Source organism: Symmachiella dynata (genome assembly GCF_007747995.1).
Taxonomy (GTDB): Bacteria; Planctomycetota; Planctomycetia; order Planctomycetales; family Planctomycetaceae; genus Symmachiella; species Symmachiella dynata.
On the sequence record NZ_CP036276.1, the window covers coordinates 5,138,865 to 5,196,535 of the forward strand.

Annotated in this window: 38 protein-coding genes (2 of these 38 cut by a window edge); 20 read left to right on the top strand and 18 right to left on the bottom strand. The window is 55.4% G+C overall.

The genetic code is table 11. The features are described from left to right. From Mal52_RS19510 to Mal52_RS19535, 6 genes are all read left to right on the top strand, one after another. A protein-coding gene (locus tag Mal52_RS19510; RefSeq protein ID WP_145378146.1) for a glycoside hydrolase family protein crosses the window boundary here: on the top strand, positions 1 to 1,240 show its 3' portion. The gene continues 551 nt to the left of window position 1, outside the view; the window shows 1,240 of its 1,791 coding nt (coding positions 552–1,791); its start codon lies beyond the left edge, outside the window; its stop codon occupies positions 1,238 to 1,240. A 122-nt stretch (positions 1,241 to 1,362) separates the two neighbouring features. Then, the gene (locus tag Mal52_RS19515; protein WP_145378148.1) at positions 1,363 to 2,070 is read left to right on the top strand and encodes a winged helix-turn-helix domain-containing protein; all 708 of its coding nucleotides are present in this window, start codon (positions 1,363 to 1,365) and stop codon (positions 2,068 to 2,070) included. After that, positions 2,067 to 3,359: an ATP-binding protein gene (locus Mal52_RS19520; protein ID WP_145378150.1), complete on the top strand. Its 1,293-nt coding sequence runs from the start codon at positions 2,067 to 2,069 to the stop codon at positions 3,357 to 3,359. The genes Mal52_RS19515 and Mal52_RS19520 overlap by 4 nt, the downstream gene beginning before the upstream one ends. A 365-nt stretch (positions 3,360 to 3,724) precedes the next feature. Beyond that, positions 3,725 to 5,827 (top strand): redoxin domain-containing protein, encoded by a 2,103-nt coding sequence (locus tag Mal52_RS19525; RefSeq protein ID WP_145378152.1) that lies wholly within the window; start codon positions 3,725 to 3,727, stop codon positions 5,825 to 5,827. A 300-nt stretch (positions 5,828 to 6,127) separates the two neighbouring features. Next, on the top strand, positions 6,128 to 7,906 hold the full coding sequence (locus Mal52_RS19530) for a PhoPQ-activated pathogenicity-related family protein (RefSeq protein WP_145378154.1): 1,779 nt from the start codon (positions 6,128 to 6,130) through the stop codon (positions 7,904 to 7,906). Between the two features lie 213 nt (positions 7,907 to 8,119). Next, positions 8,120 to 9,559 (top strand): hypothetical protein, encoded by a 1,440-nt coding sequence (locus Mal52_RS19535; protein ID WP_145378156.1) that lies wholly within the window; start codon positions 8,120 to 8,122, stop codon positions 9,557 to 9,559. Between the two features lie 55 nt (positions 9,560 to 9,614). Here Mal52_RS19535 and pheT read toward each other — a convergent pair whose 3' ends face one another. Next, on the bottom strand, positions 9,615 to 11,636 hold the full coding sequence (pheT, locus tag Mal52_RS19540) for a phenylalanine--tRNA ligase subunit beta (RefSeq protein ID WP_145378158.1): 2,022 nt from the start codon (positions 11,634 to 11,636) through the stop codon (positions 9,615 to 9,617). 1,085 nt (positions 11,637 to 12,721) lie between these two features. On the opposite strand from pheT, the gene Mal52_RS19545 reads away from it, so the two are divergent. After that, positions 12,722 to 15,175, top strand: a complete 2,454-nt coding sequence (locus Mal52_RS19545) for a c-type cytochrome domain-containing protein (RefSeq protein WP_145378160.1) — start codon at positions 12,722 to 12,724, stop codon at positions 15,173 to 15,175. A gap of 369 nt (positions 15,176 to 15,544) precedes the next feature. On the opposite strand, the gene Mal52_RS19550 is transcribed toward Mal52_RS19545, so the two are convergent. The 3 genes from Mal52_RS19550 to Mal52_RS19560 form a co-directional block, all read right to left on the bottom strand. Next, positions 15,545 to 16,351 carry a tetratricopeptide repeat protein gene (locus tag Mal52_RS19550; protein WP_145378161.1) on the bottom strand — a complete coding sequence of 269 codons (807 nt, stop codon included), beginning with the start codon at positions 16,349 to 16,351 and terminating at the stop codon, positions 15,545 to 15,547. Positions 16,352 to 16,371: 20 nt separating this feature from the next. Further along, on the bottom strand, positions 16,372 to 17,283 hold the full coding sequence (locus Mal52_RS19555) for an acetamidase/formamidase family protein (RefSeq protein WP_145378163.1): 912 nt from the start codon (positions 17,281 to 17,283) through the stop codon (positions 16,372 to 16,374). Positions 17,284 to 17,474: 191 nt separating this feature from the next. Next, a complete protein-coding gene (locus Mal52_RS19560; RefSeq protein ID WP_145378165.1) occupies positions 17,475 to 18,485 on the bottom strand; it encodes a peptidyl-alpha-hydroxyglycine alpha-amidating lyase family protein in 1,011 nt (336 codons plus the stop codon). A 323-nt stretch (positions 18,486 to 18,808) separates the two neighbouring features. On the opposite strand from Mal52_RS19560, the gene Mal52_RS19565 reads away from it, so the two are divergent. Continuing rightward, positions 18,809 to 19,582, top strand: a complete 774-nt coding sequence (locus tag Mal52_RS19565) for a glucose 1-dehydrogenase (RefSeq protein ID WP_145378168.1) — start codon at positions 18,809 to 18,811, stop codon at positions 19,580 to 19,582. A 39-nt stretch (positions 19,583 to 19,621) separates the two neighbouring features. Next, positions 19,622 to 20,266 (top strand): Fic/DOC family protein, encoded by a 645-nt coding sequence (locus Mal52_RS19570; protein ID WP_145378170.1) that lies wholly within the window; start codon positions 19,622 to 19,624, stop codon positions 20,264 to 20,266. A gap of 371 nt (positions 20,267 to 20,637) precedes the next feature. Here Mal52_RS19570 and Mal52_RS19575 read toward each other — a convergent pair whose 3' ends face one another. Both Mal52_RS19575 and Mal52_RS19580 read right to left on the bottom strand, forming a co-directional pair. Continuing rightward, positions 20,638 to 20,934: a hypothetical protein gene (locus tag Mal52_RS19575; protein WP_145378171.1), complete on the bottom strand. Its 297-nt coding sequence runs from the start codon at positions 20,932 to 20,934 to the stop codon at positions 20,638 to 20,640. 62 nt (positions 20,935 to 20,996) lie between these two features. Beyond that, positions 20,997 to 21,440, bottom strand: coding sequence for a nucleoside deaminase (locus tag Mal52_RS19580; RefSeq protein WP_145378174.1), 444 nt, complete (start codon positions 21,438 to 21,440; stop codon positions 20,997 to 20,999). Between the two features lie 228 nt (positions 21,441 to 21,668). Here Mal52_RS19580 and Mal52_RS19585 point away from each other — a divergent pair, with 228 nt between their 5' ends. After that, positions 21,669 to 23,294 (top strand): DUF1254 domain-containing protein, encoded by a 1,626-nt coding sequence (locus Mal52_RS19585; protein WP_197534338.1) that lies wholly within the window; start codon positions 21,669 to 21,671, stop codon positions 23,292 to 23,294. Between the two features lie 65 nt (positions 23,295 to 23,359). Here the strand turns inward: Mal52_RS19585 and Mal52_RS19590 are convergent, their stop codons facing one another. Together Mal52_RS19590 and Mal52_RS19595 are read right to left on the bottom strand one after the other, a co-directional pair. Next, positions 23,360 to 23,833 carry a GNAT family N-acetyltransferase gene (locus Mal52_RS19590; protein ID WP_145378175.1) on the bottom strand — a complete coding sequence of 158 codons (474 nt, stop codon included), beginning with the start codon at positions 23,831 to 23,833 and terminating at the stop codon, positions 23,360 to 23,362. 57 nt (positions 23,834 to 23,890) lie between these two features. Continuing rightward, positions 23,891 to 24,823 carry an alpha/beta hydrolase gene (locus tag Mal52_RS19595; RefSeq protein ID WP_145378177.1) on the bottom strand — a complete coding sequence of 311 codons (933 nt, stop codon included), beginning with the start codon at positions 24,821 to 24,823 and terminating at the stop codon, positions 23,891 to 23,893. 189 nt (positions 24,824 to 25,012) lie between these two features. On the opposite strand from Mal52_RS19595, the gene Mal52_RS19600 reads away from it, so the two are divergent. Next, positions 25,013 to 26,317 (top strand): outer membrane protein assembly factor BamB family protein, encoded by a 1,305-nt coding sequence (locus Mal52_RS19600; protein ID WP_145378179.1) that lies wholly within the window; start codon positions 25,013 to 25,015, stop codon positions 26,315 to 26,317. 16 nt (positions 26,318 to 26,333) lie between these two features. Here Mal52_RS19600 and Mal52_RS19605 read toward each other — a convergent pair whose 3' ends face one another. The 3 genes from Mal52_RS19605 to Mal52_RS19615 form a co-directional block, all read right to left on the bottom strand. After that, a complete protein-coding gene (locus tag Mal52_RS19605; RefSeq protein ID WP_145378181.1) occupies positions 26,334 to 27,455 on the bottom strand; it encodes a tetratricopeptide repeat protein in 1,122 nt (373 codons plus the stop codon). Positions 27,456 to 27,678: 223 nt separating this feature from the next. Continuing rightward, a complete protein-coding gene (locus Mal52_RS19610) occupies positions 27,679 to 28,674 on the bottom strand; it encodes a tetratricopeptide repeat protein (protein ID WP_145378183.1) in 996 nt (331 codons plus the stop codon). Positions 28,675 to 29,090: 416 nt separating this feature from the next. Then, positions 29,091 to 30,920, bottom strand: coding sequence for a DUF8034 domain-containing protein (locus Mal52_RS19615; protein ID WP_197534340.1), 1,830 nt, complete (start codon positions 30,918 to 30,920; stop codon positions 29,091 to 29,093). A 670-nt stretch (positions 30,921 to 31,590) separates the two neighbouring features. On the opposite strand from Mal52_RS19615, the gene Mal52_RS19620 reads away from it, so the two are divergent. Continuing rightward, a complete protein-coding gene (locus tag Mal52_RS19620) occupies positions 31,591 to 32,547 on the top strand; it encodes an amidohydrolase family protein (RefSeq protein ID WP_197534341.1) in 957 nt (318 codons plus the stop codon). Between the two features lie 288 nt (positions 32,548 to 32,835). Here Mal52_RS19620 and Mal52_RS19625 read toward each other — a convergent pair whose 3' ends face one another. From Mal52_RS19625 to Mal52_RS19640, 4 genes are all read right to left on the bottom strand, one after another. Beyond that, positions 32,836 to 34,116, bottom strand: a complete 1,281-nt coding sequence (locus Mal52_RS19625) for an IS4 family transposase (RefSeq protein ID WP_145378187.1) — start codon at positions 34,114 to 34,116, stop codon at positions 32,836 to 32,838. Positions 34,117 to 34,230: 114 nt separating this feature from the next. Further along, on the bottom strand, positions 34,231 to 35,493 hold the full coding sequence (locus Mal52_RS19630; RefSeq protein ID WP_145378189.1) for a thioredoxin family protein: 1,263 nt from the start codon (positions 35,491 to 35,493) through the stop codon (positions 34,231 to 34,233). A 154-nt stretch (positions 35,494 to 35,647) separates the two neighbouring features. Next, a complete protein-coding gene (locus tag Mal52_RS19635; protein WP_145378191.1) occupies positions 35,648 to 38,476 on the bottom strand; it encodes an FG-GAP repeat domain-containing protein in 2,829 nt (942 codons plus the stop codon). 48 nt (positions 38,477 to 38,524) lie between these two features. Continuing rightward, positions 38,525 to 40,600 (bottom strand): FHA domain-containing protein, encoded by a 2,076-nt coding sequence (locus Mal52_RS19640; RefSeq protein ID WP_145378194.1) that lies wholly within the window; start codon positions 40,598 to 40,600, stop codon positions 38,525 to 38,527. A 469-nt stretch (positions 40,601 to 41,069) separates the two neighbouring features. On the opposite strand from Mal52_RS19640, the gene Mal52_RS19645 reads away from it, so the two are divergent. Together Mal52_RS19645 and Mal52_RS19650 are read left to right on the top strand one after the other, a co-directional pair. Next, complete coding sequence (locus Mal52_RS19645; RefSeq protein WP_145378196.1) at positions 41,070 to 42,872, top strand: hypothetical protein; 1,803 nt, start codon at positions 41,070 to 41,072, stop codon at positions 42,870 to 42,872. A gap of 299 nt (positions 42,873 to 43,171) precedes the next feature. Beyond that, positions 43,172 to 44,584 (top strand): DUF1598 domain-containing protein, encoded by a 1,413-nt coding sequence (locus tag Mal52_RS19650; protein WP_145378198.1) that lies wholly within the window; start codon positions 43,172 to 43,174, stop codon positions 44,582 to 44,584. A 110-nt stretch (positions 44,585 to 44,694) separates the two neighbouring features. Here Mal52_RS19650 and Mal52_RS19655 read toward each other — a convergent pair whose 3' ends face one another. Then, a complete protein-coding gene (locus tag Mal52_RS19655; protein ID WP_145378200.1) occupies positions 44,695 to 44,928 on the bottom strand; it encodes a BON domain-containing protein in 234 nt (77 codons plus the stop codon). A 673-nt stretch (positions 44,929 to 45,601) separates the two neighbouring features. On the opposite strand from Mal52_RS19655, the gene Mal52_RS19660 reads away from it, so the two are divergent. The 6 genes from Mal52_RS19660 (at position 45,602) to Mal52_RS19685 (ending at position 55,057) form a co-directional block, all read left to right on the top strand. Continuing rightward, positions 45,602 to 46,408 carry a hypothetical protein gene (locus Mal52_RS19660; protein WP_145378202.1) on the top strand — a complete coding sequence of 269 codons (807 nt, stop codon included), beginning with the start codon at positions 45,602 to 45,604 and terminating at the stop codon, positions 46,406 to 46,408. 72 nt (positions 46,409 to 46,480) lie between these two features. Next, a complete protein-coding gene (locus Mal52_RS19665; protein WP_145378204.1) occupies positions 46,481 to 47,113 on the top strand; it encodes a hypothetical protein in 633 nt (210 codons plus the stop codon). 441 nt (positions 47,114 to 47,554) lie between these two features. Beyond that, a complete protein-coding gene (locus Mal52_RS19670) occupies positions 47,555 to 48,049 on the top strand; it encodes an FHA domain-containing protein (RefSeq protein ID WP_145378206.1) in 495 nt (164 codons plus the stop codon). Positions 48,050 to 48,322: 273 nt separating this feature from the next. Then, positions 48,323 to 49,438 (top strand): ribosome small subunit-dependent GTPase A, encoded by a 1,116-nt coding sequence (rsgA, locus tag Mal52_RS19675; RefSeq protein WP_145378208.1) that lies wholly within the window; start codon positions 48,323 to 48,325, stop codon positions 49,436 to 49,438. A 256-nt stretch (positions 49,439 to 49,694) separates the two neighbouring features. After that, a complete protein-coding gene (locus Mal52_RS19680; RefSeq protein ID WP_145378210.1) occupies positions 49,695 to 53,447 on the top strand; it encodes a HEAT repeat domain-containing protein in 3,753 nt (1,250 codons plus the stop codon). A gap of 155 nt (positions 53,448 to 53,602) precedes the next feature. Continuing rightward, positions 53,603 to 55,057 carry a neutral/alkaline non-lysosomal ceramidase N-terminal domain-containing protein gene (locus tag Mal52_RS19685; RefSeq protein WP_145378212.1) on the top strand — a complete coding sequence of 485 codons (1,455 nt, stop codon included), beginning with the start codon at positions 53,603 to 53,605 and terminating at the stop codon, positions 55,055 to 55,057. Between the two features lie 57 nt (positions 55,058 to 55,114). On the opposite strand, the gene Mal52_RS19690 is transcribed toward Mal52_RS19685, so the two are convergent. Then, on the bottom strand, positions 55,115 to 55,888 hold the full coding sequence (locus Mal52_RS19690; protein WP_145378215.1) for an SDR family NAD(P)-dependent oxidoreductase: 774 nt from the start codon (positions 55,886 to 55,888) through the stop codon (positions 55,115 to 55,117). Between the two features lie 245 nt (positions 55,889 to 56,133). Then, a protein-coding gene (locus Mal52_RS19695; protein ID WP_145378216.1) for a transglutaminase family protein crosses the window boundary here: on the bottom strand, positions 56,134 to 57,671 show its 3' portion. The gene runs 730 nt beyond the window's last position; only the last 1,538 of its 2,268 coding nucleotides appear in the window; the start codon falls outside the window, past its right edge; it ends in the stop codon at positions 56,134 to 56,136.

Genomic DNA, 57,671 nt, shown 5'->3' on the forward strand with positions numbered 1-57,671 from the left:
GAAATCGCGGCGGCAGGATGAGTCGCGAAAGAATCTGGTGGCCACGTTCGATGGTTCGTCCATTTTTCATTTCAGCGATGTTTCGACAACCGAACATCTGTTGGAATGGGTAGAAAAGCTGCGTGATTCTGACACCAAGAAAGTCCTGTGGGCCGTGACGTACGGTGATCGTACCGGCTTTCCCACGAAGAATCCCGATCTGACCTATCTCGGAAATGACGACCTGTTCTTAACGTCGCCATTGACGTTTGGGAACAACTATCAACGCGGCCAACGGCAGATGCAACAGTTCTTTAAGCAGTGCGCAGCGGAGGGAATCGTACCGCAACAGCGATTGGCCGAGCACGCGCACAAGCTGGGGATGAAATTCGACCTGATGTATCGGATCGGAATTTTGGGCGGGATTGGGATGATGGAAGCCCATAAAAATAACTTCGTCCAAAAGCATCCGGAAGTGCGTCAAGTCACGCGCGATGGACGGCCACTTCAAAAAGCCAGCCTCGCCTTTCCGCAGGTCCAACAATTGATCCTGGACCAGATTGACGAGAGCTGCCGGTTGATTGATGCGGATGGCATCAATCTGTGCTTTGTCCGCGGGCCGCACTTTCTGTTGTGGGAGCAACCGGTGCGTGCAGCCTTTGAAAAGAAGTACGGTGTCTCCTCCCAAGACGTTGCTGAGGATGATCCGCGCATGGATGTGGTGCGTGCGGAAATCATGACGAACTTCCTCAAACGAGTCCGCGCCAAATTGGACGAGGTGGGCAAGTCGCAAGGCAAAGACCTGACGTTGTCGGTCTGGGTCTGGCCGCACGATCAGGGCGTCTGGCTGGGGGGGCGTCCGTTGGATGAAGGATTGGATGTGGCAGAGTGGATCAAATTGGACTTGTTGGATAGCGTCATCTGCCAAGAAGGCGTTGATGAAACCTATATTCAACTGGGCCAGCAACACGGGTGCGAGTTTGTGTTGTTCACCGGTTACCGTGGTGACAAGGCGATGTCGCCGACATCGTTAGTCGATGCGTACCAAAAAGGGGCGACAACTTTTGCGTGTTGGGATATCGATGCCTACCAAAATGGTCCGGAAACATGGCAATGGCTGCAGCGAACCGGGGACCGCGCCGCCTTACAAAAGTTGAAGGATCAACCAGAATTGCTGAAGCGCCCGCGTTTTCCACTGATAGAGGTCAACGGCAACCGTGTCGATGCGGGGTTGGCCGATGCGGTCTACTCGGGAGGATAGGTGAGCGTACCAGTATCGAAAACGATTCAGGCATCATGAGCGACGAGCCAAGACATGAAAATTGTGGGTTATTTGATTTTGGTACTGGGCATCCGGGGCGGCGGTGTTGTATTTTCTAAGTCATGAACGCAAACAACGCTCCTCAAATCCTGCTCGTTGAAGATGATGCCGCCTTGGCGGAGATCGTTGCCGATTTTCTCGTCTCCCACGGTTTCGAGGTCACGACCGAAGCGCGGGGCGACACGGCGGTTGGACGCATCATTAATGAGCTTCCCGCTGCGGTGATTCTAGATGTCAATCTACCCGGCCTGGATGGTTTTTCGGTCTGCCGGGAAGTGCGGTCCGCTTATCCGGGGCCAATTATGATTCTCACCGCTCGTGGCAGCGAGATCGACGAGGTGATTGGGCTCGAAGTCGGCGCTGACGACTACATGGCCAAACCGGTTCGTCCCCGGGCATTGTTGGCGAGGCTGCAATCGTTGTTGCGCCGCGGCGTTGGGAGCATCGTCGGGGATGCACCCCCGCATAAAATTCAATTGGGACAGTTGATCGTCGACGAGGCCAACCGCGCCGTTCAGATCGAGGGAACCGCTCTGGACCTGACGACCGCGGAATTCGATCTGTTGTTACTGCTTGCCAAAAATGCCGGCAAGGTCCTCAGCCGTAACGACATCTACGAGCAGATTCACGGGGTCAAATTCGATGGCGTCGATCGTTCGATTGATCTGCGGATTTCACGGCTGCGTAAAAAACTGGGGGACGATCCGACGAATCCTGAACGAATCAAATCGGTACGAGGAGTCGGCTATATTCTGCCGCTAAATCAATGACTCGATTATTTATCCGGTTTTACCTGGGCGTGCTCTTCATCTTGATTACGGCCTGGTTCGTGCAATTGACCGTCGTGCGTCAGCGGTCCGATGAACGTAACGAGGGTGTGGTCGAACGCGCGCTGGGCGGCGGACTGCGGATGGTCCGTGAACAGCTCGATCAAACGCCGCCGGGTGAAATGGATGCTGCGTTGCAGGCGATTGGCCAGGAATTTGCCTACCCGGTGCAAACTCTCGACATCGATTCCGGCGCGTTCTCGAATGACGAACGCGCACGGTTACAACAATTTGATGAAATCGTGTTTTACTCACACAACGGCGCCAATGTCGCCACTCCCCTTTCCAATAAGCAGCAGATTGTCTCGTTAGGACCGCTGCCCAGTTTCGTTGGCCCCAGCCAAACGGACGTCATCGTGGGACTGGGAGTCATCCTTTCTTTGGCCGCGTTGGCGATCGCCGTGCTCTTGCGGCCGGTCGCGCGCCAGTTGCGTGAAGTCGAACGAACGGCGACCGCCATTGCCGAAGGCAACCTATCGGCTCGGATTGATCCGCAACGCGTTCCCAAAGGCAAGCATCTCGCCCACGCCTTTAACTCGATGGCCGATCGCATGGAAGCGTTGCTCAGAACGCAACGGGAACTCCTACAAGCCGTTTCCCACGAATTCCGCACGCCCTTGGCGCGGATTCGCTTTGCCATCGACCTGATTGGCACCGCCAAGACCGACGAGGAACGGCGACTGCGACTGGAGACCGTTGATGCGGCCACGGAAGAGTTGGATCAACTGGTCGAGGAACTATTGAGTTATGTCCGGATGGAAACGACGGAATCTCCGCTGGAACTGCAATCGAACACATTATCCGAAGCCGTGGAGACGTTGATGGAACGACAAGCCACGCTGTTTCCCGGGATCGAATTCGATGTCGACCAGCTGAAACAAAACAACATCGTCGTCCGGGCGGACGCGAGCGGATTACAACGGGTGCTCGGCAATTTGGTCGACAACGCCTGCCGTTTTGCGAAACATCGGGTCCGCATCCGAGCCACGCGTGAGGAAGGAGGTATCGCCATCGACATCGAGGATGATGGCGACGGAATCCCCGAAGCGGATCGGCCGCGAGTCTTGCAGCCGTTCGTCCGTTTGGACAAACAGAATGACCCCGGCGACCATCGGGGCGTGGGTCTGGGACTCGCGCTGGTCAATCGTATCGTCACCAGTCATGACGGCGAAATTCAGATCGACACAAGCGACCTCGGCGGCTGTCGCATCCGCACGACATGGCCCGATTGATCTCCCTGTGTGGAGGTGACCTGTGCCTCGACAATTGAAGGATCGGGGGTGCCACTGGCTGGACAGACCGCCATGGTATTGGCAATCACCTTCAATTCACGTGCGGCTCGGCGAGGTTCGGATACATTTCGATACATTGTCGATACAAAAACGCCACTGACAGGCTGGGAGATCTCCTCTACATTACGGTAGAACGAGACGCAAGTCCCGCCTGCCGACTGGACTTCGGTAGGCGGGAGTCTTTCTAGCGTTTCCTTCTTCAAGTCGTTTCAAAACCCTCTGACGCGTCACTCGAACATTGATCTGCAAGTTTGAGAACAAGCGCAACCGGGTTTTGAAAACTGGTTTTAAGCTGAGGAGCCGAAATGGGAAAAGTGATTTCTAAGCGTTTATTGTTGTGCCTCGTCGTAGTCACGATCAGCGTGCCCGCATTAGGGGCCGAATCAGCCCCTGCAAAATCGGTCGAGGATTTCAAACTTCGCAGCCATCTGGGCCGTGAATGGTCGCTCAGTGACTTTGCTGACAAAAAAGTGGTCGTCATCACGTTTCTAGGAACCGAATGCCCTCTCGCGAAATTGTATGGGCCGCGACTGACCGAACTGCAGCAGCAATTCGCCGATCAAAGCGTCGCCTTTATCGGCATCAACTCCAATACACAGGACAGCAACACCGAGTTAAGCAACTACGCCGAGCGGTATAAAATCCGCTTTCCGTTGTTGAAGGACGTCGGCAATCACGTCGCCGATGCGATGCAAGCGGAGCGAACGCCGGAGGTGTTTGTGCTCGACGAGGATCGCAAAGTCCGCTATCACGGCCGCATCGACAATCAATATGGCGTAGGCGTATCGCGCGACACCGTCCAGCGACACCATGTGGCGGTCGCTGTCGAAGAATTGCTGGCCGGCAAACCGGTCTCATTGCCAAAAACGAAACCGGTCGGCTGTTATATCGGTCGGGTCAAAAAATCCAAACCGACCGGAGATGTCACCTACTCGAACCACATCGCCGCCATCTTCAACAAGCGGTGCGTGGAATGCCATCGTGACGGTGAAATTGCTCCGTTCCCATTGACCAGCTACGACGACGTTATCGGCTGGGAAGAGACCATTGTTGAGGTCATCGAGGACCAGCGCATGCCGCCGTGGTTCGCGAATCCTGCTCACGGCGAATTTCGTAACGATGCCCGTTTGAGCGAAGAGGAAAAGTCGCTGATCTACGAATGGGTCAAAAACGGTATGCCCGAAGGGGATCCTGCTGAGTTGCCTGCTCCGCCAAAATTCACCGAAGGCTGGCGAATTCCAAAGCCGGATCAAGTGTTTCACATGCGTGAAGAACCGTTCACCGTGCCGGCGCAAGGCGTTGTGGATTATCAATACTTCGTGGTGGAAACCGGTTGGGATGAGGATAAATACATCTACGCCGCCGAAGCCCGCCCCGACAACACTTCGGTTGTCCATCATATCCTGGTCTATATCATCCCGCCCGGTGAACGCGAGCAAACTGATGCGCGCGACGTGCTTGTGGGTTATGCCCCAGGTAGCACACCGGTGCAATTACGAGACGGTATCGCCCTGAAAGTCCCGGCCGGCAGTCGACTGCTGTTCCAAATGCACTACACCCCCAACGGTTATGAACAACACGACCGCAGCTACGCGGGAGTCTGTTTCATCGACAAAAAAGACGTGACAAAATTGCGGAAAGGGCGACTGGCAATCAATACCAGATTTCGAATCCCCCCCAATACGGACAATCACTCCGTGACGGCAGAGTATGAATTCCATCGCGACGAATCGCTGCTAGCCATGACGCCGCACATGCACCTGCGCGGCAAGGCGTTTCGCTATGAAGCGATCTATCCTGATGGCAAAAAAGAAGTGCTGCTCGATGTCCCCAAGTATGATTTCAATTGGCAACTCAAATACATCCTCGACAAACCGAAACGTATCCCCAAGGGAACCACGATTCACTGCACGGCCTTGTTCGATAATTCCAAAAATAATCCCGCCAATCCCGACCCCGATAAAAAGGTCCGCTGGGGAGATCAAAGCTGGGAAGAAATGATGATCGGTTTCTTCGATACCATCCCCATCGAAGAAAACAACCAGCCGAAGCTGAGCAAAAACGTCGAGATTGACCCTACGGGCGAATGGAGTTGGGAACGTCGTGCGGGGTTGAAGATGGTCGAAGAGTCGTTATCACTCAAACTCGAAGGCGAGAAACTTTCGGGCGTACTGAATACGCAGAACGGGCCGATTGAGATTGAAGACGCGGTCGTCGATGGCCGCCGCATCACTTTCCAAGTCAAACCGGCACAATTTCGCGGCGCGATTCTGGCATTCGATGCGCAAATCGACACGGCTGAAATCAAAGGCCAAGCGACGTTCACGATCGAGAAAGTTGGCAAATCACAGTCATTTCCCTGGGTGGCGCGCCGCTCGGAGACTACAGAAAAAAAAGCCAACAAATAACACGCACTGATGCGTAGTTCCAGGAACAGATTGTTCCACAGGCAATCAAGCGACTCGTGTCGAGAAGCTTCAGAAGCAAAGAAACTATTGCGCACGCTAGTTTCTCCCTGCTTCTGAAGCGACTCTCCGCGAGTTCTTTGCTTCCCACGGCTGGCCAATTCAAAATACGAACATTCCCTATGAAGTTTCGCAGCATCAGCATTTGATTTTCATCCGGCGCCGTTTATCCTTAAAAGAGACAACGTCCACACTTTCCAGGGTATTCTCCTACAACACTCGAGACACTTTTCGAAAGACAGCATGCACATCACACCAGAAGAGCAACCGCTCGCTCCGCAGCCGGGTTTTGCCCATCGGGGAAAATTCACGACATCATTCTCAAGCGCGCTCCAACGACTGCGACAACCGTTTGCCTTGTCTGGCATTTTGGCCTGCACGTTGCTGCTTGTGAGTAGCAGCATCGGTCTTGCCGCTGAGCCACTGCCCGCGCGCACCGCATTGGACGATTACGTTGAAAAGCCCGATGACAGTTTCAGTTGGAAAGTCGTCGAACATGACAAGACCAAAGGCATGCAGACCTTTGTGCTCGACATGGTCTCACAAAACTGGCGAACAAAAGCCGATGTCGATCGTACCGAATGGCAACATTGGGTCACGGTCGCCGTACCGGATGAAATCAAATCCAACGTCGGCTTCATGTGGATCGGCGGCGGACGCAATGGCGGGGATCCTCCCAAAGGGCCTTCGGAGCGCGTCATCCAAATCGCCAAGGCAACACAAACCGTCGTCGCCGAAGTACATATGATCCCCAACCAGACTCTCGTCTTTCACAAAGATGGCAAACGCCGCGTTGAAGACGACCTGATCGCCTACACTTGGGTGAAATTCCTGGAAACCGGCGATGCCACTTGGCCAGCCCGCAATCCGATGGTCAAGAGCGTTGTCCGTGCGATGGATGCCGTCACCGAACTACTGGCTTCCGACGAAGGGGGCAAGCGGAAGGTCGATGAATACTTCGTTGCCGGCGGCTCCAAGCGAGGCTGGACAACTTGGTTGGTGGGAGCGGTCGACAAACGTGTCGTCGGTATCGCCCCGATCGTGATCGACATTTTGAATCTCGAAAAGTCGATGAACCACCACTTTTCTTGCTACGGTTTCTTTTCACCGTCGGTCGGTGATTATGTCGCGCACAAACTGATGCGGATGGGTGATCACCCCCGCATTGCCGCCCTGCACGGGTTGGTCGACCCTTACAGTTACCGTCATCGTTTGACGATGCCCAAATACGTCATCAACGGAGCAGGAGACCAATACTTTCCTCCCGACTTGTCACGATATTACTTCGATGACCTGATCGGCGAGAAGTACCTACGGTACGTTCCCAACACGGACCATTCCCTGCGAGGCACTGATGCTGTTGAAAGTTTGATTGCCTTCTATTTGACCGTTTTGGCCAAAGAGGAGGGGCCGAAGTTTTCCTGGAAGCAGACTGCTGAAAACACGATCGAAATCAAAACCGTCGACAAACCAGAAAAAGTCCTCCTCTGGCAAGCGACCAACCCCAAAGGCCGTGACTTCCGCATCGAGAGTGTGGGACCGATTTACACCAGCACCGAACTCAAAGACCAGGGAGACGGAGTCTACGTCGCCCACGTGGAGACTCCCAAGGAAGGCTGGACGGCGTTCTTTGCCGAGTTGACCTACGACGTCGGCATGCCCGTACCACTGAAAGTCACCACGAACGTCGGCATCACGCCCGATACATTCCCATTCGCCGACAAAGATCAGACGTTGCCGACATCGCTGACGCTGAAATTCATCGCTCCCAATCAGCAAGCGATCGACACGATCAAAAAAGCAATGAGCTCCCCACAGATGAAAGCGGTCGGCGACGATCCGCGATTGAAGGTCGATGAAAAAACCGACAAAGGACTTGTCGTTACCTTCAATTGGGTTCCCAAGGGAGAATGGGACGACGGAGCTCGGTCCATCGCCGATTACCTGAAAAACCTCGGCTGCGACGACTTCCAATACCAACTCGAATCCGGCCGGCCGTTTGGCGATAAAAAGTCTGAGTAATAAACTGTATAGCCAAATGACACGGGCCCCCAAATTCCGGTTTGGGGGCCTTTTTTCATGGTATATGTAAGATCGCCCTCAAGACGCAGATACTCCTGGCAACTGAATGCTTGATTCCGCCACCGGTTTAACTCGGAATTTGTTGAATCGTGCGTATTTCTTTCATAGGATAAGACAAATCGGGCCCCATCCTGGCGCTAAGGATACTCCCATATGGCTAGTGAACAGAACCCACAATTCCAGACGCTTCGCCTTTGGTATTTCGGAGTCGTGGTTGTTTTGATAATTGCGGTACTTATCGTGGCACCGTGGGCAGCGGGTGTTCCACCTAGCGGCTACATTGCCGAAGCAGATTTACCTGATGGATCCATCCTCTCGCTACGTGCGGTGACTTACGGCAAGCACCATGAATTGCCCTTGGAGAGTTTGGATAATTCGCTGTTGCCTTCATTCGGATTTAGAAAAACGCCCGATTCCTTACAGCGCGAGACCGGCGCGAATTCGATTGTTTTGTGGTTTTCTCGACGGAACCGAGAAACGGGAGAAGCGATGGGGTTTGACTGGTGGCAACGCTGCTCAGCAGTGGATGTGAATGGATGGGTCGTCAAGGACTTCGTTCCCCACCAGGAATTCTTTTCAGATAGATTCTGGGATGGTTCAAACTCAGGCGGCCAATGGGGAGGGGACCGTCCGCTCCAAAGCATTTCAACTGGCGAATATGATATTGTCGTTGCGAGCAGCATGTTGCCAAGTTTTCGCACAGCTGGGACGTCATTCACGCTACAAGTCCACAATACAACGGGAAAAGTTGTTGCGGAGTTTGAAGTTCCATCCCCGGGAGTGGCGAAGAACTCCACTTGGGTTCCGAAAGCATTGCCTATCACGAAATCGACAGGCGATCTTTCAGTGTCACTCAAGGATTTGAAATTGGAACTTCCACATCAGCCGAAGGGATACGCACTGAATGCGTTTGCCGATGTTAGCATGCCGAGCGATGACCGATCTGCTCAATGGCGTTTAGAAAATGTGCACCTGGAAGATGAGTTGGGAAACGTCAGCGACGTCTATGACTGTATCCTGTCACCATTGGAGCCCGCGTGGAAAGTGGTCGCACGATTGGCTCGCAGGGAAGACGCGCCGCCACTGCCGATTGAAACTTGGAATGCTGGCTCAATCCCCCTCCCAGCGGACGGTAAGGTGAAATCGCTACATTTATCTGGTTCCGTAGGTGGCGCTAGCATTGGCGTCGAATCGATCGGCGGCGCCGGCCAAGTGACCTATAAGGAACTGGGCGCCAATCTTGGTCGGCAAAGGCATTTTCACGATTCAGGAGTTTGGGTCAACGAGAAAAATGTTAGAATTGAAGTGGAGTTAGCTACTGATGGCAATCAACACCTGCGAACAATCAAATCTGATATACCCCATCTGGTGCTGAAACTGCCCCTACTCACACGGCTTCAGGAATTGCGAATTCTGGGTCTCGACAACTTGAATCAACAAATTCCGGGGAAAGTTACCGAGGAGGAAGGTAAGACGTACTGGTTTTTCGAACCCTCACCGGGATCTACGTCGATTGACGTGAAATTCATTATAACGAACAAACGCGAAGTCGAATTTATCGTCGCGCCGCCTGCAATCGCAAAGCCAAACTAGCGAATACGCTCGGCGATAATATCTCGAAGCGGCTTCTGGGCTGGCGACTATTCGCTTAGCCGCGCAGTTCCGCTCCCAATTGCTCCCGGCAAGCGGCGATGACTGCTTGTTGCGAGGCATCGACTTCTTCGGCGGTCAGCGTGCGGTCTGCTGCGCGGTAGCGGGCTGTGAGCAGGTAGCTCTTTTTCCCGGTCGGGATTTGCTTGCCGCGAAACTGGCTGTCGAATCGCAAATCTTCCAACAGCGGGCCGGCGGCCGCTTTGACGGTTTGTGCGACCTGCTGCCAGGTCGTCGCATCGTCGAGAATGAAATTCAAGTCTCGGTCGCTGGATGGATATTGCGGCGTGGGGACGAATTGCGGGGTGAGGTCCGCTGTGCGGTCCAACATACCGAAATCCAACTCCGCCACCGTCACATCGTCGCGCAGATTCAACTTGTCTTTAATATCAGCGGCGATTTCTCCCAGCCAACCCCACAACTGGCCGTTGAGCAAGACCTCACAGCCCCGCCCCGCAGCGAAACTTGGGAGCTCGCACGGACGAACTTCGACCAGCGATTGGTGATTCACCGCCTTGGCCAACAATTCGACGATCCCCTTCACATCGAAAAAGGAATCGCCGCTGACGAGTGACAGTCGTGTCGGCTCCCCACTTCGATCACCCGGAGATGCGGCGAGATAGACGTTGGAGATTTCATACAACCGTGCATTGAACGTGCCCCGTTTTTCATTTTCGCGGCGCGATTGCAGCAAACTGGGAATCAGACTTTGTCGCAAGATGTTTTCCCGTTTGCGCGACGAATGTTCCACGCGCAGCGGTTCGCCTTCCCCAGTCGGACGGAACAGCGCGAGTAAATCGTCGTCGACGAAAGTCATCGTGATCGACTCGAAATAACCGTTGCCGTTGAGCGCGTTGTGCACGCGGTCGGCGACATGGTCGAAGACCCGCTTGCTGCTGGCGGTCAGCGGCACGAGCACGTCTTCGGGAATCTGTTCATATCCATAAATGCGGGCAACCTCTTCAATTAGGTCGATTTCCCGTGTCAAATCACGCCGCCAGGAAGGCGGAACGAATCGACAAGAGGCGGCGCTCGCTTCGCCCTGCAGTTCCAATCCCAGGTCGGTGAGAATGCGGACGACCTCGTTTGGTTCGACGTCGATTCCCAGGATTCGCGAAATTTGCGAAAAACGCAATTCGACCGGGTCGCTGTTCGGCGTCCGCCCCGCACCGGTAACCACGGCTCCTTCCAGCAGTTCCCCACCGGCCAGTTCCAAAATCAATTCCGCACAGCGACGACTCGCCCAGTCCATGCCGTGAGGATCGACGCCGCGTTCGAAACGATACGACGAGTCGCTATGCAGATTCAGCACGCGGGCAGTATTGCGAATCGACAGCGGGCGAAAATCGGCGACCTCGATGAGTACATTGGTCGTTGCAGCGCTGATCTCGGTTTCCAGTCCGCCCATCACGCCGGCAATCGCCACCGGTCGGTCGGCGTCGGCGATGATGCACATCTCCGGCTGCAGTTCATAATCGCGTTGATCGATCGCCGTCAGTTTTTCCCCCGGCTGCGCGCGGCGAACGACAATCCGGCCTTCGTGTAGCTTATCCATGTCGAATGTGTGCAGCGGTTGTCCGCACTCCATCAACACGTAGTTCGATATGTCAACAATGTTGTTGATCGGACGAATACCGAGTGTCTCCAACCGGCTCTTCAGCCAATCCGGACTCTCCGCCACTTTCACGCCCCGCACGACGCGGGCGATATATTGCGGGCACAGGTCGTCACATTCGATCTCAACTGACGTCGCTTCGGCCGTTTTGGCCGCCGATTCACTCGGCTGGGCGTCGGGAATTGTGATTGGTTTGTCGTACAGCGCCGCAATTTCGCGAGCCACACCGAGATGCCCCAGACAATCGGGGCGATTGCTGGTGACTTCCAGGTCGATCCCCAAATCCTCGGGAAACGCCTCGGTCCCTTCGAGGTTCAAACCGGAAAGGGTCAACTTGTCGGTCAAATCATCGGCCGACATCTCGAGGGGGACGTATTCTTTTAACCAATTCCAACTGACGATCATAATGAGGCTTGAGGCTTGAGGCTTGAGGGGACAGGCTTGAGGGTTGGCCAATTTAAGTGGAGACGTACGTCGACAACGTACACGAATGAGCTACTTTATCGGGTCATCGGCCGCTGAACAATGGACTCGATTCAAGTCGTGTTGAGTAGGCTGGCTACGAATTTGGCCCCTGCGACTCTCTGAAATCGTCCTCAGCCATCCTACGATCAGTATCAAACCGAAGAATATCAATTGATCCCAGATCCTGTACAACTCTTGAAGATTTGACGAAAGTGTGTTAAGAGTCGGGATTCCATTGTTTTTCGATAGAACACAACAGAAGCTGGCGGAGGAGCGATTCGCGAATGGGTACGAAGAAGACAGGCAAAGGTCGGCGGAAAATCGGGCGAAAAAAACGGCGTATGCGCAGCAAGATCCGTCACCGTAAAGGCTAATTCCGGCGGTACTTTGTTCTTTTGTGGGCAGAACCTGTCGGCGCCGCACCGGTGGCCCCGGCTCCTCGCTTTTTGACCTGCCGCGCAGCCTCCAACACGCTTGCATCGTTTGGAGGCTGCTGCACCGGTCCTTTGAGACCTGCGGGTCAGACAATCAGCATGTCGTGCGAAGATTCTTCGCGCCGACAAGGGGAACGTACGCCCCGAGGAGCACCCTTCAGCGTGTGCATGCGGCGGTGCATTGCCGTTGACGCGACAACCGGTCACCCGTTTGCATCGCTGATTTTCAACAAATCCCACGCCCTGCCCCCCTGGGTGCCTCCCGCATCGGTTCGTCCGGCATGCAATGGATTTTCTCTAGAATCCAGGCAGCACGGCCGATCTCAGGCTGGAATCCGGTTGGTTTGATCTGGTAAACTGGAGAACGTGCCGATGACAATCGGCTTTCGCTAAGATCTGCCGCCTATGGCTGTTGTGACGAGCGAAACACTCCGTCGCTGGGCAACTCAGCGGCATCGATCACACCAGATTTTTCCATCCATACCTAGCAATCTTCGCCCGCAGAATCGTTTGATTCGACACAATCACCGAATGCGGCTGGAGATTATTGCCAGTATTTGCGGATGACATTCAATTGGGGAGCGTCAAGCCATGCTGTGGACACCTAAGCCAGTTCAGTTGTCCGTTGTGATTGCCGGAGTTGTCTGCATCGCCCTTGCAGGTCCGCTCTCCGCCGCAGAACCAACCGCGCGCGAAAAGGCCGCGACTCTCAAGCAGCAAGCGGATGCCGCCGCCGCCAAGGTCACTGCCGCCAAGAAAGCTGCTAGCAAAATCGCATCGCAGGAAAAGACGTTGGCCAAGGCTGCGGACGCTGCACGCGACGCCGCCTCGAAGGCTGCCGAAGCTGCTAAAAAAGCAGCCGACGCACTGATCACCGCGCAAGAAGCCTTAAAGAATGCACAGGCCGGAACAGTCGCCGCCCAAAAAGCCGCAAAGACGAAAAACCAGGAAGTGCAAACCGAACTGGCCAAACTTCAGCCACTGATCGATCAGGAAATCGTTGTCGAATTAACCGCCGTGGCCGCCGAAGCAGAAACGCGTCGCGCCGCAGCGGAAAAGGTCTTCCAAGCCTCCAACGAAAAACTAAAGGCTCTGCAAACCGCCTTGCAAGCCGCAAAGACAGTTGAGCGGAAAGCCAAGGCGGATCTTGCAGCCGCTGAAAAAGACTTGCCGACCAAAACCGAGGCTGCCAAGAAAGCCACCGAGGCCAAAACCGCTGCCGATGCCGCTGCCAAGGCAGCCGCCGACGCACTCAAAGTCGCCACTGATGCCAAAGCCGCCGCCGAGAAAGCCGCTCAAATGACCGCCGCAACGGCCAAGGCCACCGCCGGGACAGCGGCCAGCGCCGCCGCCGCAGCAGCAACGGCTCCTGAAAACAAAGAATTGGCTGAACTCAAAACGCTCACAGAAAAAGTCGCCGCCAGCACCGCCGCCGCTGCCAAAGCGGATGCCGAAAAAATCACCGCCGCGACCGCTGCCCTCGCAGCAGCCGAAAAGAAAAATAAGGACGCTCAAACCGCTGCCGCAGCAGCAACAAAAGCCGCCACCGACGCCACGGCTGCCGTAACCGCCGTAACGGCCCAGATTGAGACACTCAAAACTACGGTCGCCAAAGCCGCTGAATCAGTCAAGAAAGCGGATGCGGACGCTCAACCGGTCAGAGACGAAACGGCCAAATTGCAGTTGGCGCTCAACACGATCACAACCGAACACGTCAACAAGCTACAAGCCTCGCAACGGGCAATGGTCAAGACCGACCAGTTTGTGATGTTCTCGGAACAAGTCGCTCCCATCTTCGCCAAACGCTGCCTCGCCTGCCACAACGCGCGGACGGCCAAAGGTCGTTACAACATGGAATCGTTCGCCGGCATCATCAAAGGAGGAGAACAGGGAGATACGGTGCTTCCCCACGATGGCGAAAACTCCAACCTGTTCTTGCTGATCGAAGATGGTTCGATGCCCGAAGACAGCGACCCGCTGACTGATGAAGAAATCGCCATCGTCAAAAAATGGATCGACCTGGGCGCCGTGATCGATGCGGGCGTCAGCCCGGACGCTTCGCTGGCAACGATTATTCCCAAATTGCCACAACCCGCATCCCCCGAATCGTATCGCGTGCCGATGCCGATTACGGCCCTGCGTTACAGCCCCGATGGAAAGACATTGGCCAGCGCCGGATATCATGAGGTGCTGCTATTCAATGCCGCCGACGGCAAACGGACAGCCCGCATCGGCAATCTGGCCGAACGCGTTTACGGAATCGACTTTGCCCCCGATGGAAAAACAATTGCCGTCGCTGCCGGCACACCCGCGCAGATGGGTGAAGTCAAATTGTTTGATGTCGCCACCGGAAAACTGCTACGCGATTTCGTCACATCGCAAGATTCTATCTACACCGTAAAACTCAGCCCCGACGGAACGCGTCTGGCCGTGGGTGGTGCCGACCGGGCGATTCGTGTCTTCGAAGTCGCCACTGGAAAACAACAGTTGATCATCGAGGACCATGCCGACTGGGTGATGGACCTCGCCTGGTCGCCTGACGGTGCTAAACTCGCCTCCGCCAGCCGGGACAAAACCTCCAAAGTCTTCGATGCCGTTAAAGGAGACTCACTCGTCACCTTCTCGTCCCACGGAGAACCAGTCTTCGGCGTCGCTTTCAGCGGCGACAACAAGCAAGTTATCACCGCCGGCCGCGACAAAAAAATCCGTATCTGGAACCCCGAAAACGCCAAACAAATTCGAGAGATCGCTGGCTTCAGCAACGAGATCAATGAAATCGTCGTCACACCCGAAGGGAAAATCTTCAGCTGCGGCGCCGACAAACTAGGGCACGAGCATACCCTAGCCGACGGCAAGGCCGTTCACGAATTCAAAGGCCATAATGATTGGGTCTACACAATCACCTACCACCCCGGCACCAAGCGAGTCGCCACCGGGAGCTACGACGGTGAAATCCGCGTTTGGAACGCCGAAGACGGCAAGAGCTTACTGAATTTCATCGCCGCCCCCGGCTACAAACCGCCCTCAGCCACCGCCGCAAAATAATCATCACCACCGACAACGTAGGGTGCGTCGCGACGCACCTTGCGATGTAGGACGAGAGATGAGCCTCTTCAAAAAACCTCGCGCAAAGACGCAGAGCCGCAAAGAAGACTAAGGGGACCGCTGAGAACCGGTGTTCCTAAAAAACAGTAACGACACAGATTCCATTGGAACCGCGCGCGACCAATCAACAGACCACGTCACCTTCCCTCCGCAGTATAACTCTTTGCGCCTTCGCGTCTCTGCGCGAGACCTTTCGATGCAAGACGAATGATTGCCCTAGGCTCTACCAGCCCCACAAACGTTCGCAAGCCGCGTGCAACCTCTCCGTTTGGATCGTGCCGGTCACTCACAACGCGACAACACACCACATCAGTCTTTCGCTTTTGCATCTGATGTGGCCGCCTTGTCGAGTTCCAATAAACGCAACCGCGCGCAGTGCCACATATACGCCGGTCCGCCGCCCGCTTTGAGCGGCCAAGTCTGTTCGGTGGCAGCCAGAAACGATTGGCGGGCTTGCTGGGGATTCTTCTCCGCTTCAGCGAATAGTCCGATATACAAATGCGCATAAAACAACCGCTGCTCGCGAGTTGCCTGCGGGAGTTTCTTCTGTTTGATTTCCGCCTCAATACGTTTCAACAGTTCGTCAGCCGTCAGTTTGCCTTCGAACATACGGTACACATCCGGCAGCGGCGGGCGATCGTCTTTTTTGTAACGAATCATCTTTTTGCGGGCAGCAGCGACTCCATCAGCCTGTGCTTGTGCGAGGAAAATCCAGATGCCGTTTTCGCGATCCTGATCGTCATAGGCATGATACAGCCCCAACTGCTTGGCCGTCTTGGCATATTGCCCGGCGTAATAATACGCCAGCCCCAGCCGCCAATGTTGCACGGCGATTTCCGGATCAAGCTCGACCATCTTCTCATAGTCAGTGACCGCTTTGTCATATTGCCCGGTAAAGAAATATGCATCGCCCCGCCGACTATAGGCGCGATCGTTCGCTGGATCCGCTTCAATCGCAGCCGTCTGCTTTTCGATCGCCTCTTTGTAAGTTTTCTCAACCTTTTTGGTTTGGCGTTGATACAACGGGCGGACATCCGGTTTATCATCCGCGACAAGCGGCCGCGCTAGTAACAGACAAACCGCACTGACCATAAGCAACAGAACCCGACACAACATACGTTCACTCCAATGATGGACTACGGAATCTGCCGCAGCAGTTCCTTGTTAACTTTGCAAATCATAGTGTATTGCGGATCGAACACATTGCCGACCTCGTAACGCACCCCTTGCGTGAGCAGTAAATTGGCGGACAGCGCATCGAGGCCATAGTCCTGTTGCAGCCAACGCAGCACCTCTGTTGTCGCGTGCTGTAGCGCCTGATCGAGCGGACGGGCGTTGCCGCAGGTGAAGATCCACTCCTCATTTTCGCCGCGTGGCCAACCGATGCTTTTTCCCTTGATCACCGTCAGCGTGAACCGCACGTCCATCGAGATTTCGACACCCGCGCCGCAGATTTCGCCATCCCCCTGCACCGCATGCCCGTCGCCGATGAAAAAACAGCCGCCCGGTTGGAACACCGGAAAATCAACCGTTGTGCCGGCTATGAAGCCACGATAGTCCATGTTGCCCCCATGCTCAGCCGAGCCTGCGCAATCCAGAAACTGCCCGTTCTTGGGAGCGACTCCGAAACACCCCGGCATCGGCGCTAACGGCAAAACAAATTCGCCCAGTTTCGATTCCGGACGCACCAACGTCGCCGTTCCCGCTTCAACATCCACATCCCATTCGACCAACACGGGCGGCGGCAATTCCGGCACGTAATCAGGATCGACCACATTTGCCGCCAGGCTCGATTGGCAAAACCCATACCTGCGATTCGGCCGCAGCTCATCCAACGTCACCCGCAACGTATCCCCCGGCTCTGCCCCCTCGACATAAAACGGACCCGTCTGCGGATTGCCTCGCGGCGAGACGGAAACCCGCCGGTGATCAAACCCACGCGCATCGATCGTCGTCGTCGAAACCGAATCCCCACTTTGCACCGTGAGCACCGCGTCATGCGGCCCCATCGTCGTGTGGTAGTGCGTCGGTCGAAACGTATGGTGCATAGATCCTCCCCAACTTCTACTGGTCTACCGGTCTACTGGTTCCCAAACTCTGTTTGGGAACCTTGATTCTCGAAGCTCCGTTTCGAGTCCCTAATTATTTCTTGCGCCGACAAATTCTAATTCGTCTAGCGAAGCAGAGCTTCGCGAAATGGCGTTCCCAAGCAGAGCTTGGGAACGAGTGAGAATCCGTGTCAATCCGTGGCTAAAACCTTCGTAAACTTTCGCAACGAGGGACAGTCCGCCCCGACCATGCCGCGTTGTATTCCCGCGGAATCGGTCACCTCGCCGAGGTAAATGTCGTTGTGGGAATCGACCCATATATCGTGGGGAGCGATGAAGTCGCTCGGCTGATACGGATCCTTTCCGCCGCCCCAGCGGGCCAGCAGATTGCCGTCGTTGTCGAAGATGCTCAACCGTCCCCCCGTCTCATCAGGACGCGGGTCGGGTGTCCCCGCATGATATCCAACCTCCGCTACATAGGCGCGATCGTCCGCATCAAAAAAGATTTGGCAGGGGCGGGCGATTTCCCTCCACTCGTCCAGATATTCCCCCTCGGGCGAAAAAATCTGCAACCGACTGTTTTCACGGTCCGCTACAAATACACGTCCGCGACTGTCGATCGCGATCCCGTGCGGCAGGTTGAACTGCCCCGGTCCGGTCCCCGGCTCGCCCCAGGAGAGGAGCAATTCTCCCTCTGCCGAAAACTTGTGCACCCGCGCATTGCCGTAACCATCCGTCACAAACATCTCGCCCGACGGCGCAAGGGTCAGGTTCGTCGGTTGATTAAACGGCGGCCCGCCCCGTTGGATCGTGCGGTAATCGCGATTCACGACCCCGGTCTCACTAGCCTGTCCACTAGTACCGAGCGTCCGCAACAATTTGCCATCGGACGTGTAATGGCCAATGGTGTGATCCAAATCGTCGGTCAAATACAACGTGTCGTCCGGGGCGATCCAAATTCCGTGCGGACGGACGAATTGCTCTTCGCCCCAAGCATCGATGAAGTTGCCCTCGCGATCAAAGATCAACACCGGATGCGGACCGCGATCAAACACGAAGACCCGGTCCCGCGAATCGACCGCTACGCCGACCGCTTCGGTCAACGTCCACCCCGCGGGCATCTGATGCCAAGTCGCACAGGCCTGGTAAACAAAATCCCCACTGCCGACAATCTCGGTCACAGGTGCGTGGTCGCTCGACATGCATCGTTCTCCCCGATTAAAAAAACACCGACACGCTCCCTTCTACCCAGGCACAACGGCAACGTCAATCATTCCCCACCCGCAGACTTTCACGAACCCAATTTCATGCTACGCTAAACCGTTTAAGCTGTGGCGAGGTCTCCTATTTATGTTGTGGCAAGGTCTCCCGACCTTGCCACGGGCCCGACCGCAGGTCTCCCCGGTTCTACGGGAGACCTACGGTCACGCAAGTGCGGGGTCGAGAGACCCGCGCACAACATGGGGGCGGGTCTCCCGCGCACAACAATCACAACAAACACAATTCACCAAGCGAGATAACTAACATGCGTTTAGAAAACAAAGTCGCCCTGATTACTGGCGGCGGTAGTGGTATTGGACGTGAAACCTCGACGCTTTTCGCGGCCGAAGGCGCCAAGGTCGTCGTCGTCGATGTCAACGATGACGGCGGTCAGGAAACCGTCGCGACGATTCAATCGGCCGGCGGCGAGGCGGTCTATGTGCATGCCGATATTTCTCAGGCGGCCGATTGCGAGAACATGGTCCGCACGGCTGAGGATTCCTTCGGCGGCCTACACGTGATGTTTAACAACGCCGGCATCATGCATGGCGACGATGGCGATGCGGAGCAGACGTCGGAGAAGATCTGGGAATTGACGATGGCTATCAATCTCAAGGGGGTCTTCCTGGGCTGCAAATACGGCATCCCGGCGATTCGTAAATCGGGCGGCGGGTCGATCATCAACACCGCCTCGTTCGTCGCCTTAATGGGCGCCGCCACGCCGCAATTGGCCTACACAGCCAGCAAGGGAGGCGTGCTCGCCATGTCCCGCGAATTGGCAGTCATCCACGCCCGCGAAAACATCCGCGTCAACGCCCTCTGCCCCGGCCCACTGAAAACCGAACTGCTGATGAGCTTTCTCGACACCGAAGAGAAAAAACAGCGCCGCCTAGTCCACATTCCCATGGGCCGTTTTGGTTTGGCAGCAGAGATGGCCAAAGCGGCGCTCTTTTTAGCATCGGACGATTCGTCGTACATGACGGGGGCGGAGTTCACGGTCGACGGCGGGATCACGGCGGCGTATGTGACACCGGAGTGAGGGGTAGGTGATTGAAAAAGCATTTCTAAGGTAAAAGTCATGCCGGGAAAACGAGATGACAAATACGATGTCTCCGGGAACATCGAAGCCCAATACGTAGACGATGCGCAGACTGTGCTCGTCAATAAACTTGACCTCGTCGACCTAGAAAGCATTTACACTGCCGAAGAAGAGGGTTTAGCAAACACATATGAACTGTTACTGTCCGAAGTACGGACGGACACAAAAATGTCATGTGAAATTTTGAAATACATCCATGAATGTATTTTTGGGCGTCTTTATGAGTGGGCGGGCCGGTGGCGAACGGTACAGATCAGCAAGCCAGGCGCTATCTGGCCAGCTGCCCAGTACCTCGATCAATCGATGGCGGATTTCGAGCGAGGTGTCTTGTCAATCTATCCCGCGGAAAGCCTGGAAGGTGACGATAATTTCTGCGAAGCGCTGGGCATAATCCAAGGAGAGTTTCTTGCAATCCACCCGTTCCGCGAAGGGAATGCCCGCACCATCAAGCTAATGACAGACTTGATTTCCGTGCAATCCGGTCGCCCACTGCTGGTCTACGATGCGACAGACAAAGGCATCAAGGGTTACATCACCGCTGCCAAGGCTGCGCTTCAGAAAGCTAACTATCGACCTATGATTGAGGTAATTCGCCGCGCGCTGTCTGCGGCTCGGCAGGAGTGATCGCCGCCAGTTGCCTAAGCAACCGGACTCGCAACTCTTCCGAGAAGGGGGGCAGTCCTTCGATCACGCTATTGCGCTCGGCAACTTCGAGAATCCGCTCATGTCGCTGGGCGTCATCTCTCAAATGCGGTGAAGCTTCTCGTAATGTCGGGCCTGTGCCAAAATTATTCATAGATGAATTATACCACAAATCTCACGAACTGGGCGAGAGAATTTACACCACCCCCACAACTCCGACCGGTCCTAGATAAACCGCCGTCCTGGTGGCTCCGAAAGATTCTTTCGTGGCGGCGCAGCTGCAGGAATCCAATCGCTGCGGGGAGTCTTTCTTAGAATCAATTTCCGCTGATTTCGTCGGTCCAGAATGAGAATCATTCTGATGTTATCTTACTGACGAACAAGAAGGGAAGGCCCGTGATTGTCGCGACAAAAAGAGCCGGGACAGCTCCCATCAGAAAATCCATGGGCAACCAAAAGACCAAGTCATTCGGCCGAATTTCAAATGTGCCGGGATGTGCGCGGGCAGCCCGGAATGTTTCATCAACCACATTGCCAATGGCACAGAGGGCAGCGGCAAGTATTGATGCGAGAATAAATTTCTTACAAAAGGCGTGGAAGAGCAGCGACACCGCGATGGCAATTAGCATGTAAATTGTGAAACCATTCACGATTATCACCTCTAGGTTCTATGCAAGCCAATGTGGTTATTCGGCATCTCCCATAAATCCCCCTACACCTCCTCCCCAATATCCTCCCCCCACAACTCCGGCCGGTCCGCGATAAACCGCCGCATCAGCTCCACGCACTCGGCATTATCTACCACCTGCACGTCGACGCCGCGGCTGCGGACGTGGGCTTCGGGGCCTTGGAAGGTTTGGTTTTCACCTACGATCACTTGGGGGATTTTGTAGAGCAGGATTGCTCCGCTGCACATGTCGCAGGGGGAGAGGGTCGAGTACAGCACCGAGCGGCGGTAATCGGCGGCGGTTAGGCGGCCGGCGTTTTCGAGGCAGTCCATCTCCGCATGCAGAATGGCGCTGCCCTGTTGCACACGGCGGTTGTGCCCGCGGCCGACGATTTTGCCGTCGAGCACCAGCACCGAACCGATCGGAATTCCCCCCTCGTCCAATCCGGCCCGTGCTTCGTCGATTGCCGCTTTGAGAAATTCATCCATGGTTGACACTTTCTTTATTCGGCCAATTGCGGAGCCAACGGTTGCCTGCACACAAAATCCTAACAGTTGTTGATATCGGATCGCCACCTGAAATTTCTAGGAATAGCATATTGCAAACTGTCGTCATGACCAATAGGCTAAAGTTCGAAATTGTTTCGTACGAAATGCAGACTCGGCACGAACCTCGATGGCAGAATCGTCAGACCAACTAGAATTTAGAGGGGCATCATGAAACCGATTTCCAAACGACTGGCAATGACAGCGGCCGTAGCCGTGCTGAACCTTCACGGCCTGGTGATGGCACAGCCTGCCGGAAAAATTCCGGTAGAGCTCACCACACCGGACAAAGTCGAAACGCCGATTGGCGCGCTGGATTTCCAAAATGGCGTGCCGAGCGTGGAGACCGCTGAGAAGGTCCGCGACGCTCTCGATTTCACCCGTGCGTTGAACGCGTACAACAACAGCTTTCGCGGCGCATCGGCGTATGCTCTGGGTAAGGGATTTCAGAGCATTGGGGCCGAAGACAACACGGTTGTCATCTTCTCCAAATTGATGGATTCCAACTCGCTGTTCCTGACCGCCAACGCCGACACCATCTATTACTTGGCGGCGGTGAACCTGAGCAAAGGGCCGATGGTGATCGAGCAGCCTTCCAATGGGCTGGGCGCGGTCAACGACATGTGGTTTTCCTGGATCATCGACATTGGTCGGCCCGGGCCCGATCGCGGTCAGGGGGGCAAATACCTGATTGTCCCGCCGGGATACGACGGCCCGCTGCCCGAGGGAGGATTTTATATCGCCCACTCAAAAACCAACCGCGTGCTCTACGCCGCCCGCTCGTTTCTCGTCAATAACGACCCGAAACCTACCGTCGAGAATATCAAAAAGAACCTGAAGATTTATCCCTACACGCCGGGCGGCTTTGGAACCAGCATTGCGACGGCGCTGGAAGGCAAAGTCAAGCTGGCAGATAACCCACCGATCCCTGAAACCAAGTTTATCGAAGCCAGCGGCAAGGCGTTCAATACGATCCCGCCCAGCGACTACGGTTTCTTTGAAATGATCAACGAGAACGTGCAACAGGAACCGGCGACCAGCTACGATGTGGAATTGGCCGGGCAATTGGCGGCCATTGGAATCGTGCACGGCAAGCCATTTGAGCCGGATGCCCGCATGAAGAAGATCCTCACCGCCGCCGCCGCGGTGGGCAATGCCGCCGGCCGCTGCTTGAATTGGCGGTATGCCGTCTCACATCCCGATTGGGCGTACTACTCCGATTCTAATTGGGGCAACATGCTCTTTGAAGGAGGCGCGTTTTTCGAAACACCGCCGCCGCAGTTCACCAAGGAAGGCATGTTCAAACCCTATCCCCCGACCGGCGCACGAACCCTCGATTCGCGGACGGCATTCTATTATGCCTATACGCTCGACTCACCCGGCATGATCATGCGCATACCCGGCGTCGGCTCGCAATACCTGATGAGCTTTTTAGATGCAACGGGAGACCCATTTGACGGGGCAAAGACGTACAAAGTGACGCTGCCGCCAAACATCCCCGCCCGCGCCTTCTGGTCGTTCACACTGTATGACAACCAATCGCGTTCGATGCTGGCGACGCCGCAACGGTATCCCCGCGCCGGCAGTCAGAAATATCCCTCCCCAGCAGCCGAAGCCAGCGGCGACGGTTCCACGACGATTTACTTCGGGCCTCAACAACCGCAGGGCGTGAAACGCGGCAATTGGATCCAAACCATGCCCGGCAAAGGCTGGTTCACGATCCTGCGACTCTACAGCCCGCTGGAAACGTTCTTCACCAAAGAGTGGCAACCGAGCGAGATTGAGTTGGTTAAGTGATTCGCAATGACGGCGTACAACCGGGACGAGCGAATGCTCGCTCCAGTTGTCGCCTTTGCGTTCGTTTACTTATCACCGAGCCGTTTGACCATCTTAAAGTTCGTCAACACCGTCGTCCCCCGCGTGACTTCTTGTTGCGTTACGACCGTAAAACCACGGGCGGTGAAAAACGGGCGGGCGGTGATGCTGACGTCGGCGGTCAGTACGTCGAGATTTTGCTGGTCCGCGGCAGTTTCAATTGCCGCATACAACAATTTACCCACCCCCTGCCCTTGCCATTGGTGATGCACATAGAAGTGGTCGATGTATCCCGACGGTAGCAAACCCGCATACCCCACGACCACGTCGTCGGCAGCCACACAGACATACGGTTCCATCGCCTGGATCCGCACCCGCCACAGATGCTCGTCGATTATCTCCGGCGCCCAAGCCTGGACCTGATCTGCTGTGTAGTCGCGAGTATTGACGTTGTGGATCGTGTCGAAAAACAACCGCCACAATGCGCGTTCCTCGCCGGGTTGGTATTTGCGAATCTGCATTGTTGTGGATGTCGTACTTTTTGAAATGCGTGCGTGTGCAGTGCAGCGGACTCGACGTTATTTGCCGTCCGACAGCAGATGCTTATTCAAAAACGGTACAACTTGGTCTGCGCGGGTGTTGCCAGTTTTTTTGAAATCGGTATGCACGACACATTCGATACCCAATTTGTCCATCCGCTCCTTGAGCACCTTGCCAAATCGCGGGTGATGGATCCCGATGCTGCGACTGCTGATTGGGGTGTCGTAGTCGCTGTCATAGGTCATCAACACCGGCGGATCATCGGCGGTGAGATGCGTGAGGGCGGAGACTTCTTCGAACAGTTTGTATTTCTCCGTCGGCAGGTTGTCGAGTTGTTTCATATCGATGTCGAACAATTGCGCCAGTGCGGAGTTGCTGTAGGTGTCGGTGCCAGGATAGAGCTTGCGAATGAAACGCGGGTCATAGGAGGTCTGTCCATTGTTCACCGCCATGCAGGTCAGCCGTGTTGATTGCCGCAGGACGGGATCCGCATTTTTCGGGTCGGCCATGTCGTCATGAAAACCGAGCCACAGCGACATCCCCGCCCCCGCCGATCCGCCCACAGCGGCGATTTTTGTGGGATCGAGATTCCACTGGTCGGCATTGTGCCGCACAAACTGCACCGCCCGCGCTGCATCCCGGTGTTGGGCCGGCGCGATATGGTCAGGCGTAAACCGATAGGTGATCGCGACAACGGAAATTCCAGATTTCAAACATTCGCGCAGCACAGGCCGGCTCACGCTCTTATCGCCATGCCGAAATGCACCGCCGTGGATGGAAACAACAACGGGCGTCGGCTTGTCCGATTCGGCCAGCCAGACATCCATCACATGGCGGTCGTGCGGACCGTATTTGACGTCGGTGTGGGTGGGAGGAGGCACACTACTTTTTTTCTTCGACACGTCTTGTGCGTCCGCCACGGAGACCAGAACCAGGAGACTAGCGAGTGCGATGGAAAATCGGAGATGCATGTGAGTTCTTCGATCGTTTGGACGGAATTTTGTTGAACGTTAGCTGTCGTACATTGCACGACGCCGAACTTGTATCATGCTTATTGCGTGACCGGCTGGAATTCACCATAATCCGAATCAACCACCGCTTCCAGTCAAATACTTAGCAACTCAATCAAATCCCCGGCAACATTGAGACAAAGGACACTCATGAACGGATTGCGATATCTCATCACGTTGACTTTGTTCTGCATTTCAACCGCAGCGATGGCCGAGAACTGGTCCGGGTTTCGCGGCGCAGCCGGGACCGGGGTTTCGGATGAGTCGAATCTCCCGCTCGAATGGTCGATGGATAAAAACGTGGCTTGGCAAATCGACTTACCCGGACGCGGGGAATCGTCGCCGGCGGTCAATTCCAAACGTCTGTTCGTCACCTCCCAGACCGAGGACAAAGCGCTGTGGGTGATTGCGATTGAGCGTGACAGCGGCAAAATTGCTTGGAAGAAAAAGGTAGGCGACGGCGTGTTGTCCGCCTATGGGCCGAAGGAACTTTACACGCACCGCCACAATCCCGCGACCCCTTGCCCGTCGGCCGATGAGGAGCATGTTTGGGCGTATTTCGGCACCGGATTGCTGGTCTGTCTCGATGTGGATGGCAACGAAGTCTGGCGGCGCGACCTCGTCAAAGAATACGGCCCTTATACAATCCGTTTCGGCATGGCCTCCTCGCCGCGACTGTGGGGCGACAATCTCTACATTGCCTGCATGACCAAAGGCCCGTCCTACGTCGTCGCCTTGGATAAAAAAACCGGTGACCAAGTCTGGAAGACCGACCGCAAACTCCCGGCCGCCGACGACGGGCCGGATAGTTATTCTTCACCCATCGTGCTGCAAACAGCCGACGGTGATCAACTGGTGGTTTCCGGCGCGGACCACATCAATGCCTATGATTTGGATTCCGGGAAACAGATCTGGATCAGCGGAGGCCTGAAGGTGAACAGCGAATTCGGCCGTATTATCTCCTCACCCGTCGTGAGCGAAGAGGTGGTCGTCCAGTGCGCACCGAATCCGGGGAAAGGGGGTATCGGCCGAGCCATCGCCATTAAAACCGGTGGCAAGGGCGACATCACGCAGTCGGGCCGCATGTGGACGTTTCCCCGCGAAAGCTGCGACATCACCACGCCGACCGCCTACGAAGGCAAGTTGTACATGGTGCGGGAAAACGGCGTTGGCATTTGCATGGACCTACAAACCGGCGACGTCCACTATCGCAAGCGGTTGGGCGATAGTTCTTATCGCGCATCGGTCTTGGCTGGCGATGGCAAAGTCTATTGCCTGAGCAAAAATGGTCTGTGCACCGTATTGAAAATGGGGCCCGAGGGAGAGATTCTGGCGAAAAACAAACTCGAGGGAGACTTCTTCGCCACGCCCGCGATTGTGGACGGCACGATTTATTTTCGTGGCAATCACCGTATGTATGCCATAGCGGCACCGCGCGTCGCGGCCAAGCCTTGATCAGGCCGCGTCGCGATCAGTTCCTGGACGTACGCTGATCTCGCCCTGTTTTTGTGGGATAACTCTCATCCATCTCCCAACTGAACCTGCGGCCACGTTCTTTAAAGACCCATTGCTTCCGTGTTGGCAAACCGACGTAGACGGAATCCACTTCTCGTCTGATTTGAATTGCCCGTTCCTTGTCTCCCGTTTGATACAACGCTTCGGCAAGCAATTTGCGAGAATACAGAGGTGAGTCAACCGTGACCGCCTCTTCGAGAAGTTTGCGTGCACGGACCGGATCGTGATACCACGACGATTTCGTATCCAACAGCAGCTCCGCCAATTTCACTTTGTTCCGATCGTTATCCGGATCCTTTCGGAGCATCGAATCGTAGATGTAATAGTACTCGCCATACTCGCCCCGCGAGATATGAGCCTGCGCTAAGCTACGCATCTCGTTTTGGCGTTCCGCCTCCGACGTAGCCTCCTCAATCAAAGCACGCCGATCCTCAATGAATTCCCGACGACGCTCTAGCAATTCCGTGTCGTCCACCAACTTGTGAGTTTTCACGTGGCTTTTGGGAATTAAAGCAGACATTTTGTCATGCCCGAAATATCCCGCCACCAACACAACCAACGTCCAGAGAATCCCGCAGACAATGATTCGGGACCACAAACCCCAGCGGGAATTTGAGACAGGCATCAATTGTGTGACATCGTTGTCTGATTCGCTCGGTAGCAGTGGAGGTAATTCGGGCTCGGCTGTAAACGTCGTTAGCGTTGATTTTACAGACGGCTGCGCGACTTCCTGGCCGTTCGCTTCAACGGACTCCTGAGGACTGGTAAGCGTCTCGGCCAAAGCTTCGATGTCAGGTCGATCCATCTCGCGGATCGCTGTCAATGCGGCATCAAGTTGCGAGAGCGTCTTGGCCAAGATCTCTTCATCGATATGTGCATCGCCATAGCGACCATCATTGTAGATCGCTTGCACATTGTCCGACGTTTCGCGCGGCAGCAACTCGTTGTCGACCAAAAAGCAAAGATAATCGCTCAGCAAGTAATTCGGCGGTTTGGGAAGCCCAGCGGATTCAAAATTCCGCAACCGCTCCGTCAGTTGCTCGATCGTGCCATTGGGGGCAATTTCAGCCTGGGCCATGCCGTAATTTCCTTACGAGAGTTGACGGACACCTGTCTGATTATAGCAACACCTTGTTGGTTGGCGAATCTTTTCGGTCAAATCTCTTCCGATGTCGCGAAACCTCGTGCACTGAAGCAGTAATCGCTGATTGAAGGATCCTCGCCAAGATGGCTGGACAAACCAGTCCTGCCACCCAACACTCGCGTGTTTTTTGGTTTTTTCAACGAGATGTTAGTCGAGATCAATCCCCAGGCCACTCCGCGGTGCCGCTTTTTTGGGGGGCGACCGATCCAGGCCCGCTGACCGGTGGAACTACTCGACCATTTTTGCTGAACCTCAGAATTCCAATTCCTCTTAGTCTTCCTCTTCCTTTAATTTCCGCTTCATATAAGGCAATGTCCGCCTGTTGTTGGAAGTCCTTCGCCTGTTCTGCGTCACCTGTTTGATACAATGCTTCGGCAAGCACGCGTAGTGAATAGGTTTCTGGTTCCAAGGCAACTGCCTCCTCGGCGAGTATCAACGCACGCCCCGGATCGTGATACCACGGTTTCGTCTTGTCCAACAGAAATGCTGCAAATTTGATTTTGTGGTGCGGGTTGTTCGGATCCTGCCTGATCAGCGAATCATAGATGAAATAGAACTCGCCATATTCTCCATGACTAAGATGGAATTGAGCCAATCTCACCAGCAATCTTTGACGTTCTTTCTCTATATCAGTCTGCTGAATTAAAGCGCGCCGATTGTTTACAAATTGTTGGTGGCCTTCTTGCGAATTCCGGTCTATCACCAACTTACGATGGGGATCTTCCCATTCAAGTCTGAATGGCTCTTCCTTTTTAAACAACGAAGAGACTTTGTCATGTCCATAATATCCAGCCACGAGCACCATCAATGTCCAAAGGAGCCCACCGGCCAGGATTCGCAGCGACATACGTAGGGGGGGATTGGCAACCGGCATGTACCGCGATAAATCATCAACTGTTTTGCGGCTGGGCAATGCGGGAACATCAGGGGCGGCCGCCAATGATGGGTTCACCGGCAACGGAGCGAGAACTTGGTCCGGTGTCTCGGCAGGGACCTGAGGTTCAGCGAGCTTTTCCGCCAAAGCCTCGATATCAGGCCGTTCTATCTCGTGTAGATTTGCCGAAGCGGCATCGAGTTGCGCGAGCGTCTTGGCCAAGATTCCTGCATCGATAGTCGCATCGCCGTAGCGAACGGCATTGTAGATCGCCTGCATGTTGTCCGACGTTTCGCGCGGCACCAACTGACTGTCGACCAAAAAGCAAAGGTAATCACTCAGTAAATAATTCGGCGGTTTGGGCAGCCCTGCCGATTCAAATTTCCGCATCCGCTCTGTCAGTTGTTCGATCGCGCCGTGTTGAGCAATTTCAGCCTGAGACATTCTGCGAATTCCTTACCAGAGGTAACAGACATCTACCGGATTATAACCAAGTCCTTTCTAGAAAACGAATTTTTTAGCTGTGGAATCACCAGATGCCTAGAAATCGCGTGAAATCAGGCGGGAAAGCGGTTACCGAAGAGTCGGGATGGGGCGGCAGTCGCAGTCCGTGCCAGCGCAGTTTTAAACGGGTACGCGACTAGCCAAACACTGGCAAAGTCAGTGGCACCCTCGTTTTTCAATTGGACGCTGCACTAATTCAGCGACGCTTGATCCCAGGGGAACAACATCGTCGGCTGATTTGCATAGCGCTGCATATTGATGATCAGCTTCGTCCCCGACCCCGGTGCCAAACGGACCGTAAATGAGGGCGCGTTGATGTCAGTGGCCACACCGTCAATCACGATCGACTCGCACTGGTGCTCTCCGTAGGCTCCCCCTTGCACCACCACCTCCCGCGGTTGTGATTGGCTGGTGTTGATCAACGTGACCGTGGTTTGGTCGGCTGAAAGTTTCTCAACCAAAGCGGCCACCGAATCGGGGACGCCCGCCCGCCGTTTGATCGGATCGAAATACCGCAAGCGGCAATGCAGCGGAGCACCGCGATGACCAGGATGAATCCCGCCCAGCATCTGCGAGACCAACGAATTCACGCTGCAAGGATTGAAAGGCATCGGATCATCGGACAACCGCGTATCAGGTGTCGTGTCGTCGTTTCGCATGCCTTCGACCTTGCGACGAATCGCAGCGAAATCTGCTTGGAGCGCACGGATGGGGTAAGTGGGATCTTTCCCCTCGAGATAATTCAACCACGCATTGCCGCCGAGTCGTTCGCGATCTTCCGGCAACATCGACCAATAATAAATCTCCTGCGCGCCTTGCGCGTAGGGGGATGGTCCGTAATTGTACCAACCGTCGTCGCCGTACATCCGTGGGTACATTTTTTTGCCGTTGATCGTTTTGACTTGCGCATTGATGGCCTTAATCATATCGCGCCAGACGTCGACGTACTTTTGGTCCCCCGTCAATAACAATGCATTGCCGAACCCCGTAATCCCCAGACCGTGCGTATTGCGGTGCGCCAATTGCCCGTCTGCCGGATTGCGAACTGAAAACCCCCACCCATAAACGCCGCCATACCATTTGCCGTCGGTCTCGCCGCCAATTTTTCCATTCAGACCAATATTGGTGGGGATAATGCCGTCGTTGCGCAAGGTCCGTTCCCGCCAGGCATCGACGTATTCCAGCAACCACTCTTTGTACTTCGGTTCGTGCGTTAACATATACGCATTGAGCGCTAACGAAGTCGCGCCCATATTCTGCGGATGATCGCCGACGATATCGTTGTAGTCCTGAAAATGCTCGAGCATCTGTTCATACGTATCTTCTCCATGCCGCGGCTTAAATCGACCTTTGACCTCAATCGGGTCACCCGCCCAATCCAAGCCGGTGGCTTTCCGCATCAGCGGACCACGACTGCCGTTAAATAGGCTGCGGATAATCTTGTGGCGGGGATCGTAGTTTTGCGCACCGGGATCTTCGTTGAGATAAAACCCGGCGTAGCGGCGTACGCGTTTGCGAAACGCATTGTCATTGGGGTCGCCCAGGCCTTGCAAATCAAAGACCGTGAGCCCCTCGCCATTGTGGACCCAATCCATCGTCACCGGGAATTCTTTGTAGTACATCCCATCGCGAGCAAAGGGAACTTCGACCGTTTTGGCTTCGGTGAATTGCCGCAGATGGCCCTCCCAAGCATGTTTGTACATCTTGAGAATTTCGTCCGAAGCACCCAACGCGTGCAAGATCGGCCAATCGTTGCAATTCTCGATCGCATCGTCCGGCCCATCGTCTCCTCCCCAACGTTCGACGCACATCAAATAGCCGCGCTCGTCGAAATACTTGCCAAAGAATTCCCGACAGGCATCCAGGTTTTCGCGGAGCAAATCACGTTGCATCACAGCCCAGGCCGGCGGCGGCATCGGCGTGTCTATGTTCACCACGACGTCAGCAGCGCTCGCTGGTTGAATCGACGACATCAGAAATAAAACGGCAAAGACACGTGCCAACTTCCAGGTAGTTTCCATGATGCCAAATCCTAGCGGAGGGAATTGCGGAGGGAGTACAGCTCAGGTGGGATTGCGTATTGCCCAATACATCGACACCCATTTATCTAAACGATTCCACCACAACGTTGCAACCATACTGCCTAAGTTCCCACTAGTGACTCTGGGGCGGAAAGTTACGAACCACAAAAAAACAAACGACACGAGTTAGACGATAGGCAGCTGGAAATATTTTCAATTCCTTCAGAGGAACTCACAATGATGCCGTGAAGTCAAAAATGGAAATTTGTTTTCGCCCTCTTCTCGCGTACCCAATCTTTCTGACACTTACGGATTTTCAGTCTGCGAAAAAGACTAACCACGAAAAAAGCGAAAGACACTTAAACACAGAGAAAACCTTAGCGAAAGCGACAGAGACTTCCGGCGCTGAAGTCAAACTCAAATCTGAAAGACGGGATGAAAAACGCTAAGTCCATTTTCGTGTCTTTCGCTTTTTTCGTGGTTAATTTCCTGCGATTGCGACCAAACGCGATGCATCGAAACCACATTAGCAATGTATTGGACTGCAATCGATTTATTGCCGTTTCTAACTGATTTGGGATCGGTTATTTGGCGAGCACCCTGCTGATCGCGTATGCTATTCTCAACGAGGTTGCCGTATACCATCGCCACCCTGTGGAGAACTCCAACCATGCCGCACACGATTTCCCGTCGCGATTTTCTTGCCGGCACAGCAGCAGCACTAGCGGCGGGGCCGACGTTGTTTGCTGCTGAAAAGCAGCCTGAGAAATCTCCCCGCTATTTGGACATCCACGTGCATTTGACCCATCGCTGGTTCGGCAGCGAACGAGGACCGGTGACGGCTGACGTGCTGTTGCGGTGGATGGACGCTCACGACGTCGAACGTGCTGCCGTGTTGCCGTTGGTCTCGCCCGAGGCCTTTTGGTATCCGGTCACCAGTGAATTTGTGATTACCGAAGCTGCGCGGCATCCCGACCGCCTGATCCCCTTTTGTGCGATCGACCCACGGACCCTCGGCACCCATCTGCCCGAAACCAAACAAGTCGTCGACATGCTCAACCGCTACATCGATGCCGGCGCACGGGGATTCGGTGAACACAAAGCCCTGCTGGACATCGATGATCCGCTGAACATGAAACTCTACGAAGCCTGCTCCGCTGCCAAGTTGCCGGTACTGTTTCATCTCGACAATCGGGCCAACATGGACAAACCGGGCCTGCCGGGATTGGCAAAGGTGCTCAAAACATTTCCCGAATTGGTGATGATCGGCCACGGCAAAGGCTGGTGGGCCTCGATCGCCGGTGGATTGGCGCAGCCTGACCTGCATGTCGGCTATCCCGCCGGTCCGGTCGCTCCGGGCGGCGCCATCGATGCGTTGATGGACCGCTATCCGAATCTCTACGGCGACCTCTCTTCCAGCGGCGCACATGCCTTGCTACGCGACCGCGAATTCGGCAGCGCGTTTTTGCGGCGCCGTGCGGACCGGTTGCTGTTTGGGACCGACTTCTATGATCTGACGCAAGAATCGTTTCCGCAATTCGACCTGTTCCGTACCTTCAATGTCGAACCCAAAACACGCGAGAAAATCGCCCACAGCAACGCCGCCCGACTGCTCCGTCTGGGATAACCAACGCACCGAGCTGTCACAAAAGAACTAGTCGGCGCGCACAATTTTAGACGTCAGCTGGGTGCCACTGGCTCCGCCAGTGCAACTTCAATTCGGTGTGAGACTCACGACACACTGGCAGAGCCCAATACTGTCCGGGAAATGGGTTGGGGGCAAGTCGTTGATATGTGTTTGTGTTGGCGGGGGGGGCTGGGATAGGGGGGCGCGGCTTTACCGGCTACTCGGGGGGTTGCCGGCGCATGTGGGGGCGCGGGCGTCGCAACGCTTGCACTGCGGCCCTGGATTTAATCACCGCCCTTTTTTCGCACGCCTTCGTGCGGCTGATTGGCGAGCCAGTTCATTTTGGCGTTCTCGCTCTTGGAGGATCGGCATGATTTCGTCGAGTGTGGCGCCGCCGACCGCCACTTGGCTGACCAATGCGAATAGGTATTTGCTGGGGCGATACCCTGTGTGCAGATACATCAGCAGCACAGCGATGATCGTCACGTACAGGTGAGCCAAGACGCCTTCGCGCTGGTGGCTGATCAAGTGGCCGAAGTTGCCGAACGATTTGAACCAGCGGAAAAATAATTCCACCTGCCAGCGATGACGGTAGAGAAGTCCGATGGTCTTTGCGGAAACGTCGTGCAAATTGGTGATCAAACGCAGTGTTTTTGGCTGTCCTTGTTCTTCATAGGTAACGATCACTTCGCGCAGCCTGAGTCGCGAGATACCGGTGCGACGCGCAGTGGCCGAGATGAAATTGCCGACACGATCGCTGACGACTCCCGCAGCACGGTCGGCATCGCTGAGCGGACAATCGGTCGCGTCTTTCAAGTCCGAAGAATTACCTGCCGCTGGTTTGAAACGCACAACGAACGAGGATTTCACTACGGCCTTTTCGGTATGCGGCTTGTGATAATGCGCCGCAAGCAACGCAAAACTCATGTAGCCGCGATCGTAGAGATAAATGCAACCTTCCTGTAAATGCTCAATCGCCGAGTCCGATTCACTTTGGCCCACAGCGGGAACCACAAGTGCTTCGGGAAGCCAGGTTGCTACGTTCAAACGAGCATCCAACCGCGCTCGATGACGTGTTGTTCCATGATTGTTCGAGTTGGCAATCGCCCAGGCGACCTCAGCGACTGCGGGAATAAATGTTCCGTCAACCGCGACCGTCCGCTCAAGCATCTCGGAAAGACCGTCCGCAGGATTTGAGCGGCTGCGGTGCTTGCGAGTCAGCTGACAACGCAGTGCTTGTAAAATTGGCTCCAGCCGCTGCGGGTCAGCAATTTTGTTGAAATCGGATAGAGTGCTTTTGCAGATTTTCCGGACCGACAAGTGCTGTTGGGCTTGCCGCGTCTGACTAAAATCCTCCACGGTTCGAAGCGAACGGATAGACGGATTGAAAAAGGCCAACAGGTAGGCGACAAACACATCGTCCAGATACAATCGTCGATTCCCGTGTGCGTCTTCATCTCGCAATTTTTGCAGGTACCGAGCGAGCAATCGGACGTACTTTCCACCAATCACCTGCACCGGCCATTCCCGGTCCACCGCCGATTGATGATTGCTTCGCTCGTTTGCCATACGAAAACAAATAACAAATCATCACACTTGGCGCAAGTTAAGATCTCGTTAATAATTTCCCGGACAGTATTGGGCAGAGCCAGTGGCACACACGTTCATAAAATTGTCGATGCGTTAGTTAGCAGGGGCTTTCAAATCAGGTCCTTCTTCAGCATTACTAAAGATCTGCTTTTCGACCTGATTGATGGTGGCCTCCAATTGTTTGCCCCCCAAGACCCGTGCTTCTTTAAGCGATTCTCGCGCTTCGTCATTCCGTTTGAGCTTGGAAAGCAAGTCTGCACGAGCAATCAGAATTCGCGCTGAAAGATGCTTATCCTTGGAGAACTCCTGCCCCATGCGACCGGTGACTTCTAAAGCATCTTCAATTTTTTCCAATTGAACCAAGGCTTGCAATTTGGCGCTGAGAATCGGCAGACGCAGATCGCCTTGGATCGCTTTGTCTTCCAACAGCGAATTCGCCAGTTTCAGCACTTCATCATTCCGTTCCTCCATCTGCAACAGTTGCAAACGGAAACGAATGCCAACCTCGTGGGCGGGGGCGAAGCCTGCGAATTCTTTGTCGATCTCGTCGACCTTTTTCAAGGCGGCGTCTACATTGCCGGTTGTTTGGAGCAGCGTCTGAATCTCTTTCAACTTCGTTTGCAATTTTGCAATCAATAACTGATCCGCATACTCTTTACGCAGTCCCGCTTGGTTGTCCGCATCTAAGCTGACGATTTCCTCGACGACATCCGCATAGGAAGTGAACATCCATTGCGGAGGAATGTCCTTCAGCGCTTCATCCAGCTTTAAGGCCTTTTCAATACCTGAGAGTTTGCCAGCGGCGGCAAAGGCTGCGTCGCGTTTCTTACGCAAATCGGTGAATTCGCTCAAATGTTCCACGTATTTCTGCGGTCCCACCGGTTGATACCCGGTGCGGGCATAGGGTCGTCCCTGTTCATCAACCAGCAAAATCGCTGGAAAGCCCTCGATCGAGAACTTCTGCTGCAATTTATTATTTTGCGCCTGGATTTCAGGCGTGATGCGCGACTGATCGTTGGGGAAATCGACTTCCAACAGGACAAAATCCTTGGTCGCTCCGTCAGAAAAATCTTTGTACTGGAACACTTTGTCCTGCAGTTCAATACAGTAGCCACACCAGTCGGAACCGGTGAAATTGATCAGGACGTCCTTGCCTTCCTTCTTGGCCTTGGCCAACGCAGCCTTGTAGTCGGTCGTCCAAATCCCTTTCGGGGCCAATTCCGTGCTGGAATTGTCTTTGGCGGAACTGTCCGTAGCGGAAGTCTCGCTGCCACAACCCATTAAGGAGAAACAACTAAAACCGACTGCGACAAACGCAGTGGCAACAAACAGTCTCAGAACTCGCATGGACAACATTTTATATTTCCTCAAATCAATATTAATTATGACGCAAGCAGCGAGGGTATTGTATGCATCAACATCCTGGCCGGTTGTAATCGGGTTCACACTGGCACAGCCACGGGAATAAATCGGGAAATTTTGGGAGTTATCGTAAATTGGGGAAAATCCGTCAATTCGATTCGTCTGACTGCCCAATCACGTTCACAAACCCGTCCGACGTGCAAACGACGATCTCCAAAAAGCCATCGCCATCCACATCAGCAATAATCGGCGGCCCTCCCACTCCGGGCAATTTTAGCGTCCAGAGCACTCTCTGCACGCCAGCAGCCGTCTGACCACTAAGCGCCATGAGCGTATCTTTCCGGCAAAATATTGCCTCAGGCAACCCATCGCCGTTGATATCGGCCGCTGCCTGGTCGCTGATCTTGGTCATTTCGAACTTATTTCGCCAATCTTCCTCACCACTCTTTACGTCATACGCGACGAAATCGCCGGAATGTTCCAGCACAATCGCCTCCAGACGCCCGTCCCCATCAAAATCGGCGACTGAGGCTTCGTGCGATAATGGGTTGGTTTGATAAGATGAGGGGACACTCCACAGCGGTTTCCAATCGAGCGTGAGGGCACCGACCGTGCCAAAACTGGCCGACGCAAAAATCTCCCGCACGCCATCTCCATCAGCGTCGACGGTGACTGGGGAACAATAAGCGCACCACGAGTCGCTGAGCACCGAATGCAAAAACGGCGTCGGCTCCAGCGACATTCCCGTCTGTCCGTTGATCAAGCAAATATAATCCAAGGCCAAAAATAAGAGGTCGTCGAAACCATCCTCGTTGAAATCGTGGACGACCATGCCTTTGGTCGGAAAACATCCGCGATCGTTCTTCGGTTCAAACAATTGCCGCTGGCCGGGTGGATACAAATCGGAGACATATTTGCGATGCCACAACGTGCGACCGGTCTTGCCATCCAAGGCCAGACTTTGCCCGCTCGATTTGCCGGCGTTGTGAAAGGTGAGAAAAACATCCAACACATCGTCGTCGTTGAACCGCCCCGCATGAAATCGATCCAGTCGACTGTCTTCGTCGGCATAGGGAACTTCGTCAAACGTGCGTGTCCAACGCTCCGTCCCATCAGCGTTCAAGACCACAAGCCGGCATAGATCGGTTGGTGAACAATCTTGATACAGAATCTCCGGCTGCCCGTCCGCATCGAGATCGGTTGCCACCGGGCCGCGCCATGATCCCTTATATCCGACGGTCGATGGCTCCCCCCAACCGGGCCGCGTCCATAACGTCTTTGGAGACTGGTTCGCAGCATCCGGAGCGGAGAGCGCCACAATTTCCTCTCGGCTGTTTTGCAGCAACAGTTCCGCACCGGGCGTATTGTCCAGGTTGACCGCAATGGGAAACGAGAACCGGCCCCTCTGCGGTCGTCGCGAAACCAATGTCGCCGCTGCCCCCTGGCTCGTCATTTTTCCGGACCGATGTTCCAGTTGCACAATTGCCTCGGCCCGTTGGTCGCCATCGATATCGCGAAACTGCTCAATTGCAAAGCGCGTTTGTTCGGGGGGTTGGACTTTCCATTTGACAGCGAATTGACCATCCGTGTCCAACCCCACAGCCAAGAGCGTTTCCGCGCGGCGGTTTTGATCCTCATCAAGGCTCAGTAAGACCTCAAGCTGGCCGTCCCCATCCACATCGCCGCGGGCTACCGCCAAAGCCGCATCGACCGCCATGGAACGACTGTTGCCCGGCAGCGGCTGCGCGTATCGCAGCCAACGGCCGCGCGGGAATTCGTGAACGGTTTGATACTCGCCATCACGAATCTGAGCGATTTCTATCGGCGAATACAGTGTCCGCTGCCGCAAAGGGACTTGGTCGCACAACAACTCCACGGCTCCATCGCCGTCGAGATCGACAATGTCGTGGACGTACCTATCGGTCAGACTCAATTCTTCCCGGCCCGATTTGATGTCGCGTACAATCATTCGCCAATGGCCGTCGGCCGGAATGTTGAACAGGTTGTAGACCATTTCCAACTCGCCATCACCATCCACATCGACAATCGGATCATGCGGGACACGTAGAATTTCATCACGGGCGGTCGAATACTCGTATTGCCCTTCCCACGGCTTCCACATTTTCTGGCCATCGTTGTCGATGTAGTCGACGTGCAGCACGAAGTCGCACAGAATCACGATCTCAGGAAACGGGTCGTCATCGACGTTCACGATCCGCGAGTAACCATAGTTGCGATGCGCCGCGTTTTCGCATTCCATTTGCACCGCTCCGGTGCGGCCGTCGAAAACAATTGCCCGGTACCAAGTGACAAGTACTACTTCGTCATCGCCGTCTCCGTCCATGTCAGCGGCATGCAATTGTGGGGCTTGTGGATTGCGGTCGACCTCGACCTCCCAAACTTGCTGTGGCTTGTCAAATCCATCGGCGAAGTCAAAACAATAACCGCCGTTGTAGACCACCCGCTCTCGTGCCTTGACACCCCAAAACACGACCTGCGAGCCAGCTTCACCGGGAAGAAACTGGCCGACGACATATTGCGCCACGGGATGCTCAAACGTATGCTGCCAAAGTACCTTTCCCGCTGCATCAGAGATCGTGGCTTGTTGGCCTTGCAGATCAATCCGCTGTTGGCGACCGTCGCCGCCAAGGTCATAGGTTGTCGGCGGCACCGTCCAGCCAGCGGGCAGCGGTTGCGAGAATGCCGTATCGTCAATCGCCAACTCCGCGTTCTGGTCCGCAGTTGTTGTCTGCAGAGCGACGCGTGTGCTCCACTGGCCCAGGAATTTCCGCCACTTGATTTCCGGCTGTGTGATCCGCCCCTGCCCCGGGGCAAAGCCGGTCAAAAACCGATCCCGCCGATAACAGGGCCACTGTCCCGGCCACTCCGGTTCCGCAGCAGCGGCCGAGACCAGACAGACATGTGCGGTCGCCATGAAAACCAGCGACCCCAGAATGAAGGTGCGAACCACGGGCATGCCGTTGTCTCGATTGTAGGAGAGGAAGGCGGGTGGGGAGGGCCGTTATCAATTCAACTGCGATTGCAGAAACCAAACCACTGCATACCCGGCAACTAATGCGGTTGTGATGAGTACGACGGATCGGATGACGGCAAGTATCCGCCCGCCGCGGGATTGTTCTGGTTTTCGCAGGGGCGCCCAATCGGGCCGGGGCAATGGTTCGGCACGCGAGGTTTCGGCGCGAAAGTTTTGCTGCAATTCTTCAAACGCGGCGCGTTCTTCACGCAGTTCGCTCTGCTGATTCTCGAGCGCCTTGCGCTGTGCTGCGATTTCCTCAAGTTGTTTCGCGAGTTGCTTCGACTCGGCGACGGATTTTTCGACTGTCGCAACTTGTTGTTGCTCGTTGGCCGCTGCGCCGCTTTCCTGTCCGCTGAGGGCCGTAGCGGATTCGCGTTCCCATTCGCGGCGGCCTGTGGAAAGTTCCTCTCGCGCGGCAGCCAGTTGTTGTTGTTCCTGCGAAACCGCCTCGATTTCAGCATCCAACTCCACCTTTAAGGCGTCTAGTTCCCGGGACTGGGCTGCCACCGCTTTCGCTTCGGCTTGAAGTGTTTCTCGCTGCGTTTCAATATCGGACCACTGCGCTGCGAGTTTTGCTTCCCGTTCGTCCAACGATTTTTCCGCAGCCGCAAGTTCCTCTTGGTTGGCTGTCGTCAATGTCTCTAACTGCAATTGCAGTTCAGCAATCGTCTCGGCCGCCTGCGCCGCTTCTGTTTGCCAATGTTGCTGTTCTTCGGATTGTTGTGCGAATTCCGTTTTCATTTGTTCCAGTTCCTTCTGGTGTTGTTCCAACTCAGTTTGTTGCTGTGCGATCGACTGGGCGAGACACTGTTCGCCATCGACCGCTTGCCTCAACGCCTCTTCCATCGAGACGGTCTTGCCCTGCAATTGATCACGTTCCCGCAGCACCGACGCCAAGGTTTTTTCCAATTCGGCCTTGGCTTGGGTCGACTGCTGTTGCGCGGCGCGCAACTCCTCGGCTTCCTGCTGGAGTGCAGCGTGTGCGTCCTGCAGTTCCGCGGCCTGCCGCTGCGTCTCGTCGATTGAGACCGCATCGCTTTGCAATTGATCGCGTTCCTGCCGCAGCAACAATAGCGCCTGTTCCGCATCGGCTTTGGCTTGCGACATTCGTGATTGCGATTCGCGCAGTTCGGCAACTTCTTGCAGGAGAGCTTCGTGTGTTTTGCGAAATTCCGCGTCCGTGGCCTGATGCTCACCCAGTTGGTTTTCGTGTTCCTCAATCCGCCGCTCTAGGGACTCTCGTTCCGACCGAAGCTGCTCCGCTTGGACTTGAAGCTGCTTTTGTTCTGCCTCCAGTGCTGTTTGTTGATCAAGAAATTCCTGCCGTTCAGCCGCCAAGAGTTCCGTTTGCTCGTCGAATTTTTTCCGCGTTTGTTCGATTTCATCCAAGTCAGCTAGTAACTGGGCTTGGTCGGTTTCGAGTTGGCTGCGATCCGTATCCAGTTGTTCGCGTGCCTTGTCGAGTTGCGCGCGGTCGGTCTCTGCCTGTTGGCTCAGTTCGTCGAATTGTTGACGATCCGCCAGCAATTGTTCCGTGTCCGTTTCCAGCGTCGCAGTGCGATCCGTGAGTCGATGACGCTGTTGCCGCAACTCCTCGAATTCGCCCTCCAGTTTCTCACGCTGGCTCTCTAAGTCAGCCCGATCTGACGCCAGTTCTTTGCGATCTTGCTGCAAACGCTGAGCGTCATCCTTGAGCGATTGGGCCGCAGCGACATCGGTGGGGACGAGATTGGTTTCCACCGTGAATTCGAAATGATCAATGGTCAATCGATCGCCATTGTGTAATTTGCCGACCTCCACCTGTTCATCATTCACCTTGACGCCGCATTGGCTGCGCAGATCACGTACGCGCAGCTGCCCCGCATCGAGCGTAATGGCGCAGTGGCTTCGCGAAATTTTCGGCGAGACCAACTGAATATTGCAGCTCTTCGATCGCCCGATCATCGTCGTCGACCGCAGGATATCCTTGGTCACCCGCTCCTGGCCGGCCTGGATGACGAGTCGTGCGAATTCTTCAGCGGCGTCGGCTGGCTGATCCGGCAATTGCGGTGTTTTTTGAGACATGACATTCAACCCAGTGTCCGGCGGTTTCGCAGAAGAACCGGTACCGCTAGACAACTTCAGCTATCAAAAATTGGCCCATTGGAAGTCAAATACCCAGCATCCGTTGCGGCAAATGAGTAGAATCCCCACATTACCACGAAAATGTCCATTATTCATAGCGAAACCTGTGCTCGATGAGAATATTGCGAATCAATGCTCACTGAGACAACGCGGTCCGTCGTAGAGGATTCCAGGGTGCTATAATCGTGCGGGCACCTCGTCAGATTTGCCCAACTCGGCGACATTTGCACAGCCTAGGCCTCATTTCTAAGCTGTCTGACATGGTCCACTGAACTGCGGATGTGTGACGAGCGGGTTGATTGAACAGCTCCGCTGGTGAACAATTCCGACCAACGACCTGCGGGTCACGACTGAATCAAGCATCTATTGCCCCGTCATTGATGACGGGCTTACGGGTCAACTGCCTAATATGCCGACCACTGAAACAAAGCCGGGAGCCGATGTCGACATTGTCGCTCGACGTAAGGAGATTATTCGCCGTCCGCCACGAATTGCCCGCTGGATTGGACGAGCGGCGCTGGTGGGCTACTTGTTCGCGCTGTGGTGGTATCGCGCGTGGATTGGCGAACATCTGCCGGCAACGTCCGATGTGGTTTGGAATTTTGAAAGCCGCGCCGCATTACTGTCGGCGCTACAAGAATTTGCCGCTGCCGCAGCTGTCGAAGCGGTCAAGTTTTTTCTGATTGGACTGTTGGTCATGTGGGCCGCCGGCAAACCGCGAGCGGACCGCTCCTCGTTTCGCCGGAAATGTTTTCTACTCATCCTCGGATTAGGTTTGACGACAACGGTGCAGGGACTGGAAATTGGTGGCATGCCCGGCGGCGATCAACTTTGGATTCCCGTCATCGGCTGCTTGGCAGGCATGACGATTGGTTCGGCCACATTGCGCGGCAAAAAAGGAATCATGCGTCTCTGTGCCTGGACATTCACCCACCTGCTCTTGTTCTGCGTCTTCCTGTTAGTCGTCGGATATCTCGCGACCGATGATCAGCCGCTCGATGTTCAAGAAGTGGCTGTGACCGCTGCAGAAAAACGACGTTTGATGGACATGATCAAACAAGCGGTCCACCAACGCAGTGCCGACGGTTCCAACGACACGCGGCAACTCCGACTCAGCGAAAACGAAGTCAAAACGCTGTTTGCCTGGGGTATGGAAGCAGTGGGGACCGATCCGCGTGTTGATCTGCGTCTGGAACCGGAAACGGTCACCGTCCAAGCCTCACCTAGCTTTACGATTCCACTGGTGGGCAAACGTTTCGTCAATGCGCATCTATCCGCCCAGGTCGATGTGACCGAGGGACATCCAGAACTGCGTGTTGAGGAGTTACAACTGGGTCGACTGGGTTGTCCCCAATCGGCGTGCGACTATGTGTCGCGTGCGATTTTGTCCGGCTTGCAGTTCGATGACGACATCAGCGATATCGTCCAATCCATCGAACGGCTGCAGGTGGACGAGGCTGAGGTGACGCTCGTTGGGAATCGAACGGCTATCCGCGAAAAAGTGTTACCGGCGATTCAATCGAAATTGGGAATGTCGCCCGAATTGATCGCTGCCACCGGCGACCACTTGAAAAATATTGTCTCGACCGCCGGAAATCTCCCGCAAGGAGATGCGCGGTTTGTGGCCATCGCCACTGAAGCGTTTCGATTCGCACAACAACGCTCGACAGAAGGCGATCCGGTCCTTGAAAATCAAGCAGCCCTGTTGTCTCTGGGGATCGTGCTGGGTCACCGACGTGTCGCAGATCTCGCCGGTTCACCGGATGCTGCCCGCCAATGGTACATTGCTCGCCAAAAAATCGGCAACGTTGCGATCCGTGGTCGTGGTGACTGGACACAGCATTTTTGTGTGAGCGCTGCTCTGGAAGTCATGTCCGACAAGGCGACCAGCGACATGATTGGCGTGCTGAAAGAAGAAATCGATTCGGGCGGGGGGAGCGGGTTTTCATTTGGGGATTTGCTAGCTGACCGTGCGGGGACGTTGTTTGCCGAATCGGCCACGCGCAATGAATCTGCAGCCAGGAAAATGCAACAACGTTTCGCCGGCGGCGTGACGATCGACGACATTTTCCCCCCAGCCGCCGACTTGCCCGAGGGACTTCAAGAAGCGGAGTTGCAGTCCCAATTCGGCGGAATCGAGGGCGCCAAGTATCGCGAAATCACGCAAGAAATCGAGCGGCGCCTGCAGCAGTGTTATCTGCTGCAACCGTAGCCGACAATTTGTGGAATTCTTCGGAAATATTGCGGTTTGTCGGTGATCGGCCGCCGTCGGTCTCCGTACAATCTTTCAGGGCCGAAGCCTTGTTGCGCCCTGATGTTTTGGTTTTACAAGGTGTTTTACATCGCCAATCATTCGGTCACAGTACTCGGCAAGCAGCGCTGTGCACGACGGCAAGCCGTCGGTTTGGGGATTTGCGGTTTGACGCCTGCGAATCTGTTTTATCTATGGCTAAATAAAACTTGGCGCATCATCTAAAGATTCTGTACGTCCGTAGCACAAAGGAATCCCCCATGTTTCGTGGACCGGTTCGCCTCGCTGTTTGTCTTGCGATGTCTTGCGCATTGCTGTTTGCCATGGCAGGCCCCGCTGCTGCCCAAATCTCCGGGGACAATGGGACGGGAACTGGAACCGGGACGGGGACTGGAACTGCCACTGACGGTGCGGCCGCGGGGGTCACTGTCGATGCCGATGGATTGGTCAAAACAATCATCGTGCCGGGCAACAAAAGGCTCAACAAGCAACGGCGAGCGGCGATCCGTAAGGAGTTAACCGAAGATCTGACGAAGTTCAGCCCACTGCGAAAGGTGTCGCTGGTTCGACTGGAACAAGCCTGCACCGAATTTGCCGAAACCCAAAAGCACGTCACGCCCGATATGCAATACCTCGCCGGGTTGCAACGTATTGACTATGTCTTTGTGTTTCCCGAATCGCACGACATCGTGATTGCCGGGCCGGCAGAGGGGTTTGCCGAAGACGGAGCGGGACGAACCGTGGGGCTAACGACCGGACGCCCACCGCTACGGCTTGACGATCTAATGGTCGCTCTGCGCGCGGTGAAACGCGGCGACGATGTCGGTTGCTCGATCGATGCCCGTCCGGAAAACCTGGCCAAGTTCAAGCAGTACCAAGCCTCCCACAGTGGCGCGGCGAGCGCCTCCGTCGGCAAAAAACGGTTTGCTCAAATGGCAAAAATCCTTGGCAATCAAAAAGTGACGATCTGGGGTGTTCCCCCGGATAGTCATTTCGCACGGACGATGGTCGAAGCCGACTACTTCATGAAAAAAATCTCCATCGGCCAATTGCGGCTGCGCGTCAGAGGCTTCAAGACGCATCTGTCGATGGTGGGACCGGGTGACGACATGGCCAACCGCTGGTGGTTTGCGCCGTTGTACGAACCGTTCCAAGCCTCCGACGATGGCAATGCCTATAAAATCTCCGGCCCCCGCGCGCAACTCTTCGCCGAAAACGAAATCGTGACCGCTGACGGAAAACGGATCGGCGTGGGAACCAAAGCGGCCAGCACCGACCGATACGCCAACCACTTCACGGAAAAGTTTCCCCAACTGGCCGACGCAGTCCCAGCCTTCGCGGAATTGCAGACGTTGTTCGATCTGCTCACTGTGTCGGCGTTGATCGAAAAGCAAGGATTGGCCGAGCGAATCGGCTGGTCGATGAGCTTGTTTCTCGACGATCAACGGGGCACGGTCGCCAAATGGAACGTTCCCCGCGATGTCCCCACATCAGTTGCCTACAAATGGACTCGTGGCCGGATGCTGATTGGGATGGTGGGTGGCGGCGTGATGATCGATCCGCGCCGGACGCTAGAGGCCGTTGCCATCGAAGAGGGTGACGAATCCCTGATCGAAAAGCAAACCGCTGCCGAAGAAGCGGAACTCCCCGCGGGCCGTTGGTGGTGGGATTGAGCGGCAGGTGGAGCATCACCACGGACCAGGGGCGAGAACGGTGCCCTGCACGGCTATTTCCGCACCGGTAGCTCACGCGAACTTCATTTGAATTCGCGGGACGGTGAAGTTTAGCGGACGACGACTTGAATGCGGTTGTCGATCCGGCTCAAGCCTTCGATGCGGCGGAGCGATTCTTGCGCCATCTGCTTTTGGTAATACGATCCGACTACGCCGCTGAGCACGACGTCGGAGTCGTTGACCTCAAAGGAGACATTGCGTCCAAAAGCCGAGAGATCACGCTGGATCTGAAAATGGATTTCGTCGTGCAGTTTGTGAGCGGCGTGGATCTCGTGTGTCGGCATAGTGCGGAATTTCTGGGTTGCGAAATTTGTGCCGTGAATCGTCGTGCCCGACAGCGGCGCGCAGTCTTGAACGACGAAACCGTCAAAGGGAGTGACGGCCGGTTGGGTGATTTCTTGGAAAGTGACCTGTTTTTCTTAGCATCGACAATTCCAACGATCCCCCGAAGAGATTCGCAGACGCAGCCCATCAAGTTTTGAGAAGGGGACGGAAAATCCGTTAAATGCGTCGCATGCGCTTGTTAGAGACGGTGATCGCGTTTGAAGATAACCGCCAACACCACCTCGTGGCGCGAACTTGGTTCTAAGATGTCCGCCAACGGTAAAACCGGACTGGACAGAAAAACCGGAATCGATAGAATTCCGCCGCAACACGGGTGCTCCGCACCTAGGTAGCGCCTCGCGCATACAGACAATGCGGGGCAAACGAGCTTCGCTCACCCACCATTTCACAATTCCATTCGAATACAGCGGTGGCTTCCCCAGCCGCCGAAAAACACCGTCCCCACGATGAACTCGCTTCCACAGGTTTCAATACACGCTTGATTCGGTAGCGGGCCGACTTTCCGAGCGGCTCACTGATCTACCGCCGAGCGGCTTGAAACAAACCAGACACATTCCCCAGTTGGGGCGAGACCTCATCCGGTTTTCGTTCGGAAGAAAGGACCCCCCGTCCATGTTTTCGAGACTAACTTTACTTGGATTGACGCTGTGCGTTTTCTCCGGCTGTCATTCCTGTGGTCCCCGCTGCAATTCCTGCGGCCCGACTATGGGATATCCGCAAAGCCAAGTTTATTCGACGCCACAAATGATGGTTCCCAACTCCGTGCAACCGGCAGTTCCCTCCGGTGGCGTTCCGGCAAACGGTGGCAGCAATGCGCCCCCTTACCAGCCGCCCGTCACGAATTCTCCCAGCACCAGCGGCGAAAATCTAGCACCGGATTACGGTGATCCGCCAGTGGATACGGACATCGACCCCAACTACAACGTCCCCGCAGAGTCATTAGGCGCGAATGATCAGTCAAACGATTTCCAATTGAGCAGTAGTCGAACGTCTGAGCTTGATTTCGAAGAGGACGAATTTGTCGAGCCGATCACAGTTCAGCCTGCCTCGTCGCTCGGTAATCTTGACGACAACCGCCCCAAAGCAGTCAGTTCGCGCCCGAACCCGTACTTGTATGACAGAGATACTGACGACTTCAATGGCGACGGCGTTGAAGATACCTATGAGTGGTTGCGGGGCACGGTTGATTTCGATGCCCAGCGCCGCGAATGGCAAATCACTTACAATCCCGATCCCACCGACAGAGACGACAAATACGGCGGGACGTTCACACTCTCCAACGACGAAGGTCTCTATAAATTGGGGCTGATTCCCGACGACGTCGTGTTGATTGATGGGCGCGTGGATATCGAAAACGTGAACCATCAAGGCAAACCAACCTACCGCGTTGAAAACGTCAAACGACTCGAACCGGAATGAGCAGTTCAGTCCGCATCGCAGTGAAACCGGAATCGTTACAACTTCGAGTTCGTTGACAAAACGAGGGTCTCTGTGGAATCGATGATCAGTCAAAATCCTCCCGCGTCCACCTCTGGACAACTCTGGGAGGATCACGTTACCCACGTTCAACAAGTCGCGAGCAAGTTTTCATTCTGGGTCTTGCTACTCCCGGCCGCACTGTGCGCCTGGATCGGCACACAATCTCAAAGCCCCCTTTGGGAATATACGCTCAAGCCATATCAAGAGACGTATGCACCAGCCATATTGATGGCGGCTGTCGGTTTGGCCGCGACTATGTGGATTGTGCGCCGCGGATTTTTCTATCGCTGGCTGACGATTCTGAGCGTCTGCCTGTTGTGCCGTGAGTTTCATTTTTGGGGCACCAGCACAGGAATCTACATCGCCATTCCACTAGTCATGTGGTACGCCTCAGCGAATTTTGATTCGATGAAGCCCTACGTCAACCAACGACTGTTGGTGTCGTTGTTCGTGGGCGCGTTCATCACCTATTTCTTCACTATCACCGTCGATCGCGCCGTTTGGAAATTTCTTCCCAATCACTCGCACTGGCGAAACAATGTGGAAGAAACTTTGGAAACGCTCGGACACTTGATGATTGTTGCAGTGATCATCATCTCCGCCTTCCTCCCTCAGGGCAAAACGCGGGCAGATGCCGCGAGCTAATTTCGCCCTTGCGCTTGCCCCTTGTCGCCGTAGCTAACTGTAGTCAACTGGCCCGAAGCGCATCATGCAGCGCATGATGCATCAGCCATTGTGGCCATAACAGGGGCGTCTGGCATTTTCTCCCGGGAAGGTAAGCAGAATACCCGCACGGCCTTGCCAGCGCTGCTGCGCAGTAGCCTAAGTGCGTCAAACCGCAGGAATACCGCACCAAAACTGCCTAAAACACGCGACAGCTGCGAACCACGGAAACTCCGCAAACGGGGCTTTTCACAAGAGTTGCGCCGTGAGATTTAAAGTTTTAATTGACCGAGCCTATTCGCCCGGTTAGACTTAGAGTGAACGGATATCACGATTGGCGTTGTCTGACCAAGTCGTCCGTGTGTTCCACCGCAGCTAGCGATTGCAAAAAATGAACCCTCAAGGCTGAAGGATTCAATAATCATGTTATTAGGAGAGCTCGTCCCAATCGGCGGTGGGGACCCCATTCCGCTACTGAAGGACAAGCTGCAGGTTGGTCGTCGCCCCAACTGCGACATCGTTCTGCGGTTCCCCAACGTCTCTTCGTATCATTGCGAATTGGAGTTGATCGAAGGCCATTGGTTAGTCACTGATCTGGATAGTCGCAACGGGACGAAGGTGAACGGCGAACGTGTCACGCGCCGATGGGCTTTTCCCGGTGATCAAATCGGCTTCGCGAAACACAAGTTCGAGATTTTCTACACAGCCGTGGGCGATGCCCCGCCGGAAGTCGAGGGTGCGGAATCCCCGGAAGTCTTCGGACAAAGCCTAATGGAAAAAGCCGGCCTCGTCCGCCGCAAACCGAAACGCGCCCCATTGCCGCCCTCGGCGAAGCCGATCAAAGAAGTCGCCATGGCTGCTTCGGACAGCGATGAGTCAATCGCCCTGGATTGGCTGTCGGACGTTGAAGAAGATTAAGCACACAGTGATCCGCGCCACAACTTGCAACAGCTCTCCGCAGGCCAATCCCCCGATTCGCCTGCGTTTTTTTACCCCGTCGGGTGCGTCGTGACGCACCTTTCGATGTAGGACGATAGATAGTCCCAACGGACTGACGGTATTGCACGACAACGGTTGTGCGAAAACCCTCACCCCGGCCCTCTCCCAGAGGGAGAGGGAGTCGTCGTTGTTCGCTGCCGATTGAATCATCGCCTACTGTAAACATCCCCAGCCAATAGGACCTCTGCTCACTTGGGTAAACGTAAACAGAAAATTCGAGTCGCTCTGCGTAAGAACCGCCAGAAAAAACCGCGGCGTCAGAATGATTTTACGCACGAGGACTTAGAGGATTCGAACCTTGCACATGGCGAACGGGTTTCCGGCAAAGGGGATTTGACGCGACACCGGACGATCATCGGTGTTGAAGGCGACGAAAATAGTGGCCTGACGATCGATGTCGACATGAGCCAATGCCGCCCCGGACGGGTGCTGAGCGTGCATCGTTCTGGTTTCATTGTGCAAGCCGATGGCGGCGAGCGCTATGAATGCGTTGTCCGCAACGTGGTGCGTGCGATTGCCAGCGACCAACGGACCGCCGTGGTTGCCGGTGATCAAGTCATGTTTCAGCCCACCGTTAATGAACAAGGCGTGATCGAACGGGTCGAACCGCGCACGAGTACACTGTCGCGCGAAGTCCGCGGACAGGAACATGTTCTCGTTGCGAACGTTGATCAAGTCTTAATCGTCGCTTCCTCCGCCGATCCCCCGCTCAAACCGAGTCTATTGGACCGGTATCTGGTGAGCGCGGCCGTGGGAGACATTGCGCCGCTGATTTGCATCAACAAAGCCGACTTGTCGAATCTTGCCGCCCTGCAACCGATCATCGGTCTGTACAGCCAACTCGGCTATAAAGTCGTGACGACCTCCACGGTTTCGGGCTACGGTATCCCCCGCTTGCGTGAACTCTTACGCGATCGCGAAACGGTTCTCACCGGGCAGAGCGGCGTGGGGAAATCGTCGTTGCTCAATGCACTGCAACCCGGTCTCAAACTGCGCACGGGCGAAGTCAGCGGCGACAGTCGCAAGGGAAAACACACCACGACCTCGGCAAATCTGCTGGAGTTGAATTTTGGGGGCTGGGTGGTCGATACGCCGGGCGTTCGTCAATTCGGGTTGTGGGATACGTTTCCCGAAGAGGTCGAAGGCTACTTTGTAGAATTCCACCCGTTCGTCCGTAACTGCCGTTATCCCGATTGCACACACACGCACGAAACGGACTGCGGAATCAAACAGGCCGTGGCGCGGGGATTGATATCCGAGTGTCGATTCGAAAGTTACCAACGCATCACCGCCGGGGATTTGGTGTGAGCGTGCACGGTCTGCTGTTAGAAACCGTAGAAACCGCGCTCTCGGCATCCTTCGAAAACCGAACGCTCCCGGCGTAATGCTCCTGTTGCCCACGGGGACACGCATCGGTTTTTGAATTTTGAGTTTCCCGAGTCGGGTCGCTTTATCCCCTCTGCCTCAGTCGCTTATAATGAGCCACAGCGCGCGGCTTGCTCGTTGCCGCGCCGTAAAAATCCCGCGCTATTGGCCCACCTGAATTTTGAGGATACTGTCCATCATGAAGTTGATCCTACGTCTGGTATTGTCGCTCGCCGTCTGTGGCGCAGCGGCATTGATTGCGGAATCGTGCTCCGCCGCTGAACAAGGTGCCCCCGAATGGATTTGGACCGCCGGTGACTTGACCAGCGCCAAGACCGCATACTTTCGCCAGGAAATCAAACTCTCCTCGCCGACAGACGTCACGATCGACATCACCGCTGATAACTCCTACGAGTTGTACGTCAACGGCGACCTTGTTGGCAGTGGTGACAATTGGAAATACGTCAAACAGTTCAACATCACTAAACGCGTCCAACGCGGCAAAAATGTGATTGCCGTGAAGGCCACCAATGCCTCAGAAGGCTCCGCCGGATTGTTGGTGCGGGTGCTCGTCGAACAGGGGGGCGGCGGCGACGTCATCTTCGTTTCCAACGGAACTTGGAAATCCACCGACGAACCGCAATCCAACACGGCTTGGACGGCTCTGAACTACAACGCCTCCAACTGGAAACCGGTCCACGTCCTGGGAGCCTACCCCGACGCCGAACCGTGGAAGACAGTCACTTGGGCCTCGAAACTCAAAGATCGTTTTCTAGCGGCTGAAGGATTCAAGATTGAAAAGGTCGCCGGACCGGATGTGACCGGAACGCTGATCAACATGTGCTTCGATGGAAACGGCCGCATCATTGCCAGCCAGGAACGCGGACCGCTGTTGATGATGATCGATTCCAATGGCGACGGCGAAATGGACAAGACGCAGGTCGTCAGCGACGACATCAAAAACTGCCAAGGCGTTTTTGCTTTCGATGACACATTGTTGTGTGCCGGTGAAGGCCCCGAGGGTGTTGCTTTGTATCGCCTGTCCGATCCCGACGCTGACGGAAAATACACCAAAACCGAAACCGTCCAAATCTATGACGCAAGAATCGCCGACCACGGTCCGCACGCCATTCTGCTCGGTCCGGATGGATTTCTTTACAATGTGATGGGCAATCACGCCAATATCAAAGGCGACGTCAATCCCGATAGTCCCCACCGCGATTATTACGAAGGGGACTTGCTCCCGAAATACGAAGACGCACGAGGCCACGCGCGAGGCAAGAAGGCGCCGGCCGGTCTGGTCTATCGGCTCAACCAAGATGGAACCGATTGGAATTTGGTCGCCGGTGGATTTCGTAATGAATTCGACATGGCCTTCAATGAAGAGGGTGAGCTATTTACTTTCGATAGCGATATGGAATGGGACGTGGGTCTCCCTTGGTACCGCCCGGTCCGCATCAACCACGTTGTTCCCGGCGGCGAATTCGGCTGGCGGAGCGGTGCTTCGAAATGGCCCGACTATTACTTCGACAGCCTCCCCTCGACCGTCGACATCGGCCGCGGATCCCCTACGGGCGTTTGCTTCTATCACAACGACACGTTCCCCGAAAAATACCGCGACGCATTCTTCGTCGCCGACTGGTCGCAAGGCAAGATCCTAGCGATCCACCACAAACAAGATGGCTCGACCTACAAGGGTGAAGTCGAAGAATTCGTGACCGGAAATCCGCTGAACGTCTCCGACATCGTTCCCGGTCCTGATGGCGATTTGTACTTCTGTCTCGGCGGACGGGGCACCGAAGGCGGGATTTATCGCGTGACTCCCGAAAATCCGGGAACCGCGCGTCAGCCCAAATCGAATTCTCCTGTAGAACGCGCCTTGGCACTCCCCCAACCCTCGGCCGCTTGGACCCGCGCCCAAGTCAAAAAACTCGAAGAAGAGTCGGGATCAAACTGGCGGTCGAACCTGACCAAAGTTGCCGCCGATCCCAATCGCACCGTCGCGGATCGTCGCCGTGCGGTGGGCATCCTGCAACAATTCTCCGACGGCCCGCCGCGACGACTGCTGACTGCATTGGCCAACGACGACAAACCGCAAATGCGGGCACTCGCGCTCACCTTGCTGGCCATTCACATCGACGACGAAGCCGAAAAAACGATCATCCAAGCGTTGGGCGATTCCGATCCCGTTGTACGCCGCCGTGCTTGCGAAGCATTGATTCGTGCCAACAAGACCGCTCCAGTGGACGTCGTGTTGCCCATGCTGGCTGAGCAAGATCGCTTTGTACGATACGCCGCTCGTGAGTTACTACAACGTCTCCCGGCTGAGCAATGGGCCGATGCGGTACTGACCGCCGACGATCCACGCATTGCCGCCGCCGGCATGTTGGCGTTGGTCATCAATTCTCCCACAGCGGAACAAAACGAAGCGATTCTCAAACGCTCAGTCGCGCTGCTACGATCGGACTTGCCCGACGCCGACGCGCTGGATGTGTTGCGCGTCGCTGAATTGGCACTGCAAAATGAAGGGACGACAGAAGCCTCGCGTTCCAACCTGTCCCATGCAGCACTGCAACTGTTCCCTTCGACCGACAACGGTTTGAACCGCGAATTGGCGCGCGTGCTGGCGTATCTGCAAGAGTCACGGGCGATCGACAAACTGATTACCTATCTACAAAACTCGACAGATACCACCGATCAAATCCATGCCGTTTATTGCCTGCGTTTCATTCCCCAAGGTTGGAAATGGGACCAACAGGCCGTTCTGTTCGAAGCCCTCGACCGTCTAGCTGGCCTAGAAGGGGGCGCGAGCTTCCGTGGCTATCTGGAAAATATGACGCGTGATTATCTCGCGACTCAAAAAGACCCGACCCGAGTGAATTTGCTGGCACACGCAGCCGAGTTCCCCATGCCCACGCGGTTGATGCTCGAAGCACTCTCCGCCGAACAGGCGACTACCTTCAGCAACGATTTGATCAAACTGGATCAACAACTCGCCGAAGCGGAAATTGCAGCCGATGCGCGAGCCCAAATCGCGTCGGCCATCGTTGATGCCTTGGGGCGCAGTAAAGCGCCGGAAACGAAGGATTATCTTCGCAAGTTATTCGAACAACAACCGGACCGCCGCGAAGGAGTCGCCCGTGCATTGGCCCGTCAAGCCGACCAAGCAAACTTTGCACCGTTGGTGGCGACCTTGCAATTCGGCGACAAAGGGACGCTGCAAGCAGTGATCCGCGGCTTGCTGAAGATCGACGCCAAACCAGAGAAGCCGCAAGACATTCGCACGGCTATCATCGCCGGTTTGAAAGTTGATAAAAACAGCCGCAAGGAAGTCGTCCGCCTGCTTAATAAATGGACCGACCAAGAGGTCGCGGAGGATTCCGATATGGGCCCGTTCCAGTCGTGGTTTATCGAAGAGTATCCCGACCTGCCGGCGGCCGAACTTCCCCAAACGGCGAAGAAGTCGAAATGGGAATTCGATCAGATCCTCAAATTTGTCACCGATCGTTCCAGCGGTGGCAAAGGCGACGCTGTGAAAGGCGAAGCAATTTTTGAAAAAGCGCAATGCATCAAATGCCACCGCTTCGGCCAACGGGGCGAAGGACTCGGCCCCGACCTGTCGGCTGTCCGCAAACGCTTCCAGCGCAAGCAGATTGTCGAATCGCTGTTCTATCCCTCGGCTGTGATCTCCGACCAATACCAAAGTGTGTCGATCATCACCAACGAAGGACTGACGCACACCGGCTTGGCTGTCGAACAAGGCGATGCCTACGTCGTTTTGTCGACCGACGGCACAAAAACGACGGTCAAAAAGTCGGACATCGATGAGATGATTCCGTCGAACACCTCGGGCATGCCCGAAGGACTGCTCGACGTGTTGACCTTGGCCGAAATCGCCGACCTGTTCGCCTTTCTGGAAACGACGCCCGCTGCTGTCGCGACAGAAAAATAAGACGATCACCGCGGGTGCCACTGGCGGGCTCGTCCGCCAGTGCGCACGCCGTGAGATGTTCATACCGTCTAAAACCGCGTCCCGCATCTACACTAACGGTCAATCCGCTAGTGGTACCCTTTGCTGGCCGATCGGACCTGACACGGACCATCCCGATGCCTGCGCACATCACACCCACCAGCCGTTGCCGTTTGGGAATTGGCTGCAGCGACATCACGCCGCCAGTGGGGATCTACCATCGATTTTGGGGGGCCGCTAAGCACGATCGTGCCACCGGTGTGCATCGCCCCTTGTTAGCGACGGTGCTGATCATCGAACCGTACGAATCCGGTTCCACCAACGAGCATACCGTCATGGTCGCTTTAGATCATTGCATCCTTCGACCTCCCGAATTGGCGGAGCTGACCGCTGCCGTGTGCCAACTCACCGGCGAAGATGAATCGCAACTGATGATCACATTTTCACACACGCACTCCGGAGGCAATTTGTGCAAGGACCGCGTTGAACTGCCCGGCGGTGAATTGATAGTCCCCTACCTGGAATCCTTACCCGAAAAAATCGCCGCCGCCTATCACGCAGCACGCGAGACATCACAAACCGCGATCCTGACATACGGCGCTACGACCTGCGATATGGCGCGGCAACGCGATTTCTGGGATGAGCAGCAGGATCGCTATGTCTGCGGCTTCAACCCACAAGGCCAGTGCGATCAAACTTTAGTGGTCGCCCGTGCGACCGATGAGCAGGGGGGCACGCTCGCCACAATCGTCAACTATGCCTGTCATCCGACGACGTTGGCCTGGGAAAACACGTTGATTAGCCCCGACTACATCGGAGCGCTCCGCGAAACCGTCGAACAAGCCACCGCTGCCCCCTGCTTGTTTTTGCTCTCCCCCTGCGGCGATGTCGGACCGCGGGATGGCTTTGTCGGCGATCCCGCTGTCGCCGATCGCAATGGTCGCCAGGTCGGTTATGCCGCTCTATCTGTGCTACAGTCGTTGCCAGCTGCTGCCGAAGATTTTCACTACATCGGCCCCGTTCTCTCCGGAGCCACGCTCGGAGCCTGGGAATACCGACCACACTCCACCAACCGCGCCGCCGAGACCGGGTGCTTCCAGCATCACCGCTGGCAAGTCCCGCTCGATTATCTCGACGGATTACCAACCGCAGCAACCGTCGAAGCCGAGCTGAAGGCGCTCATCGCCCAGGAGTCGCAGACCCGCAAAACCGGCGACGACACCACCGCGCACGAATTACGCGTCTTGGCCGAACGAAAGCGGCGACTCCTAGAACGCATCGCCCCCTTGCCGCCGGGCGAGCACTATCCCTATACGGTCGAAATGGTAAAACTGGGCGACGCGATTTGGATCGCTATTGAAGGGGAGCCCTACAACCTCCTACAGCAAGAGCTCCGCCAAAGCTTCCCCCACACCCCACTGATCATCACCGTCCTCGCCAACGGCGCCCGAGCCAGCTACATCCCCCGGCAAGAGGACTATGGCAAAGCCCTCTACCAAACAGAAATCGCCCTACTCGCCCCGGGTGCTTTAGAAACCCTCATCCAAGCCATCGCCAATCAAATCACAAAGTGGACGGGCCTTGAGGCTTGAGGCGTGAGGCTCGAGGAGATTCGGCAATCCTACCGCCTACCGCCTACCGCCTACCGCCTACTTCGCCGTCCATCCCCCATCCACGACCAGCATACTCCCCACCATGTAACTGGCGGCATCGCTGGCGAGGAAGATGGCGGCTCCTTGGATTTCCTGCAGCTCGCCCCAACGCTGGCACGCGGTTGCACCGACGATCGATTCTTTAGCTTCTTTGGTCTCGGCAATCGGCACGTTCATTGGCGTTAAAAACGGGCCGGGGCAAATCGCGTTCACGTTGATGCCGTGCGGCGCCAATTCCAGACCGAGCGCTCGCGTCATTTGCGCCACCGCTCCCTTACTGGTTGCATAGGGGGTCCGATTCGCCAAGCCGACCAAGCCCAGCGTGCTCGACAGGTTGATGATCCGCCCGTAGTTTTGTTGTTTCATATACGGCGTGACCGCTTGCGAGCAAAGCCAGACGCCGTTGACATTGATATCCTGCACCTGCTTGAATTCTTCGTAGGTCAACTCGTCAATCGGCCCGCGAATGTTGATGCCGGCGTTGTTGATGAGAATGTCGATCTTGCCGAATTCTTCTAACGCGCGGAGCACCATCGCTTCGACCGCAACTGGATCGGTGACGTCGCTGGCAATCCCGACGGCGCGGTGCCCGAAATTCTCAGCAATCTCCGCCGCAGCTGCTTCCGCCTCGTCGGCATGACGACTCGTCAGCAGCAGATCCGCTCCGCAAGAAGCCAACCCCGCCGCCATCGCCGTCCCCAACCCCTTCGACCCACCGGTGACGATCGCCACGCGGCCGGTCATATCAAATTGCTTCACTCCAGGTAACATGTTTTTGTATCCCACTCTAGTGTTTTGATCTTGGTGCAAGCCAGGTTTTCATGTTTTGATTCTTGCACAAGCTATAGACAAATGAAAAGCGAGTTCGTGACAAATGTCATGAAAGTACATTTCTGCGTAACACTTCGCCGTGCACGATCGCAAGCGGTCGCCTGAGGATTCACGAAGTCATCGGCGCAGATCTGTGATTGATCAGTATTCTATCTGTGGCTTCGTGAACCGTTGATCGACATGAGTCAACGCGGTCGGTCAAGAATGCCCCGCAACTCCTCGACGCGCTGCAGGTTGATCCCATCGGGACGGTGTTCCAACAGCCAGTCGGCATCCTCGGCGGCTGCTTCGCGGCGTTCGGTTTGGAAGCGGAGGACCGCGCGAATCCAGCGTGACTGAGCCGCTTGGTTGTCGACTTCTACGATGGCAGTGACATACCGTAGCATCCCTTCGGGATCTTGCTCCTCTTGCGCTAAACCGAGCAGATTCGACAACATGCGAATCACGATGTCCCGTTTGGTGGCTGTCTTCAAATGCTCGTCGGTGAGCGGGATCCCGCGGTTGGCTTGGAGCATCATCGCTGCCGATTCTCGGCTGAGAAATTCGCCGCCGTCAAAGGGATCAATCAGTTGTGAGTCCCCTTCCTGGGGTTCGTGCCGCACGATGAAATGCCCAGGCAGCCCCACCCCGACAACGTTCAGACCGATACGACGTGCCAATTCCATGTAGAGCACCGAGAGCGATATCGGCAACCCTTCGCGATCGTCGATCACCTCATTCAAGTAGCTGTTGGATTTGTGATAATAGTTGGTGCGGCTGCCGTGATAGCCAAGGTCGGCGAACATGGCGCTATTCAATGCGGCCAATTTGTCGGACTCCGACGCATCGTCGGGGAGATCTTTTTGAATCCCGCGCGCCATGCGGTTGATTTCCTTTTGATAGAGCGCCGGATCAAGTTCGTCGTTGTCGAGCTTTGCCACCAACAGCGCCGCTTGTAACAGATCAATCTGTTCTTCATCAGCCGTTAAGGTTTTCACCAGTTCAGCCACAGTCGCATGCTGGTGGATTTCGTCCGCCAGCTTTCGCAGTTGGGCCGCCTGTTTTTCCAGTTTCACAGCGCGCCTGCGAAGGACCGTCAAACTGGCGGGGCTATCGGGCAGCAATGTCTCCACCAACGGTTTTGAAGGGGGGCCCGTGGTGGCAATTTCACCAACCACTCCCTCAATACGGGACGCAACCGCCGGGTCGATGCTTGTTTTAGGGATCGATTTGGCGACCTGAAAGTTTTTGAATTCTGCCTCTGTGTCACGAAACTTCGCCAACCCGACTTGGCCGGACGTCAGCCCGCGGTCTTCGGATTCGAACACCAATTCGTCATTCACATAACACAAGATGCGTTTCTCTTCGATGCGCACTTTAATGGTGTTCCAATCACCGGCGCGATATTTGGGCGTATATTGGTGTTTGAGAATCGTCCAGGAGAGCACATCGGGCCCGTCGAAACGCGTTAACCGCATCCGCGCGCCGCTGGGATAAAATCCATAATGCCGATCGTTGCCATCGGAGTGAAACACTAACCCAGCCGCGCCGCTTTCGTCGTCCAATCGCAAGGTCACGGCGACCTCAAACGGCAACTCGGGAACCTCGGCGGTACTCAACACAAACGACCGGCCGCCGAATCCGCTGCCGGTTCCTTCCACGGTCATCCGCCCGGAACGTTGCCGCCACGTGGCTCCCAAGTGCGGCGTCCATTCTTGAGGATCGAGCGCCCCGATCGTCAGCC

What these genes read in the sequence shown, in the direction of transcription:
- Mal52_RS19515 (WP_145378148.1), top strand. Translation starts at nt 1,363, where the DNA reads ATGAACGCAAACAACGCTCCTCAAATCCTGCTCGTTGAAGATGATGCC.
- Mal52_RS19520 (WP_145378150.1), top strand. Translation starts at nt 2,067, where the DNA reads ATGACTCGATTATTTATCCGGTTTTACCTGGGCGTGCTCTTCATCTTG.
- Mal52_RS19525 (WP_145378152.1), top strand. Translation starts at nt 3,725, where the DNA reads ATGGGAAAAGTGATTTCTAAGCGTTTATTGTTGTGCCTCGTCGTAGTC.
- Mal52_RS19530 (WP_145378154.1), top strand. Translation starts at nt 6,128, where the DNA reads ATGCACATCACACCAGAAGAGCAACCGCTCGCTCCGCAGCCGGGTTTT.
- Mal52_RS19535 (WP_145378156.1), top strand. Translation starts at nt 8,120, where the DNA reads ATGGCTAGTGAACAGAACCCACAATTCCAGACGCTTCGCCTTTGGTAT.
- pheT (WP_145378158.1), bottom strand. Translation starts at nt 11,636, where the DNA reads ATGATCGTCAGTTGGAATTGGTTAAAAGAATACGTCCCCCTCGAGATG.
- Mal52_RS19545 (WP_145378160.1), top strand. Translation starts at nt 12,722, where the DNA reads ATGCTGTGGACACCTAAGCCAGTTCAGTTGTCCGTTGTGATTGCCGGA.
- Mal52_RS19550 (WP_145378161.1), bottom strand. Translation starts at nt 16,351, where the DNA reads ATGTTGTGTCGGGTTCTGTTGCTTATGGTCAGTGCGGTTTGTCTGTTA.
- Mal52_RS19555 (WP_145378163.1), bottom strand. Translation starts at nt 17,283, where the DNA reads ATGCACCATACGTTTCGACCGACGCACTACCACACGACGATGGGGCCG.
- Mal52_RS19560 (WP_145378165.1), bottom strand. Translation starts at nt 18,485, where the DNA reads ATGTCGAGCGACCACGCACCTGTGACCGAGATTGTCGGCAGTGGGGAT.
- Mal52_RS19565 (WP_145378168.1), top strand. Translation starts at nt 18,809, where the DNA reads ATGCGTTTAGAAAACAAAGTCGCCCTGATTACTGGCGGCGGTAGTGGT.
- Mal52_RS19570 (WP_145378170.1), top strand. Translation starts at nt 19,622, where the DNA reads ATGCCGGGAAAACGAGATGACAAATACGATGTCTCCGGGAACATCGAA.
- Mal52_RS19580 (WP_145378174.1), bottom strand. Translation starts at nt 21,440, where the DNA reads ATGGATGAATTTCTCAAAGCGGCAATCGACGAAGCACGGGCCGGATTG.
- Mal52_RS19585 (WP_197534338.1), top strand. Translation starts at nt 21,669, where the DNA reads ATGAAACCGATTTCCAAACGACTGGCAATGACAGCGGCCGTAGCCGTG.
- Mal52_RS19590 (WP_145378175.1), bottom strand. Translation starts at nt 23,833, where the DNA reads ATGCAGATTCGCAAATACCAACCCGGCGAGGAACGCGCATTGTGGCGG.
- Mal52_RS19595 (WP_145378177.1), bottom strand. Translation starts at nt 24,823, where the DNA reads ATGCATCTCCGATTTTCCATCGCACTCGCTAGTCTCCTGGTTCTGGTC.
- Mal52_RS19600 (WP_145378179.1), top strand. Translation starts at nt 25,013, where the DNA reads ATGAACGGATTGCGATATCTCATCACGTTGACTTTGTTCTGCATTTCA.
- Mal52_RS19605 (WP_145378181.1), bottom strand. Translation starts at nt 27,455, where the DNA reads ATGGCCCAGGCTGAAATTGCCCCCAATGGCACGATCGAGCAACTGACG.
- Mal52_RS19610 (WP_145378183.1), bottom strand. Translation starts at nt 28,674, where the DNA reads ATGCAGGCGATCTACAATGCCGTTCGCTACGGCGATGCGACTATCGAT.
- Mal52_RS19615 (WP_197534340.1), bottom strand. Translation starts at nt 30,920, where the DNA reads ATGGAAACTACCTGGAAGTTGGCACGTGTCTTTGCCGTTTTATTTCTG.
- Mal52_RS19620 (WP_197534341.1), top strand. Translation starts at nt 31,591, where the DNA reads ATGCCGCACACGATTTCCCGTCGCGATTTTCTTGCCGGCACAGCAGCA.
- Mal52_RS19625 (WP_145378187.1), bottom strand. Translation starts at nt 34,116, where the DNA reads ATGGCAAACGAGCGAAGCAATCATCAATCGGCGGTGGACCGGGAATGG.
- Mal52_RS19630 (WP_145378189.1), bottom strand. Translation starts at nt 35,493, where the DNA reads ATGTTGTCCATGCGAGTTCTGAGACTGTTTGTTGCCACTGCGTTTGTC.
- Mal52_RS19635 (WP_145378191.1), bottom strand. Translation starts at nt 38,476, where the DNA reads ATGCCCGTGGTTCGCACCTTCATTCTGGGGTCGCTGGTTTTCATGGCG.
- Mal52_RS19640 (WP_145378194.1), bottom strand. Translation starts at nt 40,600, where the DNA reads ATGTCTCAAAAAACACCGCAATTGCCGGATCAGCCAGCCGACGCCGCT.
- Mal52_RS19645 (WP_145378196.1), top strand. Translation starts at nt 41,070, where the DNA reads ATGCCGACCACTGAAACAAAGCCGGGAGCCGATGTCGACATTGTCGCT.
- Mal52_RS19650 (WP_145378198.1), top strand. Translation starts at nt 43,172, where the DNA reads ATGTTTCGTGGACCGGTTCGCCTCGCTGTTTGTCTTGCGATGTCTTGC.
- Mal52_RS19655 (WP_145378200.1), bottom strand. Translation starts at nt 44,928, where the DNA reads ATGCCGACACACGAGATCCACGCCGCTCACAAACTGCACGACGAAATC.
- Mal52_RS19660 (WP_145378202.1), top strand. Translation starts at nt 45,602, where the DNA reads ATGTTTTCGAGACTAACTTTACTTGGATTGACGCTGTGCGTTTTCTCC.
- Mal52_RS19670 (WP_145378206.1), top strand. Translation starts at nt 47,555, where the DNA reads ATGTTATTAGGAGAGCTCGTCCCAATCGGCGGTGGGGACCCCATTCCG.
- Mal52_RS19680 (WP_145378210.1), top strand. Translation starts at nt 49,695, where the DNA reads ATGAAGTTGATCCTACGTCTGGTATTGTCGCTCGCCGTCTGTGGCGCA.
- Mal52_RS19685 (WP_145378212.1), top strand. Translation starts at nt 53,603, where the DNA reads ATGCCTGCGCACATCACACCCACCAGCCGTTGCCGTTTGGGAATTGGC.
- Mal52_RS19690 (WP_145378215.1), bottom strand. Translation starts at nt 55,888, where the DNA reads ATGTTACCTGGAGTGAAGCAATTTGATATGACCGGCCGCGTGGCGATC.